General features: G+C 49.7%; 38 protein-coding genes, 5 tRNA genes and 2 pseudogenes. 13 read left to right on the plus strand and 32 right to left on the minus strand.

Annotated elements, in window-relative coordinates; all coding sequences use genetic code 11:
* Nucleotides 1-85: 85 nt before the first annotated feature.
* The 5 genes from ACN08Z_RS07205 to ACN08Z_RS07225 all read right to left on the minus strand — a co-directional run bounded on the left by ACN08Z_RS07205 (nt 86) and on the right by ACN08Z_RS07225 (nt 3,582).
* A tRNA-Glu gene (locus ACN08Z_RS07205) sits at nt 86-158 on the minus strand.
* A 36-nt stretch (nt 159-194) separates the two neighbouring features.
* Nucleotides 195-266: transfer RNA gene (locus ACN08Z_RS07210), tRNA-Gln, on the minus strand.
* Between the two features lie 218 nt (nt 267-484).
* The gene (gltX, locus tag ACN08Z_RS07215) at nt 485-2,002 is read right to left on the minus strand and encodes a glutamate--tRNA ligase (RefSeq protein ID WP_419103869.1); all 1,518 of its coding nucleotides are present in this window, start codon (nt 2,000-2,002) and stop codon (nt 485-487) included.
* Between the two features lie 64 nt (nt 2,003-2,066).
* A complete protein-coding gene (locus ACN08Z_RS07220; RefSeq protein WP_419103870.1) occupies nt 2,067-2,840 on the minus strand; it encodes a fumarylacetoacetate hydrolase family protein in 774 nt (257 codons plus the stop codon).
* A gap of 58 nt (nt 2,841-2,898) precedes the next feature.
* Nucleotides 2,899-3,582 carry a pentapeptide repeat-containing protein gene (locus tag ACN08Z_RS07225; RefSeq protein WP_419103898.1) on the minus strand — a complete coding sequence of 228 codons (684 nt, stop codon included), beginning with the start codon at nt 3,580-3,582 and terminating at the stop codon, nt 2,899-2,901.
* Between ACN08Z_RS07225 and ACN08Z_RS07230 the strand changes: the two genes are divergently transcribed.
* Nucleotides 3,472-3,702: a hypothetical protein gene (locus ACN08Z_RS07230; protein WP_419103899.1), complete on the plus strand. Its 231-nt coding sequence runs from the start codon at nt 3,472-3,474 to the stop codon at nt 3,700-3,702. The two genes, ACN08Z_RS07225 and ACN08Z_RS07230, sit on opposite strands and share 111 nt — an antisense overlap.
* Here the strand turns inward: ACN08Z_RS07230 and ACN08Z_RS07235 are convergent.
* Nucleotides 3,631-4,479, minus strand: a pseudogene (locus tag ACN08Z_RS07235) (pentapeptide repeat-containing protein); the annotation flags it as partial. The gene ACN08Z_RS07230 and the pseudogene ACN08Z_RS07235 overlap by 72 nt on opposite strands.
* Between ACN08Z_RS07235 and ACN08Z_RS07240 the strand changes: the two are divergent.
* Entirely contained in the window at nt 4,452-4,520 is a 69-nt protein-coding gene (locus ACN08Z_RS07240) for a hypothetical protein (RefSeq protein ID WP_419103900.1), read from the plus strand. The pseudogene ACN08Z_RS07235 and the gene ACN08Z_RS07240 sit on opposite strands and share 28 nt — an antisense overlap.
* On the opposite strand, the pseudogene ACN08Z_RS07245 reads toward ACN08Z_RS07240, so the two are convergent.
* The 6 genes and pseudogenes from ACN08Z_RS07245 to ACN08Z_RS07270 all read right to left on the minus strand — a co-directional run.
* A pseudogene (locus ACN08Z_RS07245) lies at nt 4,495-4,599 on the minus strand (pentapeptide repeat-containing protein); the annotation flags it as partial. The gene ACN08Z_RS07240 and the pseudogene ACN08Z_RS07245 sit on opposite strands and share 26 nt — an antisense overlap.
* Nucleotides 4,600-4,648: 49 nt before the next feature.
* Complete coding sequence (locus ACN08Z_RS07250) at nt 4,649-5,821, minus strand: pentapeptide repeat-containing protein (protein WP_419103871.1); 1,173 nt, start codon at nt 5,819-5,821, stop codon at nt 4,649-4,651.
* 272 nt (nt 5,822-6,093) lie between these two features.
* Nucleotides 6,094-7,194 carry a branched-chain amino acid aminotransferase gene (locus tag ACN08Z_RS07255; protein ID WP_419103872.1) on the minus strand — a complete coding sequence of 367 codons (1,101 nt, stop codon included), beginning with the start codon at nt 7,192-7,194 and terminating at the stop codon, nt 6,094-6,096.
* Between the two features lie 164 nt (nt 7,195-7,358).
* Nucleotides 7,359-8,423 (minus strand): 3-isopropylmalate dehydrogenase, encoded by a 1,065-nt coding sequence (locus ACN08Z_RS07260; RefSeq protein WP_419103873.1) that lies wholly within the window; start codon nt 8,421-8,423, stop codon nt 7,359-7,361.
* Between the two features lie 109 nt (nt 8,424-8,532).
* A complete protein-coding gene (thrC, locus tag ACN08Z_RS07265; protein WP_419103874.1) occupies nt 8,533-9,972 on the minus strand; it encodes a threonine synthase in 1,440 nt (479 codons plus the stop codon).
* A 103-nt stretch (nt 9,973-10,075) separates the two neighbouring features.
* A complete protein-coding gene (locus tag ACN08Z_RS07270) occupies nt 10,076-11,050 on the minus strand; it encodes a hypothetical protein (RefSeq protein WP_419103875.1) in 975 nt (324 codons plus the stop codon).
* A 101-nt stretch (nt 11,051-11,151) separates the two neighbouring features.
* Here ACN08Z_RS07270 and ACN08Z_RS07275 point away from each other — a divergent pair, with 101 nt between their 5' ends.
* On the plus strand, nt 11,152-12,219 hold the full coding sequence (locus ACN08Z_RS07275; protein WP_419103876.1) for a hypothetical protein: 1,068 nt from the start codon (nt 11,152-11,154) through the stop codon (nt 12,217-12,219).
* 84 nt (nt 12,220-12,303) lie between these two features.
* Here the strand turns inward: ACN08Z_RS07275 and metG are convergent, their stop codons facing one another.
* From metG to ACN08Z_RS07300, 5 genes are all read right to left on the minus strand, one after another.
* Nucleotides 12,304-13,842 (minus strand): methionine--tRNA ligase, encoded by a 1,539-nt coding sequence (gene metG, locus ACN08Z_RS07280; protein WP_419103877.1) that lies wholly within the window; start codon nt 13,840-13,842, stop codon nt 12,304-12,306.
* Between the two features lie 156 nt (nt 13,843-13,998).
* Nucleotides 13,999-15,594 (minus strand): phosphoglycerate dehydrogenase, encoded by a 1,596-nt coding sequence (gene serA, locus ACN08Z_RS07285; protein WP_419103878.1) that lies wholly within the window; start codon nt 15,592-15,594, stop codon nt 13,999-14,001.
* Nucleotides 15,595-15,890: 296 nt separating this feature from the next.
* Nucleotides 15,891-16,919, minus strand: coding sequence for a ketol-acid reductoisomerase (gene ilvC / locus ACN08Z_RS07290; RefSeq protein ID WP_419103879.1), 1,029 nt, complete (start codon nt 16,917-16,919; stop codon nt 15,891-15,893).
* A gap of 119 nt (nt 16,920-17,038) precedes the next feature.
* Nucleotides 17,039-17,548, minus strand: a complete 510-nt coding sequence (gene ilvN / locus ACN08Z_RS07295) for an acetolactate synthase small subunit (RefSeq protein WP_419103880.1) — start codon at nt 17,546-17,548, stop codon at nt 17,039-17,041.
* A gap of 3 nt (nt 17,549-17,551) precedes the next feature.
* Nucleotides 17,552-19,384: an acetolactate synthase large subunit gene (locus ACN08Z_RS07300; protein ID WP_419103881.1), complete on the minus strand. Its 1,833-nt coding sequence runs from the start codon at nt 19,382-19,384 to the stop codon at nt 17,552-17,554.
* Between the two features lie 446 nt (nt 19,385-19,830).
* Here ACN08Z_RS07300 and ACN08Z_RS07305 point away from each other — a divergent pair, with 446 nt between their 5' ends.
* The gene (locus ACN08Z_RS07305; protein ID WP_419103882.1) at nt 19,831-20,286 is read left to right on the plus strand and encodes a hypothetical protein; all 456 of its coding nucleotides are present in this window, start codon (nt 19,831-19,833) and stop codon (nt 20,284-20,286) included.
* A gap of 88 nt (nt 20,287-20,374) precedes the next feature.
* On the opposite strand, the gene ACN08Z_RS07310 is transcribed toward ACN08Z_RS07305, so the two are convergent.
* From ACN08Z_RS07310 to ACN08Z_RS07320, 3 genes are all read right to left on the minus strand, one after another.
* Nucleotides 20,375-20,450, minus strand: a tRNA-Lys gene (locus tag ACN08Z_RS07310).
* A gap of 155 nt (nt 20,451-20,605) precedes the next feature.
* Nucleotides 20,606-20,681 (minus strand) — tRNA-Lys (locus ACN08Z_RS07315).
* 98 nt (nt 20,682-20,779) lie between these two features.
* Nucleotides 20,780-21,400, minus strand: coding sequence for a MarR family winged helix-turn-helix transcriptional regulator (locus ACN08Z_RS07320; RefSeq protein WP_419103883.1), 621 nt, complete (start codon nt 21,398-21,400; stop codon nt 20,780-20,782).
* Nucleotides 21,401-21,740: 340 nt separating this feature from the next.
* On the opposite strand from ACN08Z_RS07320, the gene bcp reads away from it, so the two are divergent.
* From bcp to ACN08Z_RS07350, 6 genes are all read left to right on the plus strand, one after another.
* Nucleotides 21,741-22,217, plus strand: a complete 477-nt coding sequence (bcp, locus tag ACN08Z_RS07325) for a thioredoxin-dependent thiol peroxidase (RefSeq protein WP_419103884.1) — start codon at nt 21,741-21,743, stop codon at nt 22,215-22,217.
* Between the two features lie 107 nt (nt 22,218-22,324).
* Nucleotides 22,325-22,406, plus strand: a tRNA-Leu gene (locus tag ACN08Z_RS07330).
* 113 nt (nt 22,407-22,519) lie between these two features.
* The gene (locus tag ACN08Z_RS07335; protein ID WP_419103885.1) at nt 22,520-24,364 is read left to right on the plus strand and encodes an ABC transporter substrate-binding protein; all 1,845 of its coding nucleotides are present in this window, start codon (nt 22,520-22,522) and stop codon (nt 24,362-24,364) included.
* 169 nt (nt 24,365-24,533) lie between these two features.
* Nucleotides 24,534-26,018 carry a malate:quinone oxidoreductase gene (locus ACN08Z_RS07340; protein ID WP_419103901.1) on the plus strand — a complete coding sequence of 495 codons (1,485 nt, stop codon included), beginning with the start codon at nt 24,534-24,536 and terminating at the stop codon, nt 26,016-26,018.
* Between the two features lie 228 nt (nt 26,019-26,246).
* Complete coding sequence (locus tag ACN08Z_RS07345; RefSeq protein ID WP_419103886.1) at nt 26,247-27,362, plus strand: YihY/virulence factor BrkB family protein; 1,116 nt, start codon at nt 26,247-26,249, stop codon at nt 27,360-27,362.
* Nucleotides 27,363-27,476: 114 nt separating this feature from the next.
* On the plus strand, nt 27,477-28,274 hold the full coding sequence (locus tag ACN08Z_RS07350; RefSeq protein ID WP_419103887.1) for an alpha/beta fold hydrolase: 798 nt from the start codon (nt 27,477-27,479) through the stop codon (nt 28,272-28,274).
* A 97-nt stretch (nt 28,275-28,371) separates the two neighbouring features.
* Here the strand turns inward: ACN08Z_RS07350 and ACN08Z_RS07355 are convergent, their stop codons facing one another.
* Genes ACN08Z_RS07355 through ACN08Z_RS07365 form a run of 3 tightly spaced genes read right to left on the minus strand, consistent with a single transcriptional unit; the run spans nt 28,372 to nt 34,038 of the window.
* Nucleotides 28,372-29,724, minus strand: a complete 1,353-nt coding sequence (locus ACN08Z_RS07355) for a hypothetical protein (RefSeq protein ID WP_419103888.1) — start codon at nt 29,722-29,724, stop codon at nt 28,372-28,374.
* Nucleotides 29,705-32,878 (minus strand): AAA family ATPase, encoded by a 3,174-nt coding sequence (locus tag ACN08Z_RS07360; RefSeq protein ID WP_419103889.1) that lies wholly within the window; start codon nt 32,876-32,878, stop codon nt 29,705-29,707. The genes ACN08Z_RS07355 and ACN08Z_RS07360 overlap by 20 nt, the downstream gene beginning before the upstream one ends.
* A gap of 2 nt (nt 32,879-32,880) precedes the next feature.
* Nucleotides 32,881-34,038 (minus strand): metallophosphoesterase family protein, encoded by a 1,158-nt coding sequence (locus ACN08Z_RS07365; protein WP_419103890.1) that lies wholly within the window; start codon nt 34,036-34,038, stop codon nt 32,881-32,883.
* 83 nt (nt 34,039-34,121) lie between these two features.
* Here ACN08Z_RS07365 and ACN08Z_RS07370 point away from each other — a divergent pair, with 83 nt between their 5' ends.
* On the plus strand, nt 34,122-35,273 hold the full coding sequence (locus tag ACN08Z_RS07370; RefSeq protein ID WP_419103891.1) for an ADP-ribosylglycohydrolase family protein: 1,152 nt from the start codon (nt 34,122-34,124) through the stop codon (nt 35,271-35,273).
* Between the two features lie 124 nt (nt 35,274-35,397).
* On the opposite strand, the gene ACN08Z_RS07375 is transcribed toward ACN08Z_RS07370, so the two are convergent.
* From ACN08Z_RS07375 to clpS, 7 genes are all read right to left on the minus strand, one after another.
* Nucleotides 35,398-36,273 carry a phosphotransferase gene (locus ACN08Z_RS07375; protein ID WP_419103892.1) on the minus strand — a complete coding sequence of 292 codons (876 nt, stop codon included), beginning with the start codon at nt 36,271-36,273 and terminating at the stop codon, nt 35,398-35,400.
* Nucleotides 36,274-36,305: 32 nt separating this feature from the next.
* Nucleotides 36,306-36,959, minus strand: a complete 654-nt coding sequence (rdgB, locus tag ACN08Z_RS07380) for an RdgB/HAM1 family non-canonical purine NTP pyrophosphatase (RefSeq protein WP_419103893.1) — start codon at nt 36,957-36,959, stop codon at nt 36,306-36,308.
* A 2-nt stretch (nt 36,960-36,961) separates the two neighbouring features.
* Entirely contained in the window at nt 36,962-37,690 is a 729-nt protein-coding gene (gene rph / locus ACN08Z_RS07385) for a ribonuclease PH (protein ID WP_419101453.1), read from the minus strand.
* 40 nt (nt 37,691-37,730) lie between these two features.
* Nucleotides 37,731-38,579 carry an MBL fold metallo-hydrolase gene (locus tag ACN08Z_RS07390; protein WP_419103894.1) on the minus strand — a complete coding sequence of 283 codons (849 nt, stop codon included), beginning with the start codon at nt 38,577-38,579 and terminating at the stop codon, nt 37,731-37,733.
* A gap of 12 nt (nt 38,580-38,591) precedes the next feature.
* Nucleotides 38,592-39,551, minus strand: coding sequence for a glutamate racemase (gene murI / locus ACN08Z_RS07395; RefSeq protein WP_419103902.1), 960 nt, complete (start codon nt 39,549-39,551; stop codon nt 38,592-38,594).
* A 98-nt stretch (nt 39,552-39,649) separates the two neighbouring features.
* The gene (locus ACN08Z_RS07400; RefSeq protein WP_419103895.1) at nt 39,650-40,213 is read right to left on the minus strand and encodes a DUF2017 domain-containing protein; all 564 of its coding nucleotides are present in this window, start codon (nt 40,211-40,213) and stop codon (nt 39,650-39,652) included.
* 1 nt (nt 40,214) lies between these two features.
* The gene (gene clpS / locus ACN08Z_RS07405; RefSeq protein WP_419101457.1) at nt 40,215-40,508 is read right to left on the minus strand and encodes an ATP-dependent Clp protease adapter ClpS; all 294 of its coding nucleotides are present in this window, start codon (nt 40,506-40,508) and stop codon (nt 40,215-40,217) included.
* A gap of 267 nt (nt 40,509-40,775) precedes the next feature.
* On the opposite strand from clpS, the gene ACN08Z_RS07410 reads away from it, so the two are divergent.
* Together ACN08Z_RS07410 and ACN08Z_RS07415 are read left to right on the plus strand one after the other, a co-directional pair.
* The gene (locus tag ACN08Z_RS07410) at nt 40,776-42,041 is read left to right on the plus strand and encodes a nicotinate phosphoribosyltransferase (protein WP_419103903.1); all 1,266 of its coding nucleotides are present in this window, start codon (nt 40,776-40,778) and stop codon (nt 42,039-42,041) included.
* Nucleotides 42,042-42,153: 112 nt separating this feature from the next.
* The gene (locus ACN08Z_RS07415) at nt 42,154-42,777 is read left to right on the plus strand and encodes an isochorismatase family protein (RefSeq protein ID WP_419101458.1); all 624 of its coding nucleotides are present in this window, start codon (nt 42,154-42,156) and stop codon (nt 42,775-42,777) included.
* A 142-nt stretch (nt 42,778-42,919) separates the two neighbouring features.
* Here ACN08Z_RS07415 and ACN08Z_RS07420 read toward each other — a convergent pair whose 3' ends face one another.
* Both ACN08Z_RS07420 and ACN08Z_RS07425 read right to left on the minus strand, forming a co-directional pair.
* Nucleotides 42,920-44,716, minus strand: coding sequence for a DEAD/DEAH box helicase (locus ACN08Z_RS07420; protein ID WP_419103896.1), 1,797 nt, complete (start codon nt 44,714-44,716; stop codon nt 42,920-42,922).
* 320 nt (nt 44,717-45,036) lie between these two features.
* The coding region (locus ACN08Z_RS07425) for a hypothetical protein (RefSeq protein ID WP_419103897.1) at nt 45,037-46,053 on the minus strand (1,017 nt) is incomplete at its 5' end.

The following is a 46,053-nucleotide window of genomic DNA, read 5'->3' on the forward strand; positions in this document are numbered from 1 at the left end:
TCACAGAATGATAGGTGTTTTGAAGAGTGCTGTTTTTAGGATATAGAAAAACCCTCCAATGAGAACATTGGAGGGTTTTAGCCTGTGACCCCAACCGGATTTGAACCGGTGTTGCCGCCGTGAGAGGGCGGAGTACTAGGCCGCTATACGATGGGGCCGAAAATATTTTCTTCCACAAAGGAGAGAAAATATCGCTGGGATACCAGGACTCGAACCTAGAATGACGGTACCAGAAACCGTAGTGTTGCCAATTACACCATATCCCATTATGTGCTACTCAGATGAACTCATCTTCGCAACGAGTAATAACTCTATACGAGTTTTTCTACTCACGCAAATTAAAGAACATAGATATGCGTCACATTTTAGTGTTGAAGGGGTACGCCCCTTCATAATAGAAGCGCCCTCACACCAGCATTGGCATGAGGGCACTCCCCTATTGCCCGCACACATTCAGTGCTGTGCAATAGTTGTGGCGATCTTTTTATGCGCTGAGGTCTGTGTGCAAAGCACGCAAACGATTCAACGAAGATTCTTTACCAAGAATCACCATCGACTCAAACAATGGTGGGCTAACACGCGCACCCGAAATGGCAGTACGCAACGGACCAAACGCCAAACGAGGCTTAATCTCAAGGCCCTCAACAATGGCTTCACGAAGCACCTGCTGAATGTTCTCCGCGGTAAAATCTTCGAGAGGTTCGAGCACATCTAGCGCAGCCTGCAACACGGTGGGGGCAGACTCTTTGAGCTGTTTACGAGCGTCCTCAGCAATAGTGACCTGCTCATCAGCAATGAACAAGAACCCGAGCATACCGGGTGCTTCACCAAGCAGCTGCATACGCTCTTGAACCAGTGGCGCAGCTTCGGTCAAAATGTTCTGCTGTTCTGCTGAAAGCTCTGCAAACGTTTCAACAGGTAGCACTCCCCCAGCGTGTAGGTATGGGACGAGTCGCTGGCAGAAGTCTTCTGCGCCCAGGCGGCGAATATGCGTACCGTTAATGGACTCAGCCTTTTTCACGTCAAAACGTGCCGGGTTAGCGAGAACATCTTTAACGTCGAAGTGTTCTACGAGCTGATCAATAGTGAAAATGTCTTCATCGTGTGAGAGCGACCAACCGAGCAGGGCGAGATAGTTGAGCAGGCCTTCTTTGATGAAGCCGCTATCGCGTAGCAAGAACAGGTTTGATTCTGGGTCTCGTTTAGAGAGTTTCTTATTGCCTTGACCCATCACGTATGGAAGGTGCCCAAATTCAGGGATAAACTGTGCCACACCAACCTGCACGAGCGCACGATAAAGCGCAATCTGACGTGGCGTGGAAGAAAGCAAGTCTTCGCCACGAAGCACATGGGTGATACCCATAAGAGCGTCATCAACAGGGTTAACGAGGGTGTAAAGCGGTTTGCCGTTGGCGCGAACCACCACATAGTCGGGTACGGTGCCGGCTTTGAACGTGATTTCGCCACGTACGAGGTCGTTGAAGGTGATGTCTTCATCGGGCATACGCAAACGCAGAACAGGCTGGCGCCCTTCGGCACGGTATTGCTCTTTTTGTTCTTCAGTGAGGTTGCGGTCAAAGTTGTCGTACCCAAGTTTTGGGTCTTCACCGCGTGCACGGCGACGTTCTTCTACTTCTTCTGGAGTGGAGAAGTCTTCATAAACGTATCCGCCGTCTACAAGTTTTTTGATGACGTCTTGGTAGATTTCTCCACGTTCTGATTGACGGTAGGGTGCGTGCGGGCCACCGACACCAACACCTTCGTCCCATTCGATTCCGAGCCAGTGCAAGGATTCGAGTACTTGGTTGAAGGATTCTTCGGAGTCGCGTGCAGCGTCGGTGTCTTCGATACGGAAGATGAGTTTACCGCCGGTGTGGCGTGCGTACGCCCAGTTGAATAATGCGGTGCGCACCATGCCGACGTGGGGTGTGCCTGTTGGTGAGGGGCAGAATCGTACGCGGGTTTCGGCGGGGTTGTTGAGTTTGACGGTCATATCTGTCATGGGGTGTTTTTACAGTTCTTTCTTAGTCGATACAAGATGGTGAATATACCGCGAACAGTGCGTGTTAGCGGCGAACGATGTTAATCAGTGAGCCGATACCTTCGACTTCAATCTCAATTTCGTTTCCTTCGTGCAAGGTGCCAACTCCTTCGGGTGTTCCGCTGAGGATGACGTCGCCGGGTAGGAGCGTGAACATTTCGGATGCTGCGCAGACGAGTTCGGTGGCTGAGAAAATCATGTCTGCGGTGGTGCCGTCTTGTTTGAGGTCTCCGTCAATCCACGTTTTGATGGAGAGTGCGTCTGGGTCGAGGTCAGTTTCAATCCATGGGCCGAGTGGGCAGGAGCCGTCGAATCCTTTGGCGCGCGCCCATTGCAGGTCGGTTTGTTGTACGTCACGTGCGGTGAGGTCGTTAGCGACGGTGTACCCGAAGATGACGTCACGTACACGTTCTGGGGTGACAGATTTGGCGATACGCCCAATGATGATGGCGAGCTCCCCTTCATAGGAGACGTCTTCGGACCATTCTGGCAAGGTGATGGGGTCTGAAGGGCCAATGACGGAAGTGTTGGGCTTGAGGAAAAATTGCGGGCTGGTGGGGGTGTTATTGCCGAGTTCGGTGGCGTGGTCGTGCCAGTTTCGAGCGGCACCGATAATTTTGGAACGCGGAATGATGGGTGAGAGTAGGCGAACGTCTTGAAGCGGGTAGCTGGTGTTAGAACGTTCGATTCCGCGGTAGAACGGGTCTCCGAGGAGTTCGGTGATGGTTTCTTCTCCTTCGGCGCCTTCTACGACGCCGAAGTGTAGTTGGTCTTCTTTGGTGTATCGAGCAATGCGCATAGTTTATAGGCTACCGCGTTTGAGGCGCGTGCGCATAGTGCTACGAGTTTTGAGGGGATTATTCTTCTATATCTTTTTGAATTTTTAGGGCTTCTTGGATGAGGTTTTTGAGAGCTTGGTCTTCTTTGCCGTATTCGCCAGTAAACCAATCCCATTCTCGTATTTCGATAGATTCGATGTTCAGAGCTTGCGCAAGCTGTTCAGAGGTAAGCAATTCCGCTGCTCCATACAGTTTTGTTCCCTGAAGGTGTGCGCCTTGAAGGTTTGCGTTCTGAAGGTTTGCGTTCTGAAGGTTTGCGTTCTGAAGGTTTGCGTTCTGAAGGTTTGCGTTCTGAAGGTTTGCGTTCTGAAGGTGTGCGTCCTGAAGGTGTGCGCGCTGAAGGTTTGCGTCCTGAAGGTGTGCGTCCTGAAGGTGTGCGCGCTGAAGGTGTGCGCCCCGAAGGTCTGCGTCCTGAAGGTTTGCGCCCCAAGGGTTTGCGTCCTGAAGGTTTACGTTCTGAAGGTTTGCGTTCTGAAGGTTTGCGCGCCGAAGGTTTGCTCCCCAAAGGTTTGAGTCCTGAAGGTTTGAGTCCTGAAGGTCTGCGCCCCGAAGGTCTGCACCCTGAAGGTCTGCACGCTGAAGGTCTGCACGCTGAAGGTCTGCACGCTGAAGGTCTGCACCCTGAAGGTCTGCACGCTGAAGATTTGCGCGCTGAAGATCTGCATTTTGGAAGTTTGTGTGCTGGAGTTTCGCCTCCTGCAAGTTCGCGCATCGAAGTTTTACGTCCTGCAGCTTTGCACCCCAAAGGTCTGCACTTTGAAGTTTTGCTCTCTGCAGGTTTGCATCCTGAAGGTTTACTTCATTCAGTTGTGCTTCAACTAAATTTGCAGAAGATAAGTCTACAGCCTTCAACTCTAAGGTAGTTAAATCAACCCCAGAAAGGTTTACCGAAGATAGAACCGCCCTTTCCACATTCACATCTTTTAATTCAGCTCTAGTTAGGTCCACATTTATTAACTTTGCACCAGTTAAAATTACTGCGGTTAGTTTCGCACCAATCAGGGTTGCATCAGTTAGGTCCGCTCCAGTTAGGTCCGCTCCAGTTAGGTCCGCTCCAGTTAGGTCCGCTTCGATTAGTTTCACATCGATTAGTTTGGACTTGGATAAATCCGAACCTTCCAGCTTCGCAAGGGTTAAGTCTGCACCATTTAAAACCGCACTGGAAAGATTTGCTTCAAATAAGCTTACACTAGACATTTCCGCATATGTCATTTTAGCTTCAGAAAAATTAAATCCATTCAAATTAGATTCTTCTAATTTTAGATTAACGAACTCTAAATTACTTAGATCTTTTTCACTAGAATCCAAGTTAGATAAATCCATTCTGGATAGTTCTATTTCACCCACCCCTTCCTTGTGTGTGAAAAAATCACGTAAAGTCATACCGCTCAGTTCTTTGACTACCTCAGAAGCTTTCTTTTTGACATCTTTAAATATTTTATATATAGGAATACCATACCAAAACGCTTCCATTATCCTTAAAGAGTTATCTATATCCTCAACATTGAGAATTGATTTAGTTATATTTGTTTTAGAGAAAATGGCATTGTTTACGATTGCACCAGTCAAATTTGCGCCAGTTAAATTTGCGCCAGTCAAATTTGCGCCAGTCAAATTTGCGCCAGTTAAATCAACATTAATAAAAGATGCATTAGTAAGATTAGCGTTTTCAAAATTCTTATATTCTTTATAATTTTCCGTCATTTTAAATTTCATCATCCTTATTTTTGAAATTACCCAAAATTAAGACGTTTTTAAGATAAGATAATCAAATTATAGCACCATCAAAAATAGCACCCGAAAGGTTCGCATCCTTAAAAGACGAACCAGTTAAATCAGCACCAGCAAAATTGACATCTGAGAGGTTCGCATTCTTAAAAGACGAACCAGTTAAATCAGCACCAGCAAAATTAGCATTAATGAAATATGCGTCAGCAAAATCGCCATTTTTTAAAATTCGTTTAGAAAAATTTAACCTAGAAAAGTTTACATATTGAAGGTCAAGCAGTTCAACAAAATCCGATTCCTTAGCATTTTTCATCATTTCTTTAGAGAAAATATCCGCAATCACCGAGTTCAATGTTGCAATTTCACGAAAAGAACGTTCTATATTATTTTCGCTGTTAGGATCATCTTCTTGAGACTGAGAATCATCTTCTTGAGACACTGTACCAAATATAAGTTTCAGAATATACTTCTGCTGAGTATTTCGTTGCTTCTTAATGATATTAGAATCCTTTCCCAATAACCCCCAATCTTTATACAGTCCAGCTAACTGAAAATAACTCGATACAAGTTCTTCCTCTTTTTCACTATTTCTATTTTTAAGAATATTATGTAAGCGCTCATTCAAAGCTTTGATAGTCTCATGATCACGTTTTTCATTCTCTATCCTAGACTCATTTTTGCGGTTTTCCTCATGATTCTGATAGTTCACAGCGACCGATGCGAATAGACCAACGGCAGCAGTAAGACTTGCAACACCAGTAATAATTTCAGGAGCAAGTTTCTGCCATTCCTCTATTCCGCTAGTATTTGCCCAAATAACTAAACATACACAGATTGCAATAAAAAGCAAGAACAAAGGAATAATATAATTAATTAAACGCAAGATATAGCTTTGCGTAGTTTTATAGCAAATAAGAAAATACTGAAAGCCAAAAGGTACAACAAAAGAAAAGTACATAAATAATAAATGGTTACCAACAATCAGTAAAAACTTGCAATAGGTATTTGCATCAAAAACCCTATAAGAATTTTTATACGAGAATACTAAATCGTCACCAAAATGCCAAAATAACTTTCCATAAAGGGCAAAAAATACAATTCCAAAAAATAATAATCCAGTAAATCCCGAAACCGAAGAATACAATAAAGCAGTAAGATAAGATGGTGGCTCAAGTTTTTTCCCGCCCTTAGTTTGCTTTGACTCTTCGTCCATATACACGGACCCCTCACTCATAAGTACAGACTTCATAGTTACTTCTTCCCAAGCACTAGCCCAAACAAACCAATGCTATAGATGTATTTATTATCAAAATTATGAACTAGAAATAATTATCGCCCACCACCAGCAAAAACACCACATACTTTCACCAATATGACGCATAAAAATGTGGTGTGCCCTTGCCACCCCTTCAGTCACAAGAACACACCACAAACCTCACACAACACCCTCCCCAATAAGAAGGGTGCTACTACTATTTTTGGGTGTTACACCAAACGTGTTAACCAACCATGACGGTCCTCAACCGCACCAGTCTGAATACCCACCAGCTCCTGACGCAAACTCAACGTCACCTCACCAGCAGCACCATCACCAGGGGCAGCAATCACACCATCAGCAGACTTCAACGCACCCACAGGAGAAATCACCGCAGCAGTACCACACGCAAAAATCTCAGAAATAGCACCAGAAGCAACACCCTCACGCCACTGATCAAGAGTAAACTTACGCTCCTCCACCGTCATACCACGGTCCTTCGCCAACTGAATAATCGACTGACGAGTCACACCCTCAAGAATGGTGCCCGTCAGCTCAGGGGTTACCAGCTTATTCTCATCACCAAAAACAAAGAACACGTTCATGCCACCCAGCTCTTCAATCGCGTCATCACGGTGAGGATCTTTAAAAATGACCTGCTTGCAACCATGCTGTTCACCCTCAAGCTGAGCAATCAACGACGCAGCATAGTTACCGCCACACTTAGCGGCACCCGTACCACCCACACCAGCACGCGCATACTGGGTAGACAACCAAATATCTACCGGCGCAACCGTACCAAAATAGTTGCCCACCGGAGAACCAATCACCAAATACTTCACCTCATGGGCAGGGCGAACACCCAAATACGCCTCGGTAGAAATCATAAACGGGCGCAAATAAAACGCCTCGCCCTCACCGCGAGGAACCCACTCACGGTCAATGCTCACCAGCTGTTTCAAAGACTCTACAAAAAGCTCTTCGGGTAGTTCTGGCATGGCAAGGCGACGAGCAGAACGCTGCAAACGCTGAGCATTAACCTGCGGGCGGAACGTCCAAATAGAACCATCGGCATGACGGTACGCTTTAACACCCTCAAAAATTTCTTGCCCATAATGCAACACGCAAGAAGCAGGGTCAAGGCTCAACGGTGCGTACGCGCTCACCCGCGCGTTAGACCACTCGCCACCGTCAGCGTATGTGCCTTTCCAGTCAATGCTGACCATGTGGTCAGAGAAAAAGTCACCAAAACCAGGGTTAGCGAAGACTTTTTCGCGGTCAGCTTCGGTAGCTGGGGAGGGGTTGGGTTCAACACTAAAAGTTAAAGACATCGTCGTTTCTCTTCTCTCAAATTATTCTTCATGCCACACCGGCAGTTAGCCTGCTCGTGTGTGGGGTTGTAGGTTCTTCACGTTCGCAAGCGGAGGACACCCTGTGCGAAGTGCCTCACATACGGTGTGTTCTCTCTATCAAAGCACACCGCACCTACTCAACACTAGATTTTCTCTAAAGCCGTCACAATATCTGCACCAATCACATCCGTGCTACGGCTCTGACCAGCATGTTCTGCCAAGTCATGCTCCACTGCCCGTTCAATACGCACCGCAGAATCCTCTAACCCAACATGGCGTAACAACATGGCAGCAGCAAGAATCGTTGCCGTAGGGTTCGCAACATTCTGCCCCGCAATATCTGGTGCAGAACCATGCACCGGCTCAAACATGGACGGGTACTGCCCCGAAGCATTGATATTTCCGCACGCCGCATACCCAATACCGCCGGTAATAGCACCAGCCTGATCAGTCAAAATATCACCAAAAAGGTTATCGGTTACTATCACATCAAAACGTGACGGGTCAGTTGTCAAAAAGATAGTTGCCGCATCCACATGGCAATAATCCACGCTCACCTGCGGGTATTCGGCACTCAACTGTTCTAACGTGCGAGTGTATAAACCGCCCGCATGCACCAGCACATTATTCTTATGCACCAGCGTCAGCTTCTTACGTTCACGCCGTGCCGCCAGTTCAAAGGCATAACGCATTAGCCGTTGCACACCATACGCCGTGTTCACCGACACTTCGGTTGCAATCTCAGCATCCGTACCAGAACGAATCACACCACCATTACCCACATACGGGCCTTCAGTGCCTTCACGTACCACCACAAAATCAATGTCACCAGGGTCAGCTAAAGGAGAGCTCACACCCGCAAATAGTCGTGAAGGGCGCAGATTAATAAAATGGTCAAACGAAAACCGTAACTTTAGGAGAATCTCACGTTCAATCAGCCCAGAAGGCACCTGAGCAGAACGAGGGTCGGCACCTACCGCACCAAAAAGAATCGCATCATGCCCACCTAGTTGCGTCAACGTCTCATCAGTGAGAGTTTCGCCGGTGGCGAGCCAATGCTCTGCACCTAAAGAATACGTAGTTTTGGTGAGGGCAAAACCGTCTCGTGTAGCAACAGCGTCAAGGACGCGTTCTGCTTGTGCCACAATTTCTGGGCCGATACCGTCGCCCGGAATAATCGCAAGGTTGAGGGTGCGTTGTTCAGTCATACTACTTAAAGTAGTACGCCGGTTCGTAGCATGGCAGAATACCCACCCAACGTTTCATAATATGAAACAGCACGAACCGGCGCACCCACACGAAGTAAAAAACTACACCCTAAAAATCAGTACCAAGACACTGCACAATATACTCCTGCACTGCCTGAACGCTACACGGCATATCCTTCACGCGACGCTCAGCCTCAAGAATAGAAGCAAAACGTTCAGGAACCTCCGGCTCCGTACCAGTCGCCTCATAAATCGTCTCAGCAAATTTCACCGGCAACGCCGTCTCAAGGCACACAATCGGAGTAGACACCTGCTCACGAAGCCCGCGAGCAACCTTCACACCGTCTGCCGTATGCGGGTCAAGCAGCACACCGTAGCGTTCATAACAATCACGAATCACCGCAATACGATCCTCATGAGTAGACTTCCCAGAAAGGAAACCATAACGGCCACTCACCTCAGAGAACGCCTCATCATCAGCAAGGCAGAACCCGCCAGAAGCAACAGCCGTACCAAATAACTCCCCAACCCTTGCCGCGTCACGGCCCAACACGTCAAAGATAAAACGCTCAAAGTTCGATGCCCGAGAAATATCCATCGACGGGCTAGAGGTCTTATACGTATCAGCCGAAGAACGCACACGGTACTGCCCCGTACGGAAAAACTCGTCTAATACGTCATTCTCGTTGGTTGCAACGATAAGGCGGTCAATAGGTAGCCCCATCTGACGGGCAATATGACCGGCACAAATATCACCAAAATTACCGGTTGGTACGCAAAACGAAACACGCTCAGTGTTCTGGTCGGTAAGGCGAATCCAACACGAAACGTAGTACACAATCTGAGCCAGAAGACGAGCCCAGTTAATCGAATTGACCGCACCAATACGGTACTTCTCTTTGAACGGGGCATCAGCAGAAGTTGCTTTGACAATATCCTGACAATCATCAAAAACACCATCGAGCGCAATATTAAAAATGTTCGGCTCATCAAGACCAAACATTTGAGCCTGCTGAAACTCTGTCATACGTCCAGCAGGAGTCAGCATAAAAACGTTAATGTTCTCACGACCACGCATCGCATACTCGGCAGAAGAACCCGTATCCCCCGAGGTTGCACCCACAATGCTCATGCGTTCGCCACGGCGTGCAAGCTCATATTCAAAAAGCTCACCCAAAAGTTGCATTGCCATATCTTTAAACGCCGCCGTTGGCCCCTGAGACAAATGCCCCAAGAAAATACCGTCTTCTAACGTAGAGACAGGAACAATCTGCTCATCAGAAAACTTAGGATACGTGTAGGCGCGGGCTGTGATAGCACGAAGATCCTTGGCAGGAATATCGTCCACAAACAGTAGGAGCACCTCAGCAGCAAGTGCCGCATACCCCTCAGTGTTAAGGACTGTACGCCAACGGGTCAAAGTGGCGTCATCAAGCTGTGGGTATTCGGTGGGTAGGTAAAGCCCACCATCAGGTGCTAGCCCGCTAAGAAGAATATCGGTAAAACGGGCAGGAGTTCGGGTGGTATCTCGCGTCGATATGTACTGCATAGTCTCAAGTCTAGGGGTTTTTATCAGGTTTATGGGTTCTCTTATCTCTATCGGTGAGATATTGCGTTGCATGTCGTGAGGTTACACGCCCTCACAAGAGCCGCTAACCGTGTGCAGTAGCAGAAGCGCCCGCTGAGGCAGTATCAGGCTGTGCCGTAGTATCTGTCATGCTGCTACTTGGTGTTGGAGAAGGCTGTTCAATCGGAGAAGAATTCTGAGGATTCTCACGGTCATGAGCAACATTCTCTAACGCTCGCTGGTGAATCTTTTTAATCTGAGAAGACACCTGCTTAAGACGCTGATACACCGCCTCATAATACCCGTTCTCAATATCATGAGTTTTCTGATCATAACTAATATCGGTACGGCATCGGGCGTCAGCTTGCGCAATATCTTTTTGTTGCTGCTCAGTACTAGAAGACGCTACATCTTCTGCCGTCTCTACCGTACGCAAATCAGCATACCCAGCTTTTTCCATGCAGGCAGACCACTGTTCCACCAGTTTTTGATAGTCCTTATCCTGATGGACATCATCACGAATAGTCTGCGCAAAAGTAGGTGCTAATAAGGCAACATTCATGCCATCTTGAACAGTGCCATAAATATACTGGTAGCTTTGCGCCATACACCCGTCACGAGGAATATCCCCACTGTGATAATCCATAAAATCGGTGCTAACCGTACCATTTTGAGCGTCCCCAAAGAACGCCGCTTTACCAGCCGTATCATAGTGTGCTTGCGCTAATTCTTGTGAGCTTGGACGGTAGCCACGTTCACTAATTTCTTGTGCGGTCAGTCCCCCAGCAAAAGATATTTTAAGCTGGTATTCTCGTGCTGGTTCTTCGTACACTCCGCCACGTGCTTGCACGCATCGTGCCGTAAATTTACGGCGTGCCTGTTCTGCTTCGTGAGGAGGGAAAATCCACTCTTTAAGTTCGTTCAGGTGTTCTTCTTGAGCTGGAGTATATTTCAGTTCTTCAAAATTTTGTGGTGGCGGTGTACAACCAGTTAAAACCGTCAGTACAATAGTAGACAAGATAATAAGGCTTCGTTGTGAAGTCTTAGGGTTTTGGGACACGCTCACTCACTCTCAAAAATTTTTACTATCTTAGTATAGTGACAAACTCATTCCGAAACATACTACTCACACCCATAGAAAGGGTGCTTTAGGCAATACCTATGCACAATACACCAGATTTTTCGTCCTCTCGTCGAGGTTTGTTCCGTATGGGCGCGCTAGGCGGTGCTGTCGCTGGGGCAACTGTTCTCACAGCCCGCAGCGTTGCACCCGCACAAGCTGCACCTACGGCACACAACTTCCCTGAGAAGTTCATCTATCCGGCTATTGCAGGCCCCTCCTTAGCGTTATGGGGTAGCTCCTCTATTGAGGGGGCACGAGCCACAGAAGGTGTTGTTGCCGGTTACGACGTACGCCTGAGCACCCTACTCACACGATACCTTCAAGTACCCGTCCTCAACTTTGGTCAAGGCTCCGAAACCTCCACCAACATTCTGGCGCGTCGAGGTGCACCACGGTTCACCATGACACTCAAATTCCCTGAAGACCTCATCCCCGCAGAAGGTTCTGTCACCGTACAACAAACAGAATCTACCGCCATAGAATGGAATGACGCCTCCTACTACCCCGGCTATGTTCAAGACATCCCCGGCACATTACAAGCCATCAAAGGCGCACCCGGATCATATACGTTCACACGCACCATCGCCGGAGAACCACGCTACGCACCAGCAACAGTAGCTAAAGCCTCAGTATTTTCCTCCTATCAGCAGATGATTTCTTATTCATCGCACCACCTTGTGCAAATAGGACGCAACAACATCACCGAACTCGACCGCATCAAAGAGCACACCCAAATCGCTGTTGATATGGCACCAGAACGCACCATCATTCTCGGGCATTTCGCGGTAGATGGAGACGGCCCCGACTCAGGGCGTGCCAAAGCAGTTCGCGCATACAACGAGTGGGGACGTCAAACCTACGGTAACGCATTCATCAACCCCCAAGAATACCTACGAGAAGTCACCCAACAACCATGGCTACGCTATGGCGATTTGAACGGTTCTGGGGTGTGGAACAGCAAAGAAGACGCAGACGACTACCAACAAGGCAGACTCCCCCGCTCCCTCTACGCCACCGACGGTATTCACCTCAACGGCTGGGGCTATCTCGCATTAGCCCGACAAATTCAGGCTGTAGTCACCGAACTCAAATGGTTTAGCGCCTAAAAACCACATTATAAGTATGGTGTCTCTCATGTTCTAGAACATGAGAGACACCATACTTTCTACGAGCTTTCTATCGCCAGCACTTTACTCTTTATCATCCTCATAACGAGGGAACACAGGAGAAGGCTTCGGCAACTGAGCACCAGCAACCAGCACCTGATCAAAGAAACTAAAAGTACGCTCCGACTCGGCAACACCCAAAAGGTCAAGCATTTTAGACATCGACTCTGGCATCACCGGCTGAACCAACAACGCCACACGACGCAACGTCTCAGCAGTCACATACAAAACAGTGTTCATGCGTTGCGGGTCAGTCTTCTTCAACTTCCACGGCTCTTCAGCAGTGAAATAACGGTTACAATCAGCAACAACTTTCCAGATACTCTCCAACGCACGGTGGAAAGCCTGCTCCTCAAAATCAGCACGCACACTCTCATATAAAGCAGCAGCATCATCAATCATCTTCTGGTCAGTATCCGAGAACTCACCAAATTCAGGAACACAACCGCCACAATTCTTTGCAATCATCGACAAAGAACGCTGCGCCAAGTTTCCTAAATCATTCGCCAAATCAGCGTTAATACGGTTCTTAATAGCCTCAGGAGAATACGAGCCGTCCTGACCGAAAGACACCTCACGCAACAAGAAGAAACGGAACGGGTCAAGACCAAACGTCTTCACCAAATCAGCTGGACCAACCACGTTACCAACAGACTTCGACATTTTCTCACCATCAACGAGCAAGAACCCGTGCGCAAAGACACGCTGTGGTAGCTCAATACCAGCAGACCACAAGAAAGCAGGCCAATAAATAGCGTGGAAACGAGAAATGTCCTTACCAATCATGTGAACGTTAGCAGGCCAATACTTTGTGAACATCTCACTATCAACATCGGGGAAACCCACACCCGTCAAATAGTTAGTGAGAGCGTCAACCCACACGTACATCACATGTCGATCGTTACCGGGGACAGGAACACCCCAATCAAAAGTTGTGCGAGAAATAGAAAGATCGTTCAATCCCCCACGAATAAAGCTTGCTAACTCATTACGACGAGTCTCAGGATAAATAAAACCTTCATTCTCATATAGTTCAAGCAAACGATCCTGATACTTAGACAAGCGGAAGAAATACGACTCTTCTTCCGTCCACTCCACCTCAGTGCCAGTCGTCTTCGCATAACGCTGACCATCACGAAGCTCCGTCTCGTCCTCCGCATAATAGGCTTCATCACGCACAGAATACCAGCCAGCATATTTATCAAGATAAATATCGCCATTTGCTTCCATACGCTTCCAAATAGCCTGTGAAGCCTCATAATGATCTGCGTCAGTAGTACGAATATACCGGTCATACGAAACGCCCATCATATCGTCCATCGCACGGAAACGAATAGCGTTCTGATCAGCAAGCTCTTTAGCGCTCATGCCAAGCTTAGCTGCAGTAGTCTGCATCTTCTGACCGTGCTCATCAGTACCAGTCAAAAAACGGACGTCATAACCGTCAAGACGTTTAAAACGCGCCATGGCGTCAGTAGCAATATGTTCGTATGCGTGACCAATATGAGGGTCACCATTCGGGTAAGCAATAGCAGTGGTGATGTAATACGGGGTTGAACTCATACCCATTACTTTATATGGCGCTACAGATAAAACGGAACTTTTCACAGTCTTTATCCATAAATAGCCCATAATTCACATCAATATAAAACAGCACCAACACAAAGAAGGGGTGAACACCCAAAATGGTGCCCACCCCCTTCTACTGCTAATGCTTAGCTATTGTGCAAGGTTCACACACGCAGCACGTGAAGCATTCACAATATTCTTAATGCTATTGACAACTTCTGCACTAGGAGCAGAATCAAGCGCCAACACAGCCACCGCCTGATCACCTTTATCACCACGAGAGACCTGCATACCAGCAATATTAATTGACGCCGTACCCAAAAGCGTACCCATCGCAGCAATCATACCCGGGCGATCTTCATACTCAAGGATGAGCATATAATCCGTAATCGGAATCTCAAGATCATAGCCACCAATATTTGTCAGCTTCTCAACAAGTTTAGGGCCAGTAACCGTACCCGAAACTTTAACAGTGCTACCTGATGCAAGTACCGCAGAAAGAATCGTCTCATTACGGAAGTATTCTGTCTCCTCCGTAGTAGTAAGCTCCACCTCAATACCACGTTGTTGAGCAATCATCGGCGCATTCACATAAGACACCTTCTCCGAAACAACATCAGTGAAGACACCCTTCAACGCCGAAAGCTTCAACGAAGTCACATCTTTTGTAGCAATTTCTCCAGCAACCTTAACCTCAACATGAGTCATCGCCTCACCACTGCTAAGCGCCGTCACAATACGGCCAAGCTTCTCAGCCAAAGGCACACCTGGGCGCACATCCTTATCGATAGCGCCACCGGCAACGTTAACAGCGTCAGGCACGAGGTCACCTTCAAGCGCAAGACGTACCGAACGAGCCACCGACACACCAGCTTTTTCTTGAGCCTCAGCGGTGGACGCACCCAAATGCGGGGTACACACCACGTTCGGCAATTCAATAAATGGAACGTTCTTTGCAGGTTCTTTCACGAACACGTCAATAGCGGCACCAACAATCTGGCCAGAACGCAACGCAGTATCTAACGCAGCCTCATCAATAAGCCCACCACGAGCAACGTTAATGACGTAGGCGGTGTTCTTCATCTTCTTAAAAGACTGCTCATTAATCATGCCCATAGTCTCTGGTGTACGTGGCATGTGAATCGTCAAAAAGTCAGCACGCTCTAATAGTTCATCTAGCTCAACGAGTTCAACGCCCATTGTTGCTGCACGAGAAGAGGTCACAAACGGATCGTACGCGATTAATTCGGTACCAAAACCTTTAAGACGTTCTGCAACGAGACTGCCGATACGTCCCAAACCAATAATGCCAATGGTCTTTTCGTAAAGTTCTACACCAGCATATTGCGAGCGCTTCCATTGGCCTTCTTTCATGGAGGCAGATGCTGGTGCGATGTTGCGTGCTAGTCCGAGGATGTGTCCGACGGTAAGTTCTGCGGCAGAGATGACGTTTGAGGTGGGTGCGTTGACGACCATTACGCCGGCGGCTGTTGCTGCTTTGATGTCGACGTTGTCGAGTCCTACTCCGGCGCGTGCAATCACTTTAAGGTGTTTTCCGGCGGCTATGGCTTCGGCGTCGACGTGGGTTGCTGAGCGGATGAGGATGGCGTCAACGTCGGCTAGTGCTTTGAGTAGTTCAGGGCGGTTGGTTCCATCGACGGTTCGGATGTCGAAGTCGGGTCCGAGTGCTTCGATGGTTGCTGGGGAGAGTTCTTCTGCGATGAGAACGACGGGTTTATGAGTCACGAAAATGTTCCTTAAGGGGTATTCAAGGCAGTCTTGAAGGGGCGGTACCGTTCACCCGATACGGCGGTAACGCTCATGGTATGTTGGTGAGCTTTTGCGCTCATGTTTGTTGTGGAGGCGGTGCTGTCAGTTCACCCTGACGGCCAACAGAACCGGTTAGTAGACTATCTTACCGTTGAGTTTCTTGATGGTGCTACTGTGTCTTAGCCGTTACGTGGGATGTTGCCAAGACCATGAGTAGAGCCGATGAGGGCGGTGGCTCTCATCGGCTCTACTTTGGGGGTGTTTATGGTGTGTTAGCGTTGGGTGCTTCCGTCGGTGTAGTCGTCTTGGACTTTGTTCCATGAGAAGAGTTTGCGTAGTTCACGTCCGGTTGCTTCGATGGGGTGAGCTTCGCCTTTGGCGCGTAGTTCGAGGAATTCTTGTGCGCCGTTGGCTTGGTCGTCCATGAAGCGTTGTGCGAAGGTTCCGTTTTGGATGTCGTTGAGCACAGCTTTCATGTGTTCTTTGGCTTCTGGTGTGACGACGCGTGGGCCGGAGACGTAGTCGCCGTATTCTGCGGTGTCGGAGCAGGACCAGCGTTGTTTGGTGATTCCGCCTTCGTTGATGAGGTCAACGATGAGTTTGAGTTCGTGGCAGACCTCAAAGTAGGCGATTTCTGGTTGGTATCCGGCTTCGGTGAGGGTTTCAAAACCGTATTGGATCAGTTGTGATACGCCGCCGCAGAGTACTGCTTGTTCGCCGAAGAGGTCTGTTTCGGTTTCTTCGGTGAAGGTGGTTTCGATGACGCCGGCACGGGTTGCGCCGAGGCCTTTTGCGTAGGATAGCGCTAGTTCTTGGGCGGTTCCGGATGCGTTGACTTCAACGGCTACGAGTGCTGGTACGCCACGTCCGGTTTCGTATTCGCGACGTACGGTGTGGCCGGGGCCTTTGGGTGCGACCATGGCGACGTCGACGCCTTGTGGTGCTTGGATGTAGCCGAATCGGATGTTGAATCCGTGTGCGAAGAAGAGTGCGTCGCCTTCTTCAAGGTTGGGTTCGATGTCTTGGGTGTAGACCTGTGCTTGTACTTGGTCTGGGGTGAGGATCATGATGACGTCTGCGTCTGCGGTTGCTTCTGCAACGGTCATGACGGTGAAGCCTTCTGCTTCTGCTTTGGCTCGTGATTTGGAGCCTTCTGCTAGGCCGATGCGTACGTCGACGCCGGAGTCGCGCAGGTTTTGTGCGTGTGCTTGGCCTTGGGAGCCGTAGCCGATGATGGCGACGGAGCGTCCTTGGATGATGGATAGGTCTGCGTCATCGTTGTAGAAGATTTTTGCTGCCATGAGAGGTGTTCTCCTTGGTGTTAGTGTGTGGTGACTGTTCTGGTGTTGAGCAGTCGTATCTAAAAACTCGTGTCGGGGTGTGCCCGTGTTGGGGTGCCCCTGTGGTGGTGTTGAGCGGTTTAGCTTCTGAGGGCTTTTTCGCTCATGGAACGTGGACCACGTGCGAGTCCGAGTGTTCCGGCTCGGATAATTTCTCGGATGCCGAAGGGTTCTAGCACGTCGAGTAGGGCGCTGAGCTTTTCGGCGGATCCGGTTGCTTCAATGATGACGGACTCTGTAGAGACGTCAACCACTTGGGCGCGGAAGAGGTCTGCTGCTTGGGTGACTTGCAGACGTGTTTGTGCGTCAGCTTTAACTTTGACCATGATGTGGTCTCGTTGCACTGAGGTTTCTGGTGTGAGTTCAACAATTTTGAGGACGTGAATGAGTTTATTGAGCTGTTTGGTCACTTGCTCTAATAGGTTTCCTTCGGCGTCTACCACAATGGTAATACGTGAGATGCCGGGAACTTCTGTATTACCGACGGCGAGGGACTCAATGTTGAACATTCTTCGGGCGAAGAGTCCGGAGACTCGTGCCAGCACGCCGGGTTTGTCTTCGACTAAGACGGAGAAAGTGTGGCGGCTCATGGCTTAGTCCTCTCTTTCAAAGATGGGTGAGGTGTCTTTGGCGATTTGGATGAGGTCGTTGGAGACTCCTGTGGGCACCATGGGCCAGACCATGGCGTCGGGGCTGACGGTAAAGTCTACGACGACGGGGCGGTCGTTGATGGCGAGCGCCTGTTGGATGGTTGCGTCAACGTCGGCGTCTGATTCGCAGCGTAGTCCGACGCAACCGTAGGCTTCTGCTAGTTTGACGAAGTCTGGGATGCGTACGGTGCCGGCTCCTGTGTTGAGGTGGGTGTGTGAGTAGCGTCCGTCGTAGAAGAGGTTTTGCCATTGGCGCACCATGCCCAGTGAGGAGTTGTTGATAATAGCAACTTTGATGGGGATGTTGTTTTGTGCGCAGGTGGCTAGTTCTTGGTTGGTCATTTGGAAGCAGCCGTCTCCGTCGATGGACCAGACGATTGCGTCGGGGTGTGCGACTTGTACGCCCATGGCGGCGGGCACGGAGTAGCCCATGGTGCCGAGTCCTGCCGAGTTGATGAAGTGGCGTGGTTTTTCGTGTTTGAGGAAGTGGGCGCTCCACATTTGGTGTTGTCCAACGCCGGCAACATAGTAGGCGTCGGGGCCGCTCAGCGCTGAGATGCGTTCGATGGCGTATTGGGGTGAGCCGAGTCCGTCGTCGGTGGTGGTGTATCCCAGCGGGTAGTTTTCTTTGAGGGCGTTGAGGGTTTGCCACCACGGTTCGAGCGGGCTGAGTTCTGTTGCGTAGTCGGTTTCGAGGAGGCTGTTGAGTTCGGGTAGTACTTGTGCGAGGTCTCCTACGATGGGTACGTCTGCGTAACGAATTTTTGAGATTTCGGCGGGGTCGATGTCGATATGAATGACTTTCGCTTCGGGTGCGAAGGATGAGAGGACGCCGGTGACGCGGTCGTCGAAGCGTGCTCCGAGTGAGAGCAGTACGTCAGCTTTTTGGAGTGCAGTGACTGCTGGTACGGTGCCGTGCATACCGGGCATTCCGAGGTTTTGTGGGTCGGAGTCGGGGTATGCGCCGCGTGCGGTGAGTGTGGTGACGACGGGTGCGTGGGTGTTTTTTGCGAGGCGTTTTAGTTCTTCTGGTGCGTTGGCTCGTACCATTCCCCCGCCGACGTAGAGTACGGGGCGTTGTGCTTGTGCGAGCAGTTTTGCTGCTTCACGGATTTGTTTGGAGTGTCCGCGGGTGACGGGTGTGTATCCGCGGATTTCGACGGTGGGTGGCCATGAGAAGTCCATCATGCCTTGTTGTGCGTCTTTGGTGATGTCTACGAGCACGGGGCCGGGGCGTCCGGTGGAGGCGATGTGGAAGGCAGTGGCGATACAGCGTGGGATTTCTTGGGGGTCACGGACCATAAAGCTGTGTTTGGTGATGGGCATGGTCATGCCGACGATGTCTGCTTCTTGGAAGGCGTCGGTGCCGATGACGGAGCTTGAGACTTGTCCGGTGATGGCGACGATGGGTACGGAGTCCATGTTTGCGTCGGCGATGGGTGTGAGGAGGTTGGTGGCTCCGGGGCCTGAGGTGGCGAGGCAGACTCCTACTTTTCCGGTGGATAGTGCGTATCCTTGGGCTGCGTGTCCTGCGCCTTGTTCGTGGCGTACGAGGATGTGGCGAATTTGGGTGGAGTCAAAGAGTGGGTCGTAGGTGGGGAGGATGGCTCCTCCGGGTAGGCCGAAGATGTCGGTTACGCCGAGTTTTTCGAGGCTGCGGATGATCGCTTGTGAACCGGTCATGCGTTCGGTGTGGGTTTCGGTTGCGGTGCTGTCGTTGTGTTTGCCAACGTTTTGAGCGAGTACAGCTGGTGTCATCGATGGACCCGTGGTCATTTTCTTTTGCCCTTTGACGTTTTAGTGGTGGTGATGCTTTTCATGGTCGTTGACGGGTGTGTCTGCCGATCATGTTCGTAGGAGGTTTTGGTGTTTTCCTGATACGAAAAAACCCTCCGCCTGAGTGGAGCGAAGGGTACGCATGCATGGAACACAACAAAGTTTTGCCTAGGCTAGCGCGCCCTATCTGACGACTAGAAGGCTAATAATGTGTTGTGAACTGCGTTGCATTTGCATAGCTATAATATTTGTCGTGGTGGGCGGTAAAAGTCAAAGACATCTCATCATCCGACACGTTATTGTGAGGTCTTTCGTCTTTTTGGGCGGGTTATGTGCGGTTTATGTCGTCTTTTAACGAGCGTGACCTTATGTTAAATATGACGTGCAAAACATCAATAATGTTTTAATAGTCGCGTCAGAGGGGCGTTTACCCTAGACTGGGGTTCATGACCACACATACGCTTTCTAGCGAGTTCATTACGGCAACTTTGCACCCAGTATTTGATGAGCAGATTATCAACTATGGTGCTTATAACCTTATTTTTGCTACAGGTCATGCGTTGTATCGCAATCCTGATATTGCTATTCAGCAGCAGGATTCTCAAGAGTATTTCATTATTGGGTATCGTGATACTCCGCGAGAGGTCATTGTGGCTCCCGTGCTTTTGCCGCAGGCTTTACCGGCGGGGACTCCTACCTCTATTGATAATACGAACGCGATTCGTGCCTATAGTTTGAATGAAGATACTTTTGGTTTGGAGTCTACGACGGGTACGTCTTTTATTTTGACGATTCCTCAGAGTATTGAGATTGTTTTAGAGAATGGTTCGGGTGTATTAGAGCAGTCTAGTGACATTCTTGATTTTCAGAATTTTCTGAGTGAGTCGTGGCTTGAGGACTAATATTTTTTGATGTTTTCTGCGTGTTGATACGCTCTACAGATGTAGAAAAGGGTGGTTACCGTTTTTGTTGGTAACCACCCTTTTCGTGTGGTGCGCCCCGTGGGACTTGAACCCACAACCCATTGATTAAGAGTCAATTGCTCTGCCAATTGAGCTAGAGGCGCATTCTCGTTGCCGAAGCAACGAATAAAAACTATACCTCGGTGAGGAGGAAGACGCAAATTTTCAGACAAGAGATATGCGGCACACCGCGTATCGGGTGAGTCAGCGTTAAAGCATTGAGGGTCTGACTCGTTCGAGTCAGACCCTCAGTATTATGTGGTGCGCCCCGTGGGACTTGAACCCACAACCCATTGATTAAGAGTCAATTGCTCTGCCAATTGAGCTAGAGGCGCATTCTCGTTGCCGAAGCAACGAATAAACTATATCCGACATGATGAAGATATAGCAAACCCTACACTCTCAATGTTACGCAAAACACAGTTGGTGGGGTTTATTGTTCTCGTTGAGCACGAGCAGCGTCAAGAAGTTCAGGGGTAACAATGTCAAGCACCGCAGTTGTTGGGCCAACAACTTGAGACACCTCGATGGGAGCTTCTCCTTCAGGTTGTACGGGTTCAATGTCTCCGGTGAAGTCGGCAAGTCCTACGGCGGCACGATGTTCTTCGTGAGCACCGTGAAGAACGATGTCGTTACCTTCTTCTTTGGAGAGTTTACGTACAATATCGACGAGCATCTCACGAAATTCGGGGTTAGCTAATGCACCCAAGGAGGCGAGATTCTTATCAATTTTTTCAGCGCGTGCAAGCACGTCTCGTCCTGCGTCAGTGATATCTAAAAGATAACTGCGGCGATCGTTGGCGTTGCGCACTCTAAAAACATAGTGGTGAGATTCTAGACGGGATAGAGTCTTTCCCATGGTTTGAGCTTGCACTCCAACGATGGAGGCGATACGAACTTGTGAAGTTTTTCCTTCACGAGCAATGACACCAAGAGCGGTAACTCCGGCGTGAGTTAATCCCAACTCGCGTAGGTGGTTATTCCAGCTATGTTCAAGCATGCGAGCGGACGTAGATAACAAACGATTAATTGACCAATTACCAATATCAGGCATGTATCTAGTATAGGTAAAGTCTTTACATATTTTGACGGAATCTATACTTTGGCAAGCAAAGAATAATCACATTCAGACCTTATACACAGCCCGTGCACATAGTTTCGTCAAGCAAACCTCAGGTTTTTGAGAATGCTCTCAGAACACCGAGAAAAACCGTAGAGCCTCAAGAGATGAGAACATCACACCTAAGTGTTTCACATATTGGACACAGGTTTGGTTTTAGGGACTCCCCCACCCTAAACAATCGCCAACACGCACCTAGTGCAAAACATCTGCCACCCGATAAGATAGACCCCTAAACAACACCCACCCCTATAAATAGTAGGAGCATTCAATCATGGCAGAACGCCTCGACATTGGAACACCAGCACCAGCATTCTCACTCAAAAACAGCAACGGAGAAATCGTCTCCTTAGAACAATTCTCCGGGCAAAAAGTCGTGCTCTATTTCTACCCCAAAGCAAATACTCCCGGCTGCACCAACCAAGCCTGCGACTTTCGTGACAACATCGCCTCACTACAAAGCCACGGATACGTTGTACTCGGAGTATCCCCCGATTCTCCTCAAGCACTCCAGAACTTCACCCAAAAACAAGAACTCAACTTCGAACTCCTATCAGATGAGGACCACACTGTAGCGGAGTCTTATGGTGCATGGGGCGAGAAAAAGAACTATGGAAAAACCTATATTGGGCTCATTCGAAGCACCTTCGTCATCGACGAAAACGGAAACATCAGCCTCGCTCAATACAATGTGAGAGCTAAAGGACACGTTGCAAAACTGCGCCGCGACCTCGGCATTGACCCCAGCTAACGCGTATTCCAGCACCCTCATCTCAAAAATTCTGCATTATTTTCTCTGCCGATTTGCACAGCCAAAATATATCGTGTACTATTTCTAGAGTTCGCTCAGCTGAACATGCGCGAGTGGTGAAATTGGCAGACACGCAGGATTTAGGTTCCTGTGCCTTCGGGCGTGAGGGTTCAAGTCCCTCCTTGCGCACTGCATAACATCATAGAAAAGATAAAGCCCGGTATATACTGGGCTTTATCTATATCTACAGGTCAATACAGCTCTTTCGTCGACCTTAACGCTCACAAGGGAAGTGTGTTTCTGTGTCTTCTGGTCTCAACCGCCGCGAACTTTTCCGCTACGGGTCACTCTTTGCTACCGCAACAGCATTTAGCGCCTGCTCTGCACAAGAGCAGAAAGACACCACAACACCACACACCCACGATGCAAGCGCTTTACCCACACCGACCAAACACCAACCGATCACTCTTCGATTCGCAAACGCAGCACCCACACCATCACTAGATGTCGCCACCAGCGGAACACTTGAAACGGCACGCATCTCAGCACAAGTTCTTGAGCCCCTCCTCAGAGCAAACGTCGACACCGGCCTACCCGAAGCTTCTCTAGCAACACAATGGGAGCTCTCCTCAGACAGGCTCACATACACTTTCACGCTACGAGATAACGTCACTTTCCATGACGGGTCTCCCTTTAACGCAGAATCCGTTATCAAAAACTATCAACGATGGGTCCACGCAGCAGCCGACACCACCGCATATTCTCGCACTGACTACCTGCAACTTTTTAGTGGAGTCACCGCACCAGACCAAAGAACACCGCTAGTCACAGACTGCAAAGCCATCGACGAAAAAATCATCTTCACACTTTCACGCCCCTCAACATCTTTTATTAAGGCGCTCACCCAACCAGCATTTGGCATTGCCTCCCCCGCCTCACTCAATGACGAATACCATTTCAAAAAACTACCCGTAGGAACAGGCGCATACACCCTCAAAGAATGGGACGGCTCAACAGCAACACTCGAAGCTTCCCCCACCTATTGGGGAGCAGCACCTGTTATTGAACGGCTCATCATCAGCACCATCTCCGATTCTGATAAACGCTACTATGCTCTACGCAACGGCGATATTGATGCCTACGACCTCGTAGCCATCGACAACTATGTTCCCCTAGCACGCTCTGGCAACCTCATCCAACCACGAGACCCCTACGCCATCTGCTATATCAGCATTAACACGGATCACCCCCTTCTGAGCAAAGCGCTCATGCGTCAGGCCATAGCTCACGCCATCGACCGTCACGATGTCGTGCGCAATAATTTCCCTCAAGGAACAAACGTCGCAAACGACTTCCTACCAGCGCTATTCATGATGAAAAATGATGACACACGCGCCTACTATAACTACGATAAAAACCGCGCCAAAGAACAACTCGAAGCAAGCGGATACAACGGCGAAGAACTCACCTTCTACTACCCCACAGGTGTTTCTTTAGCGACGATGGAATCCCCCGAAGCTATTTATGCGTCTTTGGCAGCAAACCTCGTCTCTATCGGGCTCAACATCAAACCAATGCCCGTGCCGTGGAATGAAGGCTACCTCGACATTATTAGCAAGCAAAGCACAGAACGTGCCCTAGCATTAACAGGGTTCGTAGGCTCCTACCGCGACCCAAACGCCTTCATCTCAAGGGTCCTAGCACCCACCTCAGAAATCGTGCACTCAGCCGAACAAAGTGAAGCCACCTATGTCGAAGACGGCGAATTAGAAATCCTCGAAGAATCAGCACCCGAAAACCACAAACTCGACGCACCAACTGACGAACAACCCAAAGACGATACAGAAGCTCCAACAACAGAAAAAGACGACGCCCCTGCACCAGATACCACTTCACTGGCAGAATTACCGCGAGAAAAAATAACCTATACACAAATTCTCAGTGCGATGAGAGCAGCAGACCAAATCAACGACATCGACGAACGCCGTATCGCATACCAAGAAATTAATCTGCACATCGCATTATTAATGCCGGCAATCCCTATCGCATACCCTATTTCTTCGGTAGCGCTTGGCCCACGCGTCGATTATTACCCGCTCAGTGCCACAGGCATCGCAAATTTTGCTTTAGCAAAGGCTCACTCCTAAAAAATTATCGCGTCTTTTTCAGGTTGCAAGCAAAAGGGTTCACCGTTGAAGGCGCCGAATAAGTTAGTCTAAAACCCAGAGGTTTTTGCGCATCACCAGATACCGCAAAAATCTTTGTGGTAAGTCAAAGAAGACTTACCTCGTATTGACTTATCATCTCTTGGGAGTAATAACCGTGGCTACAACGGAATCGACTGACGTCGTACTCGTCGGTGGTGGCATTATGAGCGCAACCCTTGGTGTGTTGCTCAAAGAATTAGAGCCATCATGGAACATCATCATGTTTGAGCGTCTAGACCGCGTAGGTCAAGAATCTTCTAGCCCGTGGAATAATGCCGGCACCGGACATGCTGCACTATGCGAACTCAATTACGCACCAGCAGGTGCAGATGGTACCGTCTCTACGGCAAAAGCATTAGGCATCAACGAACAGTTTTACACGTCTCGACAACTATGGGCCTCGCTCGTCGCCGAAGGAAAACTCACAGACGCCTCCTTCATCAACTCTGTACCGCACATGTCTTTAGTCTTTGGTGAAGAGCACAGCGCCTACCTCAAGGCACGTTTTGAGGCGTTCCGTCGCGAAAAACTCTTTGAGAGAATGCAGTTCTCTACAGACCACCAAGAAATACACCAGTGGGCGCCACTGACCATGCAAGGACGTCATGCTGAACAAAAAGTAGCAGCAAACTGGTCACCCGAAGGAACAGACGTCGATTTTGGGTACTTGACCGAACAGCTCACCAACTACCTCACCTCACAGGGAGTGAGCGTACGATACGGTCACCACGTCACTCAACTCGTCCAAGACACCAACGGGCAATGGAAAATTACGGTCAAAAACCGTTTGAACTCCGAAGAACACCTTGTGGTTAATACTCGTTTTGTGTTCTTAGGTGCTGGAGGGGGAGCATTAAAACTCCTCCAAAAATCTGGTATCCCAGAAGGAAAAGGCTACGGAGGGTTCCCCGTATCTGGCCTATTCTTAAGAAACACCAACGAAGCCACCGCAACAGAACATTGCGCCAAAGTGTACGGTCAAGCTTCTGTCGGCGCCCCACCCATGTCGGTGCCTCACCTTGACACCCGCTATGTTCGCGGGCAACGTTCCCTACTCTTTGGGCCTTACGCCGGTTTTAGCACAAACTTTTTAAAACAAGGATCGTTCTTAGATCTTCCGTTATCGGTACGCCCCGATAACCTCTACCCGATGGTTCGTGCAGGGCTCGATAACCTCTCTCTCGTAAAATACCTTGTAGGGGAACTTGCAAAGAATCAGTCAAGCCGTATTGACGCATTACACGAATACTATCCGTTAGCTCAAGCCGACGAATGGGAACTAATTCAAGCAGGTCAGCGTGTACAAGTCATGAAACGTGACAGCGCTAAAGGCGGCATCCTCCAATTTGGTACAGAACTCATTTCTGCTCACGACGGCTCTCTTGCTGCGCTTCTTGGTGCTTCTCCCGGAGCATCTACAGCTGTTCCCATCATGGTGAACCTCCTACAACGATGCTTTAAAGAACAGTTCCCAGCATGGGAGTCTCGTATCCGTGAACTGATTCCGGCTTTCGGCGTTCGACTCAACGAAACACCAGAACTTGCCGACGAAGTACTAGAACACACCTCAAAGGTTCTAGGACTCTCGTACTAACACCCACAAGATACAGACGATTCATGTATATCAGAGTAGAAGGCGTGCAAAGATTTTTTGCACGCCTTCTACTCTATTGCCACTTGTCATAACCCTTATCAACATAAAAATACAGTATCCCAGTATTTTTGAGGGAAGCTAACAGCTAAAGCCCAAGAGTTCTAGAAGCACACTGAACAAACATGTTAAGCTTACGTAGCAACTCATTCGCATCGACTAGGAGTTCGGATGTCTTTAGAGGAACAAACAATCACTCGCGCTCAAGAAGCCCCCGCACCAGAAAAAGTTCATAAACGCTACACCATCAAAGAAGTCACCAAATTTAACTGGGGGTACGTCATCAAACGTGCCTTTAACAAGTTTGGTACTGACGGTTGTACCGATATGGCAGCAGCACTCACCTACCACGCGGTGCTTTCCATCTTCCCTGCTCTATTAGCAGTAGTTTCTCTCCTCGGCGTTTTCGGACGTGGCCAAGAAACCACGCACGCAATTATCAATTTCATTAGTGATATTGCCCCAGCAGAAGTTCTTTCTATCGTCGAAGAACCCATTTCTCAGCTCACCTCATCAAGTGCTGCTGGTTTAGCGCTTATTACCGGTGTTGTCGGTGCGCTCTGGACAGCTTCCGGATACATCGGCGCTTTTGGGCGTGCACTCAATAGGCTTTATGGTGTCGTTGAAGGCCGACCCATCTGGAAACTTCGACCTCAAAACCTATTAGTCACCGCGATTCTCGTCTTCATGCTTGTTCTCATGCTCATGGTGCTGCTCATGAGTGGTGGAGTCCTCACCTTCATCTCAGATAGCGTCCCCGGTCTAGACCTCACCGCATTCACCAGTGTATGGCTCTGGTTCCGTTGGCCTATTATCCTCTGCCTCGCCGTTGCACTCGTAGCATTGCTCTACCACGGCACGCCCAACGTCAAACAACCCAAACTACGAATCTTCTCGGCTGGTGCAGCCTTCGCACTGGTCTCAATGGGTATCGCCGGCTTAGGGTTCTCGTTCTATGTATCAAACTTCGGCAAATATAACGCCACCTATGGTCTAATCGGCGCTGTCATCGTCATGCTCCTATTCATCTGGATTATGAACAATGTGCTACTTCTCGGCGCAGAAATTGACGCAGAAATTGAACGTATGCGCGAACTACGTGCCGGTATTTCGGCAGAAGAATTCGTTCAGCTTCGCCCACGCGATAATACTCAAGCCATCAAAATTATTGAGACAAAAGAGAAATTTATTGCTGAGGGGAAAGCGATTCGCCTATCCCAAAACGGTTTAGATTATCAGGCGCTCGCTCAAAAACTTGAGAAAGAGAAATCTTCACCTCAACAATAGGTGCTTGTTTTCTGCCCTCGTACACCCTGATAGAAGGATGGAGTGTACGAGGGCAGAACGTTATCTTCCTCATTTTCTTTGGTCACCAGTCACACTGCACACTACAGTGGACTGGTGACTATTTTTCCTCCTCTTTCGTATCGGATATTCCCTGCTGCACAAAACAGCCCAGAACGTTCCCCTATCATCTTTTTACACGGCTTCGCCGCAACCGGAGAACAATTATGGGTGCGCACCGGATGGGTCAAACGGTTCACCGCTGAAGGGTATCCTTGCATCATCGTTGATTTGCCGTATCACCGCAATGAAGACCTCAAAAACCCAGACCCATCACTAACCTATACGGGTGATATTCCATTACCTGAAGAACACGGATTCTTCGTATCAGCAGCTCACGCCGTGGCACAATTTATTGACGAGCTTGACTCCCCTGCCCACCTTGTAGGGTTTAGCGCTGGTGCCCGTATCGCATGGGAAGCTAGCTCCTACGCAGGTCATAACGTGCTCTCTACAAGTATTGGTGGGCTACCTCAGCACGATCATCTACCGCTCATCGCACAATATCTTTTAGGTTCCTTAGAGCAAGAAAATATTAATCCGACGTTCCCCGCCGTCATTAATCATTCGCTCATACGAGAATCATCACTCAAACATTTTGCATGTTTGCCGTTAGCTTTTGATTTTGACCCAACACTTTTACACCCGCTCTGCCCTATTCTGCTGGTGCGCGGCAGTGAAGATAGCGTAGCCGGTGATTACTCGTGGCTTACTGAGGCTCTGACCGAAGCCCACGTTCCCTATGAACAGCTCATCTTAGACGGACGTAACCACGTCAATGCTCTTACCAGCGGAGTCTTTAAAAAACGTGTGTTAGCGCTCGTTCAAGAAAGCGAAGAAGCCTTTATCATCTAGAGCGGATTCTCTATCTCCTAGTACAAGAAACATGGGTGTGCCCCTGCCGAACAGAAAAGCTCAGCAGGGGCACACCCATATTTTAAGGGGAAGAGCCTTATGAGGTTGTCGACGACGGAGGGTCAAAATCTTCTAAGAGTGGAAGACGTTCTTCGTAGGTTGCTCTCCATTTGGCACCATATACGTGAGATAAGAGCGCAAAAAGAACAGCAGCAAATAGCGGAATAAGCATCGCTGATTGTTGCCCTAAACTCTCACCCACGGTTGCCGCCCACACATACCCTAAAGCAAGCCCACCAATATAAGTGGTTTGTATGGCAGATAAGGCTAAGCCCACGTTGGCACGCGCCGCAATAGCAGTCATAATCGACTCCATACACATCAGTGATGCGCCAAGTAGTCCACCGTAGATGGCAAGAACAACAGTAATCCAGAATTGAGATTGTGGGATAGACAGAATCAAACCCACCAATAACAGTAGATGAGCGTCTAAGAGCCAGCCTTGCCATGTGCCTAAACGTAACCGTAGAACCGTCAAAATAACGCAGGTACAAGCGCCAGCAGTTCCCATCATGCCAATATAAAACCCCACAAATTCGAGGGTGTCAGAATGTAGACCGCGAATCACCAACGCGGTCTGTGTCGAGCCGATTGCTGTACCAATGCAGGCGATACCAAGCATCGGCAAAACACCAAAAGGAGGCGGGTTACGGATGGGAATAGGTATCGTCTCAATGGAGGGGTGCGAAAATTTGAGCGTTACGATAGCTTTCGGAAACCACAAGATAAAGAAAATTGCGAAGACGTCAATGAAGATAACAGCATATAGCGAGGATAACGCCCCCGAAAAAATAGCGATAGCACCCACACTTGCCGCAGCCAGAGGCAACGCAATAACGTCAAGGATAGATTCTAAAGCGATAGCAGAGTTCAAGAGTCGACGATCTTGAGTTGCCGTATAACGTTCACTCCAATAACTACGCATAGCGGCACTTATCGGTATGGTGGTTGCTCCTGCCAATGCAGAAGCTATCAAGAAGATAGGTATGGATCCGCTGGCACGGTTGGGAGCAAATTGCACCGTTTGCACCATCAAAAACGCTACCGCCGGAATGTTCAATGTTGCCGTAATGCACACTACTGAACGGTACCCAAGACGTTGAGCTATACGCCTATAGGTTCTTTGCATCACCGCTGAGCTCATCGTGATGAGCCCCGCAGAATACGCGCCAAGTGTGATTTCGCTGGTGCGTGTTCCCATGCTAATGAGCACTGCGAGCGCCACCATGTAGGTGGGTAGTCGGCTAAAAAGTGAGAAGATAATAAATTTTTTGCCGACAATCGATGTCAGGTAGATGAGGCGGTTTTGTAGGTAGCGTACGGAGTGTCGTATGCGTAGTGTTCTGGTGTAGCTCGGTGTTTCGGTCTGTTTAGGATATTTGGGTGACAATATCTGACCCTTCTGGTGAGCTGACCAAGGTGATGTGTTCAGGTATTCGGGTTTTGAGTTCGTTCACGTGTGAGATGAGTCCGATGACGCGTCCTTGTTCGCGTAGTCCGTCGAGTGTTTCCATGACGTTGTTGAGAGTGTCTTCGTCTAAGGTACCAAATCCTTCGTCGACGAAGAGGGTGTCTATTTCTATTCCTCCGTGTCGGTGTTGTACGACGTCTGCTAGTCCGAGTGCGAGGGAGAGTGATGCCATGAAGGTTTCTCCTCCTGAGAGCGTTTCGGGTGAGCGTTGTCTATCGTGCCAGTGGTCGTATACGGCTAATCCTAGACCAGATTTGCTCTGTGTTTTGTGGTCGCTGTGTTGGAGTTGGTATCTTCCGTGTGTCATGGCTTGGAGGTGTTCGCTGGCTGCTTGTGTGATGTCTTCAAGTTGTGCAGCAAGGATGTAGGTGGTCAGCTGCATTTTGAGGGTGTTGTCGGTAGATGTTGCGTGCGCAATTTTAGCGAGTTCTTGTTTCATCTGTGCTTGAGATGTGAGTTCTTCGCATGTTGCACGGTGTTCTCGGTATTGTTCGAGGAGCTCGGTGGTGGTGTTTTGGGCTTGTTCGATGGTGAGGGTTTGTCCGAGGAGGACGTCTTTATAGGTGCTCAGGTTTTTGGTTTTGTGTTGTTGGTGTTCGAGGTCTTTGGGGCTTGGTGGTTGGTGTCCTTGTGCTAGTTCGTTGGCGACGGCAACCATATGTTCGTGGGTGAGCGCTTGTGTGATGTAGTGGGTGTTTGCGTCGTGGTTTGTGATGTCTTCTTCCCACTGTTGTAGTTGTGTGGTGGGGATGGTGGCGTCTTGTATTGTTTGGATGCTGGTGAAGGATGATTCTTCTAGTTTTTGGTGCCATTCATCCTGATTTTTTTGGTGTTGTTCGCTGATGTTTTGTGCGTGGGCGCGGGTGATTTTGAGTTCGTCGAGAATGCTGTTGAGTTTGTTGAGGTTTTGTATTCTTTCGTTCAGTGTGTAGTTGGTGTGGTGTTGTTTGAGGGTGTTTTCTTGGGTAGTGATGTGTTGGTGTTGTTCGTTGAGAGTTTTCTGGTGTTCTTCGTAGCTGGTGTGGTGTTGGATGGCTTGTTCTTTGAGTTCTTGAAGCTGGTGTTCTAGGGAGTTGAGTTGTTCTTTGAGGGTGTTGCGTTGGTGGTGGCGTTGTTCTGCTTGGTGTTGTTGTTCACGGTGTTCGGTGAGGTTTTTGTGGGCTTGATCGATGGGTAGTGCGCCGTTGCGGGTGAGTTCTTCTAGGTGTTGGGTGATACGTTGAACGTTTTGGTGGCTGTTTTTGGTGTTTTCGGTGGAGTGTTCTAGTTGTTGTTGTGTTTGGTCGATGTCTCGTTGTTCGACGAGTTCTTCGGTGGTGTTGTGGTGTGCTGGTGCGGGGTGTTCGCAGGATCCGCAGACGGGGCAGGGTTCGTTGGGTGTGAGGTTGATTGCGAGGCTATAGGCGGCTTGGTTGTAGCGTAGTTGTTGTAGTTTTTCGAGGTGTTGTGCGTCTTTTCGTCGTTGTGTTTCGTAGGTTTTGTAGTGTTCTTGTTCTTTGTTGAGGTGTTGTTGTTCTTTTTCGTGTTCTTGGGATAGGGCAAGGATGTTTTGTGCGTGGGTGTATTCCTGTTGGGCGTGTATGAGTTCTTCTTCGGTGTCTGCTAGTTGTTGGTATTGTTTGTTGAGTTCTTCGTAGCGTTGTTGTGTTTTTTCGTGTTGTTGTTGGTTTTGTTCAACGGCCGTGCTCAGTGTTTTTTGGCGTGTGAGTAGCTGTTGGTAGTGTTTTTTAGAGTGGTTGAGTTGTTCTTCTTCTCGTGTGAGTTCGTGCAGTGTTTGGAGTAGGTGTGGGAGTTGTTCACCATATTCTTTGAGGTTGGTGCTGTGTTCTAACGGGTGTTCGTAGAGTTCTGTGATGAGGGGCAGTTCAATGCTTTGAGGGTTGTGGTGGATGTGTTGGTGGTGTTCGGTGCAGAGTTGTTGTATGTGGTGGGCAAGTTTTTGTTGCTGTTGGGTGTTGTGTTCTTGTTGCTGTTGGGTTTCGATGAAGCGACGGTAGAGCGGTAGGAGTTGTTGTGCTTCTTGTGCTCGGCGTACTTTTTGGCGTTGTTCGTTGATGTGGCTGGTTTGCGCGGTAAGTTGCTGTTGTTGTTCTTGTAGCTGAGTGTAGTGGTGGTGGTGTTCTATACGGCGTTGGAGCTGGGTTTTGTGTTCGTGGTTGCGTTCTAGTTCTTCTGCAATGTTTTGGTGTAGTTGATGTAGTAGTGGCAGTACACGTTGGATGATGGTGTGGTGTTGTTCCATGTGTTCTTGACGTTGGTCAAGAGTGTATGTGTCGTCATCTTTTGGGGTGGTTGGGGTGTGTTGTTGGGTGAGTTGTTTGAGCTGTTGTAGGTAGGTGTTGTGTTGTTCTTCGGGGAGTTCGTCTATGAGGTTTTGTGCAGTGTGGTTGAGTTCTTCTTCGAGGTGTTCGATACGGCAGCGTTGGTAGGTGTTGAAGAATTGTTCCTCAAGGTGGCGGAGTTGTTCCGTTATCTGTGTGGTGTGTTCGTTGGCTTGTTGTGCTTGTTCTTTGAGGAGTTCTTGTACTTTTTCGAAGGTGTCGATGGGAAATAGTTTTTTGAGGAGGGTTTCTCTTTCTGCTGATTTTGCGTTGAGAAACTTCGCAAATTCGCCCTGTGGTAGGAGCATGATTTGGGTGAATTGTTTTTCGTCGAGTCCGATGAGTCCGGTGATATAGGTGGCGGCGTCGCTGATTCGTTCGGCGAGGGTGTCCCATTGTTGTGTGGTGGTGTTGAATTGTTGGACGTGAACTCGGTGATGGTTTTTTGTTTTTTTCTGCGGGTTTTGCCATTCGGGGCTACGCCAGATTTTTAGTCGAGTGTTGCTGATGGTGCATTCTAGTTCGACGGAGGGAATGGCTTCTGGTGTGGCGAAGTGGCTTTTGAGGTCTGCTCTTGCACTAGAGGTTTTTCCGTATAGGGCGAAGCAGATAGCGTCAAAGATAGTGGTTTTTCCTGATCCGGTGGGCCCTGTGAGGAGGAAGAGTCCGCTCTCGTTAAGTTTTTCGTAGTCGATGCTGACGGTGTGCGCAAACGGCCCAAAGGCGGTCATTTCTAGTCGATGCAGTCTCATCGTTAGCCTTCTTTCGCTTCGAGTTCGCGTTGTGCTTGTTGGACGATGCCGTTGACGTATGTTTTTTCTGTTTCGGTCAGTGGATTTTGTCGGACGTGTTCGAAGAATTCGGTGCAGGTCGCAACGACGTCGTGACTTTTTTTGATACGTTCGCGGTATGTTTTTGGTTCTGTTTCGCTGCGTTGTTCTGGTTCAAAATGGAGCTCAGCGATACTCTGATATTTTTGGCGTAGTTGTTCAAGAGCACCAGTGGGGCGGGGTGTATCGGTGATGTAGATTCTGCAATAGTGCTCATAGTAGGCGCTGTATTCGGGGTTGTTGAGTAGTTCGTGTAGTGTGCCTCGAAGGGTTTTCAGGTTAACTGTTGTGCGCCAGTGATGTTCTTGGATGTTTAGTGCCCCGTCGTCAGTAATATCGAGAATCCATGCCCCTTTACGATGTTTTTCCTCTGAGTAGGAGTACGCCAATAATGATCCGCTATAGCGGATGGTGTCGGTAATTTTTTGGGGGCGGTGTAGGTGCCCTAACGCGGTGTAGCTGAACCCTTCAAAGGTTTGAGCGCCTACGGTGCCTAACCCGCCCACGTGGATGTTGCGTTCTGATTCTGAGGGTTCTGCGCTGGTCACAAAACAGTGCGCCATCATGATAGAGGCCGTGATGTTTTGTTGTTTTTGTAGATTTTTTTGGGCTTGTTTACTAGCGTATTCGAGAACGTGCGCGTGGGTTGGTTCCACCTCAAAGCGTGCGCCGGCGCTTCGTGGTTCGAGGTATGGGATGGCGTAGATAGCTACTTTTTGGTTGTCACGTTCGATGATGACCGGCTGGTCAATGTTGTCGATACTGGTGCGCATGTAGACTTCGGAGCGTTCAAGAATTTTTGTTCCAAACCCTAAACGGATAGAGGAGTCGTGGTTACCGCTAGAAATGACGATAGCGCACCCTAAAGCGTTAATAGTTTCGAGGGTTTGCGACAGCATTTTGACGGTATTCACACGTGGCTGAGCCTGATCGTAGACGTCTCCGCTGATGAGAAGCACGTCGATAGATTCGGTGCGGATAGTATCTATCAGTTCTTTCAGAAGTTCTTGGGTGTGTTCTTCTAGGGAGAACCCGTGGAATGAACGTCCAAGATGCCAGTCAGAGGTGTGCAGAATACGCATATCCCCTAGTTTACCTATTGGTGCTTAACACTGCAGAAGTTTTTCTTCAAAGTAGTTCACTGTTGAGTTATCTAGAGTTTAGAATGGCAGTTATGATTTCTGCAGAAGGTATTATTGCCCCTAGCCCCGAGTCGCCTACGTATCGAGATTCTCTTCGAGGCGTTTTATGGGGTACAGCTCTAGGAGACTATGCTGGCAGGCAGGTTCTCTCCCCCGAGTCTTCTTCAGCAGATGACATTTTAGAAGATGCTGTTGTACGTCATGAGCTTTTACGTTCATTGTTCTCGCATCACATCACCTGTTTTACCATTTCTCAAGATACTCAGCTGACCCTGTTCACTTTAGATGCTCTTACAGAAGTTCTTGAATGGAATAATGAGGGTTCTTCAGCGGATGAGTTAGCGTGCCTGTGGTTAGCGTATTTGCGGTGGTATCGCGGTACCGGACGTGTTCTCGAGTCTGATGCGCCAATATCTTTGCCACGCGAGATTGATAGCCACCCAGCTTTACAAAAAGCTCACACTCTTGACCCCGCTATTTCTCGCTCATTAAACACTGGTCAGATGCAAACGCTTGATAAACATGTTTGCCCCGATGAGCAAACCACCGGAGCGTTAGCGCCTTCTGCTGTTTTTGGTTTTCTTCCTCTTGAGCAAGAAAGCACTGTTATTTCGTTGAGTGCACGGGCTACGGCTCTTACCCACGGGCACCCCGAAACAATAGTTTCTTCTATTGCCTATACGTTGTTGATTCGTTATGCCATTGCCTATCGTGATGTGGTAGAGCAGCCTATTCGGCAGGCGGTCCTTTCGGTCTTGGATTGGATTGATTCTCTTCCTCAGCGTGGGATTCCTTCTAACGGTGAGAAGATTCGTTGTGCGTTACGTCAGGCAAAAGCCTTGTCTGAGCAGGATGTGCCAACACATCTTTTAGATGAGGCGTTTCGTCATGAGCAGGTTTCTTCTGCGGTGCTCGGTCGTGGAGTGTTGTCTGCTTTGGTTGCAGAGAATCGTGAAGAAGTTTCTGCTCTTGACGCGATTGCTCATGCGGTGCGTGTGCCGTTGGTGTCTGATTCTTCTGCAACGGTTACGGGCGCTCTTTTGGGCGCCGGTTATGGTTCAAGTATTTTTTCGCCAGAATTTACGTCACGTCTTGAAGTGCTTGATGTGATAGATGAGGCGCTCAATCGTTGGTGTGCCCAGTTGGGTGGTTCTGCCGTTCAGCAGAAGAGCTAGATTACGGTTCTCATATTTTTGAGTTGATAGTGGCTTGTTTGTGGGTTTGTCTCATCGGCAAGCCACTATTTTCATAGTGAACGGCTCTATGTACGTAGGTTCTGACGTTTTGTGAGGTTTAGTCCTATTGTATGAGGTTTTGACGGTGCGTTTGTAACCAGTGGTCGGCTCTTTCGACGGCTAAACGAATAATACCGCCACCTTTACCGTTATGAATGGCGTATGCTACCGCTTCTAACGCCACCAGACGAGAGATAATTTGTGCCCGATGAATCTCATCTTCTCCTAAGAATGAGCTGAGGCAGTCCCACCCGTACCAGTTCCCTAAGGACGCGTAATCGTAGGCGGGGTCGGCAAGAGTTGCGTGGTCCCAGTCAATGACACCAGTAAGTTTATCCCCGTTCCAGAGGATGTTATGCCCTGCAAGGTCATTATGGATGAGTACGGGTTCAACCTCGGGAAGGTCATGTACTTGTTGAATAATGTTCTGCGCTGTTGAACGGTTCGTTTTGAGAAGACGCGGAAGCACATCCTGTTCGAGGGCACTCAGCCCGTCTTCTCCGCCCCAATGCTGGTGTGCAGAATCAAGGTATGGTTCCATCCCCTCATAATCAACACGGTGTATTTCGCGGACGAGTTGCGCCAAATATTTTGCTGGTGCAGGCCCGGGGTTTCTTGGTTCACCTTTAATCCACCGTAATCCTACTGCGGTAAAGCCTTGGCGGGTGATGGTTCGAGTAATGGGGCGAGGAACTTCAAAAGAAAAATGGTGCGGTAAACGGCGAAGCACTTCTGTACGACGCGCCACATGACGGGCAACTTGGTCACTTTTTGCCACGCGAATACTCAGCTCTCCACCCATATTAATCACAATATGGGCGGAGCCGCTGGTGCGAATATCCCACCGATCTTGTGAGATATTCAGACCGGCTTGAGCCATCACAGCTTGAACCACTGGCAGGTATTGTGCCTGCTCTAGATACCCGTGATGTGGTGTCATCGTTTACTCCTACGCCGCTAACATCTGTAGAACTATTGTTCGTCTGAACCGTGTTCGTCAGATAACAGTGCAATCAGGTGAGGAATCAGCGCTTCAAATGCGCGAGCGCGGTGACTCATCGAGTTTTTGACCTCGCGTGGTATTTCTGCGCAGCTTTGCCCCAGGTATGGTGCTTCGAGGTCTTCGGGTACGAGAATGGGGTCGTATCCGAAGCCTCCGTCTCCGCGTGGTTCGCGTAGTAGCGTTCCGCGCATGTACCCGTGTTCGACGTGTTCTTCGCCGGTGGGTGTGACGACACTTGCGGCACAGCAGAATTGTGCTCCACGGTGTTCGTCGTCAATATCGGATAGTTGTGCAAGTAGTAGGTTGAGGTTTGCGGTGTCGTCGCCGTGGTGTCCGCACCAGCGTGCCGAGAAGATGCCGGGGGCGCCGCCGAGTACGTCAACGCTTAGTCCGGAGTCGTCTGCGATGGCGATAAGCCCTGTTGCGGCTGCAACGGCGCGCGCTTTTTTGAGGGAGTTTTCTGCGAAGGTTACGCCGTCTTCGACGACGTCAACAGCACCTATGGTTGAGGCGTCGACGACGTCTTCGTCGACGTTGAGTCCGCTAATTTTGTCGCGCAGAATCTCTCGTAGTTCGCGTAGTTTTCCGGTGTTGTGTGAGGCGAGGACGATGCGGGCTGGCATGTTTATTCTCCTAGTGTTTCACGCTGAATACGGGTGAGTTCTGCTGTTCCTTCTAATGCTAGGTCAAGGAGTGCGTTAAGTTCGTCTCTGTCGAAGGGCGCGCCTTCTGCTGTTCCTTGTACTTCGATGAATTTTCCGTCACCGGTGACGACAATATTCATGTCGGTTTCGGCGCGGACGTCTTCTTCGTAGGGTAGGTCAAGCATGGGTGTTCCGTCGATGATGCCGACGGATGTTGCGCAGACGCTTCCGGTGATGGGTTGTGCGTTGCGGTTGATAATGCGTTCTTTTTTAGCCCATTCGATAGCTTGTACGAGGGCGATGTATGCGCCGGTGATGGCGGCGGTGCGGGTTCCGCCGTCTGCTTGGAGTACGTCGCAGTCGAGGACGATGGTGTTTTCGCCGAGTGCTTGGGTGTCGATGACGGCGCGTAGGGAGCGTCCGATCAGTCGTGAGATTTCGTGGGTGCGTCCACCAATTTTGCCTTTGACGGATTCGCGGGTGGAACGGCTGTTGGTGGCGCGTGGCAGCATTGCGTATTCTGCGGTGACCCATCCTTTGCCTTGTCCTTTGAGCCAGCGTGGTACGCCTTCGGTGAAGGATGCTGTGCAGAGGACGCGGGTGTTTCCGCATTCGATGAGGGCTGAGCCTTCTGCGTTTTGTGACCATCCGCGGGTGATGGTGATGGGGCGTAGTTCGTTGTGTGCGCGTCCGTCTTTGCGTGTTGTCATGAGTTGTTCTCTTTTCTTGTCGGTGGTTGGTGTGCGGTTTTTAGAGTCGTTTTCCGATGACTTTGAGGGTGGTGGTGTGTGCTGGTATGTGTTGTGGTCTGGGGTGTACGACGTAGGTTGCGCTGGCTTCTGCTATTCCGATTCCGCCGTCGTATACGGTTTCGGCTTCGGCGCGTATGGTTTCGGGGTCGTTCCATACGGGTAGGTGTGTGAGGAGGAGGTTGCGTGCGCCGGCTTCTTTGGCGGCTTCTGCTGCGCGTTTTCCGGTGAGGTGGATGCCGCGTAGGTGGTCGTCTCGTCCTTCTTGGTAGGCGGCTTCGCAGAGGAAGAGGTCTGCTTGGTGTGCGGCTTTGACGAGTCCGGGGCAGGAGTCTGTGTCTCCAGAGTATGCGATGATGGTGTGCCCTTGGTCTGAGTCGCATTCGATACGTAGCGCGTAGGGTGCTACGACGGGGTGGACAACATCATAGGGTGTGACGGTGAATGGGCCGATGTTGACGGGTTGTTCGGCTTGCCATTCGTGGAAGGTGAATTCGGTGTCCATGCTGGTTTCCATGGTCAGGCCGTGCGTGTTGAGGAGGTATTCGTGGATGCCTTCGGGTGCGTAGAGTGGGATGGGTGGTTTGTTCCATCCGCGGGGGTCCCATTTGACGGCGACGTGTACGCCGGAGAGGTCGATGCAGTGGTCTGGGTGGAGGTGGGAGATGAGGATTGCGTCGATGTCTTCGAGTTTGACGTGACGTTGGAGGACGCCTAATGCCCCGTTGCCCATGTCTACGAGTATTCGCCAGGTTTTGCCGTTGAGGTCTGTTGCTGAGATCATGTAGCAGGACGCTGGTGAGGTGGCGCTAGGGAATGAGCCGGAGCAGCCGATGACGGTCAAACGCATAGATGATGAACCTTATTTGTTGTGCTCGCTGATGGCAGGTGAGACGCTGATACGCGGGGTTTCTGGTGTCATCACTGCTAGTGAGCCGGTGGGGTATTGGTGTGCGATGGATTCTGTGTGTCTAACGCTGGTGACTTCTGGGCCGAGGAAGCGTCGGGCAAGTTTTTCGAAGGATTCTGTTTCGCCGGTGGCAAGGAATTCGTGGGAGGTGCTCAGCCCTGCTTCTCGTTCCATGCCGTGTTGTACGAGTGCACGGTAGACGTCTTTTGCTGATTCTTCTGAGGATGAGACGAGGGTGACGTCCTCCCCCATGATGTATGAGATGACGCCGGTCAGTAGCGGGTAGTGTGTGCATCCTAGCACGAGGGTGTCGACGCCTGCTTCTTTGAGGGGTGCGAGGTATTTTTGTGCGGTGGCGAGGAGTTCTTCGCCGGAGGTGATACCGTTTTCGACGAATTCGACGAATCGTGGGCAGGGTACGGAGTAGATGTCGCAGGTGCTCACGGCGAAGGTGTCTTCGTAGGCTCGTGAGTTGACGGTTGCTTCGGTGGCGATAACGCCTATTTTTCCGTTGCGTGTTGCTGAGACTGCTCGGCGTGCTGCTGGTTGGATGACTTCTACGACGGGTATTCCGTATTTTTTGGTGTAGCGTTCGCGTGCGTCGCGTAGTACGGCTGCTGATGCGGTGTTGCAGGCGATGACGAGCATTTTGACGCCGGAGTCTACGAGTTCGTCCATGATGCGTAGGGCGTTGGCGCGTACTTGTGCGATGGTCAGTGGCCCGTATGGACCGTTTGCGGTGTCTCCGACGTAGATGATGTTTTCGTGTGGGAGCTGGTCCATTACTGCGCGTGCGACGGTGAGTCCGCCGACTCCGGAGTCGAAGACTCCGATGGGTGCGTTGGAGGTGGGGGTTGCTGGTATGTGCGTTCCCCAACTCGTTTGTATGGTGGTGTGTTTTTGGTCGGTCATGGTGTTTTCGAGAATACTGTGTGTGGGTGTTGTTGTGGTGTTCCTGAGTGTTATGTTGTGGGAAAGAGGATAAATCTCACGCTGTGGTGTGAGGTGGGTTAGTTGTCGTCGGGTAGTTGGCTGAGCATTGCTTCCATGAGGGTGTCTTGGAGCCATGTGATGAAGTTGTAGACGAAGGACATGTATTCTTCGACGGTTTCGACGGTGTTGTTGTTGGTGTATTCGCCGATTTTCTCGGCTTGTTCTTCACTGTGGATGTTGAGTCTTTCGCCGAGTGTGAGGCGTACGTCGTTGAGTGCGCAGGCCCATGCTTGTGCGTGTTCGTCGTTGAGGGTGATGTTGTGGTGTTGTACTTGCATGTGTGCAAGTTTGAGGTTGCCTATTTTGTGTTGGCGTAGTGAGAGTTCGGTGTAGCGTCGGTATTCGTCGGCTACTTCTGGGTCGTCGGATGCGACGGGGAGCATGCGTGCGACGGCTGGGTCTTCGGGCATGTCGGTGTTTTCGGTGATGCCGATGAGGGCGGCGAGGGGGTCTTTGTCTGGTTGTTCGTCGGGGGTGAGTGCGGTGGCTACGTCGTTGAAGAGTTTGCCGAGTAGTTCTGCTTCGGTGGCGGAGAATTGTGCGGTGTATCCGCGTGGTGTGGCTTTGAATCCTTGTGCCATGTTAGTTTTCTGCCCTTTCGAAGGTTGCCCAGAGTCCCCAGCTGTGTAGTGCTTGGGTGTGTTTTTCGGCGGTTTCTTTGGTGCCGGTGTAGACGATGGCTTTTCCGTCGTTGTGTACTTGTAGCATGAGGGTTTTGGCTTTGTTGGTGCTGTAGCCGAAGTGTACTTTGAAGACGTATGTTACGTAGCTCATCAGGTTGACGGGGTCGTTCCAGACGATGACGTTCCAGGGGGTGTCTGGTTGTTGGTGGGTGCTGGCCTCTTGGTGTGGGGCTTCTTGTGGGGCAATTGACATGTTTGCTCCTTACGTCCTGGGGTGGGTGAGCTCTCGTGTGGATGGGTGGTCGGTAGCTACTGGTCTATCCTATCGGTTGAGCTGTCTTTGGCCAGTGTGGTGTGGAGTGTGGTGTTGTTTTGTGTCCAGCAATCTACTTACATGCAATTTTACCTTATGTATTTAGCATAAAGTTCGTGCTGGAGGTTATATAACGTTCTTTCAGGCAGTAAAGTTAGTGTCGTGTCTACTTCAACAGCTTTATTAACTGACCATTATGAATTGACGATGCTTCAGGCAGCGCTTAAGTCTGGTACGGCGCACCGTCATAGTGTTTTTGAGGTCTTTACTCGCCGTCTTCCTGCAGGCAGACGCTACGGTGTTCTTGCCGGTACAGGACGTTTCTTAGAGGGCCTTGCAGATTTTCGTTTTACCACCGCAGAGCTAGATTATTTAGCGGATGCGCAGGTGGTCAATGATGAGACGCTCTCTTATTTAGAGAATTTTCGTTTTAGCGGAAACATCTATGGTTATGCTGAGGGTGAGGTGTTCTTCCCTCATTCTCCAGTGTTGCAGGTGGAGGGCACTTTTGCTGAGGCCTGCATTTTAGAGACGTACCTACTGTCTATTTTGAATTATGATTCTGCGGTGGCTTCGGCGGCATCTCGCATGTCTGTTACTGCAAACGACCGCCCGTGCCTTGAGATGGGTAGCCGACGCGCCCACGAACAGGCGGCGGTGGCGGCTGCTCGTGCCGCCGTCATTGCCGGTTTTGAAGGGACGTCTAACCTTGAGGCAGGCAGACGCTACGGTTTGCACACGATTGGTACGAGCGCTCATTCTTTCACTCTTTTGCACGATAGCGAAGAGGAAGCATTCCGCGCACAATTAGCTTCTCTTGGTAATAAGACCACTCTTTTGGTGGATACCTATGATGTGGAGAAAGCTGTTCGTTTAGCGGTTAATCTTGCCGGTCAGGAGCTTGGCGGTGTTCGTCTCGATTCTGGCGATTTGGTGGTTCAGGCGCGTTGGGTGCGCGAACTTCTTGACTCTTTAGGAAATACAAACACGAAAATTACGGTCACCAGTGATTTAGATGAGTACGCTATTGCGTCCTTAGCTGCTGCCCCTGTTGATTCGTATGGTGTGGGCACTAAGCTGGTGACCGGTTCTGGTGCTCCTACCTCCTCAATGGTGTATAAGGTTGTTGCCCGCGAGAATAGTGATGGTGTGATGGAGCCTGTTGCTAAGGCTTCTCGGGGTAAGGGTTCTCATGGTGGGCGTAAGTCTGCTGTACGCCAGTTGAATTCTCGTGGTGTTGCTACGGCGGAGCTGATTGGTGTTGGGCCGACCCCGTTGAAGGTTGAGGGCTCTCGTGAGCTACTTGTCGAGTTCGTCAAGGACGGGCAGCTTCTGCCTGGTTTTGTGGGTGCTGAGGGTGTGCGTCGTGCGGCGGAGCGTCATCAGCGTTCTATTCAGGAGCTTCCGTATACGGCGCATCGTCTTTCTGCTGGTGATCCGGTGATTCCTACCGAGTTTATTGACCAGAAATAGGGTTTTTACTCTTTTTTGATATGGTGTTGCCTCACCTCGTAGCCGGCTGGTTGTGTGGTGAGGCAACATGTACACACAGCATAGATGTCTAGAAAAGAAACGGGTTTATACCATGTCTAAAGCGTTGATTATTGTCGATGTTCAGAACGATTTTTGTCAGGGTGGTTCTTTAGCTACTGAGTCTGGTGCGGAGGTTGCGTCTCTCATTAGTGAGTATGTGGAGAACAACCATCATAAGTACAGCACGATTGTGGCGACCTTGGATTGGCATATCTCCCCTGGTGAGCATTTTAGTGATACTCCTGATTATCAGGTGTCGTGGCCAGTGCATTGTGTTGCCGATAGTGAGGGCGCGCAGACTCACCCTAACCTTGATACCGATTATATTGACGGATATTTCCGCAAGGGTGCGTTTGAGGCTGCTTATTCTGGTTTTGAGGGGCTTCTTGCACCGGAGGATACTGTGATGACCGGTGAGCGTGATGCTCAGGCTCAGCAGGTGGATGATTCTCCAAAGGTCTCTCTTGATGATTGGCTTCAAGAGCATGAGATTGCTGAGGTTGATGTGGTGGGTATTGCCACCGATTTTTGTGTGAAGGCTACGGCGCTTGACGCTATTGATGCCGGCTATGACACTCGTGTTCTACTCGGTTTGACAGCACCTGTGAGTGAGCAGGGTTTGTCTGATGCTGTTGAGCAGTTAGAGGACGCGGGCGTTACCGTCGTAGAAGACTAGCACTCCCCCGCTTTTTCTGCCGTTAGAGGCTTTTACGGTGAGCGTACTGCACCCCACATAGGGTGGTGTGTAGTACACTCACCGTATTTTCTTTAATGTTTTATGGGCGCTCTACACTTATACCCACACATAGTGGGTGTTGTTATTTTCTTCCAATAAACCAGTCAGCCAGTTTATCGATGCGTGCCCTAATCTGGTCGGCAGTTGCCTGCGCAACCGCTGGCCCACCACATGCGCGACGCAACTCGTTATGAATCACCCCGTGCGCTTTTCCAGAACGAATAGCGTAGGCAGAAACATTCTTCGCTAACTGATTTCTGAGGTTCTTGAGCTGCCGGTGATCAACCACGGTGGGTGTGCTGCCTTGTGGTTTACGTGCAGCGTGTTCTTTTTGGCGTGCTTGAAGTAGCGTGCTGACCTGTTCGGCGTCTAGTAGCCCGGGGATGCCGAGGAAGTCTTGTTCTTCTTCGGAGCCGAGTGCTACACCGCCGGTGCTGTATTCTGCGCCGTCGTAGAGCACCCCATGAAAAGACGCTTCAGAGCCGAGTGCCTCAAATTTTCCGCGGGTGAGTTGTTCGCTGGCGCGGTCTTCACGGTTGGCTTCGTCAATGAGGTGGTCGTCAAGTCCTTCGTTGAGCGGGTCGGCGGGTGTGTTTGCGGTTTTTCTGTCGAGTGCGTGGTCTCGTTCGGTTTCCATTTCGTTGGCGAGAATCATCAGTTGCGGTACTGATGGGAGGAACACCGACGCGGTTTCTCCTCGTTTGCGTGCACGCACAAAACGTCCGACGGCTTGTGCGAAGAAGAGCGGGGTGCTGGTTGATGTTGCGTAAACGCCGACGGCGAGTCGGGGTACGTCGACGCCTTCGGATACCATGCGCACGGCAACCATCCAGCGTTGGTTTCCGGCGGAGAATTGGTCAATTTTTTCGGATGCGGTTTTGTCGTCGGAGAGTACGACGGTGGGTTTTTCGCCGGTGATGGCGTGGAGTTTTTCGGCGTAGGCGCGTGCGTCTTGGTGGTCTGTGGCGATGACGAGTCCGCCGGCGTCGGGTACGGTTCGGCGTACTTCGGTGAGGCGTTTGTCGGCGGCGGTGAGCACGGTGGGTATCCATTGCCCTTGTGGGTCGAGTGCGGTGCGCCAGGCTTGTGCGGTGACGTCTTTGGTGAAGCCTTCACCGAGTTGTGCTGCCATTTCTTCGCCGGCGGAGGTGCGCCATTGCATTTTGCCGGAGTATGCCATGAAGATGACGGGGCGCACGACGTGGTCTTTGAGGGCTGGGCCGTACCCGTAGGAGTAGTCGGATGCGGAGCGCCGTATGCCGTCTTGGTCTTCTTCGTAGCGGACAAATGGGATAGGTGAGTCGTCAGAGCGGAAGGGTGTGCCAGTGAGGGCGAGTCTGCGTGTGGCGGGTTCAAATGCTTCGCGTAGCCCGTCTCCCCATGAGAGGGCGTCGCCGGCGTGGTGGATTTCGTCCATGATGACGAGGGTGCGCCCGTTTTCGGTGCGGGCGCGGTGTAGTAGGGGTTTGTGCGCTACCTGTGAGTAGGTCAGTGCTACACCTTGGTATTCTTCGCCGTGTGAGCCGTCGGAGTTTTTGTAGTTGGGGTCGATGGCGATGTGTACTTTTGCGGCGGCGTCTGCCCATTGTTTTTTGAGGTGGTCTGTGGGGGCGACGACGGTGAGCCGGTTGATAACTCCGCGGTTGAAGAGTTCTTTGGCAACGGTGAGCGCAAAGGTGGTTTTACCTGCGCCGGGGGTTGCTACTGCCATGAAGTCGCGCGGGTTTTCGCTGAAGTATTTGTTCATGGCTTCCGCCTGCCATGCGCGTAGTTTGGTGGCGGTGCCCCATGCTGCACGGTTGGGGTATGCGGGTGAGAGTTCGGTGTTGGGTGTGTTATGTGCGTCGAATAGTGATTCTTGTTCGTTGTTTTCGCTCATGGTGTTCTCTCCCCCTGTGTTTGTGGTGGCGCCCGTGTGCTTTGTGTGCGTGGGTGCTCTGTTGAGTTTAGTGCGCTTGGCTTGTTTTCTCTACTTGCGCACGAGTTCACGTACATCACAAGGGCAGGCAGGTGGGGTGTTTTTGTGGTGTACGTGAACTCGTCATAGGTGATGAGATTCTGTACGTTTACAGGGGTGAGGTGGAGTTTATTTAGTGTGTTGTGTTGTGCTCCGATTTCACCATTCCTTTATTTTTCGGATGATTTTCTGAAATTCTTTTCGGTAATTTTTGGCTCCACCTCAGCGGTTTGGTTCTCTGTTTAGTTCTCGTGGTTATGATTCGTTTCCCATGGGCGGATTGGCTCCTCAATTTTAACCTCATCGAGAAATTTGCGAAATTCATTATGTTTTTCAATTAGGAGAAGAGACCTCAGAGGATTTATGTATAAAACATAAAAAAACCCAAAAGTCACAAGAAAAACCAACAAAAAATCTGGGGTTTTTGTTATAAATTCTGTTATAAAAAAAATAAGAAAACTTTGATCCAACAGAAGTTCCTTCAGCTTATCCAAGCGGCAGGGTGCATCACAAAAACCAGGTGAATAATTTAAAAAGTCTCTAAAATGTTTTAAACATAATAGAATTTTTCCACTTACATCTGAAGACAAAAAAACCGCAGATAAACCAGCAGAAGCCAGAGCAGATACTATTTGACCGAATTGGCCAGCCTGAGAGCACATACCCCTACATATAAAACCTTTTATGCCACCAATTACACAATCCACAAAAAGACATAAAAGACGGAAAATAATTAAATTCAACGGTATAATAGCAGGACACAGAACAGAATAGATTATCGCACGCAGAAGATAATCCTCTCCCCCAAAACCAGCACCCACAGATGCAACAGTTAAGATAATAATTTGAAGAAGAAACCAAGTCAATAAATCTAAAACTAAAACTTTACATATAAAAACAAAACGTCCTTTCTTAGAAGAGAAACTATCTAAAAGTTTTGTCCTTTCCTTATAAGTCAATATTAAATAGCCACATATAGGCAGCATTAAAAGACTCATCTTTTCCTTAAAAGAGTTACCGTCCTTAAAAGATTTAACGACAAATCGCACTGCACCATTTATCGAAAAAAACTGCTCCGCAAACAACCGCTTACATCTCTCTACTTCGCCAACTGCTTCACTAATAGAAACACTTCTAACAAAATCTCTCCGATAATAAATCGGACTACTAAAAACACTGTTTAATAGTTTGCGATCATATTTACCCACAATGGAAATCCGGCGAGATTCTTTTTTAGCAACGCATAAAACTTGTTTTGG

It is taken from the genome of Rothia sp. P7181, from assembly GCF_048513015.1.
GTDB lineage: Bacteria > Actinomycetota > Actinomycetes > Actinomycetales > Micrococcaceae > Rothia.

Excerpts from the sequence above, each read along its gene's own strand:
- ACN08Z_RS07305 (WP_419103882.1), top strand. The coding sequence starts at position 19,831 with ATGACCACACATACGCTTTCTAGCGAGTTCATTACGGCAACTTTGCAC.
- bcp (WP_419103884.1), top strand. The coding sequence starts at position 21,741 with ATGGCAGAACGCCTCGACATTGGAACACCAGCACCAGCATTCTCACTC.
- gltX (WP_419103869.1), bottom strand. The coding sequence starts at position 2,002 with ATGACAGATATGACCGTCAAACTCAACAACCCCGCCGAAACCCGCGTA.
- ACN08Z_RS07415 (WP_419101458.1), top strand. The coding sequence starts at position 42,154 with ATGTCTAAAGCGTTGATTATTGTCGATGTTCAGAACGATTTTTGTCAG.
- rph (WP_419101453.1), bottom strand. The coding sequence starts at position 37,690 with ATGACAACACGCAAAGACGGACGCGCACACAACGAACTACGCCCCATC.
- ilvN (WP_419103880.1), bottom strand. The coding sequence starts at position 17,548 with ATGAGCCGCCACACTTTCTCCGTCTTAGTCGAAGACAAACCCGGCGTG.
- ACN08Z_RS07260 (WP_419103873.1), bottom strand. The coding sequence starts at position 8,423 with ATGACTGAACAACGCACCCTCAACCTTGCGATTATTCCGGGCGACGGT.
- metG (WP_419103877.1), bottom strand. The coding sequence starts at position 13,842 with ATGAGTTCAACCCCGTATTACATCACCACTGCTATTGCTTACCCGAAT.
- ACN08Z_RS07255 (WP_419103872.1), bottom strand. The coding sequence starts at position 7,194 with ATGTCTTTAACTTTTAGTGTTGAACCCAACCCCTCCCCAGCTACCGAA.
- ACN08Z_RS07370 (WP_419103891.1), top strand. The coding sequence starts at position 34,122 with ATGGCAGTTATGATTTCTGCAGAAGGTATTATTGCCCCTAGCCCCGAG.
- ACN08Z_RS07390 (WP_419103894.1), bottom strand. The coding sequence starts at position 38,579 with ATGCGTTTGACCGTCATCGGCTGCTCCGGCTCATTCCCTAGCGCCACC.
- ACN08Z_RS07365 (WP_419103890.1), bottom strand. The coding sequence starts at position 34,038 with ATGCGTATTCTGCACACCTCTGACTGGCATCTTGGACGTTCATTCCAC.
- ilvC (WP_419103879.1), bottom strand. The coding sequence starts at position 16,919 with ATGGCAGCAAAAATCTTCTACAACGATGACGCAGACCTATCCATCATC.
- ACN08Z_RS07250 (WP_419103871.1), bottom strand. The coding sequence starts at position 5,821 with ATGGACGAAGAGTCAAAGCAAACTAAGGGCGGGAAAAAACTTGAGCCA.
- ACN08Z_RS07275 (WP_419103876.1), top strand. The coding sequence starts at position 11,152 with ATGCACAATACACCAGATTTTTCGTCCTCTCGTCGAGGTTTGTTCCGT.
- clpS (WP_419101457.1), bottom strand. The coding sequence starts at position 40,508 with ATGTCAATTGCCCCACAAGAAGCCCCACACCAAGAGGCCAGCACCCAC.
- murI (WP_419103902.1), bottom strand. The coding sequence starts at position 39,551 with ATGACCGACCAAAAACACACCACCATACAAACGAGTTGGGGAACGCAC.
- ACN08Z_RS07400 (WP_419103895.1), bottom strand. The coding sequence starts at position 40,213 with ATGGCACAAGGATTCAAAGCCACACCACGCGGATACACCGCACAATTC.
- ACN08Z_RS07420 (WP_419103896.1), bottom strand. The coding sequence starts at position 44,716 with ATGAGCGAAAACAACGAACAAGAATCACTATTCGACGCACATAACACA.
- ACN08Z_RS07345 (WP_419103886.1), top strand. The coding sequence starts at position 26,247 with ATGTCTTTAGAGGAACAAACAATCACTCGCGCTCAAGAAGCCCCCGCA.
- ACN08Z_RS07320 (WP_419103883.1), bottom strand. The coding sequence starts at position 21,400 with ATGCCTGATATTGGTAATTGGTCAATTAATCGTTTGTTATCTACGTCC.
- rdgB (WP_419103893.1), bottom strand. The coding sequence starts at position 36,959 with ATGCCAGCCCGCATCGTCCTCGCCTCACACAACACCGGAAAACTACGC.
- ACN08Z_RS07300 (WP_419103881.1), bottom strand. The coding sequence starts at position 19,384 with ATGACCACGGGTCCATCGATGACACCAGCTGTACTCGCTCAAAACGTT.
- ACN08Z_RS07220 (WP_419103870.1), bottom strand. The coding sequence starts at position 2,840 with ATGCGCATTGCTCGATACACCAAAGAAGACCAACTACACTTCGGCGTC.
- ACN08Z_RS07360 (WP_419103889.1), bottom strand. The coding sequence starts at position 32,878 with ATGAGACTGCATCGACTAGAAATGACCGCCTTTGGGCCGTTTGCGCAC.
- ACN08Z_RS07375 (WP_419103892.1), bottom strand. The coding sequence starts at position 36,273 with ATGACACCACATCACGGGTATCTAGAGCAGGCACAATACCTGCCAGTG.
- thrC (WP_419103874.1), bottom strand. The coding sequence starts at position 9,972 with ATGCAGTACATATCGACGCGAGATACCACCCGAACTCCTGCCCGTTTT.
- ACN08Z_RS07410 (WP_419103903.1), top strand. The coding sequence starts at position 40,776 with ATGCTTCAGGCAGCGCTTAAGTCTGGTACGGCGCACCGTCATAGTGTT.